Raw genomic sequence first — 57,671 nt, 5'->3', positions numbered from 1 at the left:
GATGATCTTGATGGCGAATATTGATGCTGGCAATTGCATCGAAATTGGCATTCTCTTTAAGAAAGTCTTGTAATAGAGTTTTTAGTTTCGAAGATACTTTTTGTTCATCATTGTAATTTATAAGCAAAAGTTCTCTATAGATATCTTCTTTTTTAATCGAGGCATTGAGTGAAATTTTTGCGCATTGCCTTGAATGGCCTGTATTTTCTATACTCGCTAAAATGCTCTCTTTGAAAGGGATACCGAATTTTTCATTAATAATATGGTGTTCATATGAGCCTTCAAGAAAAATTTTAATTTTGGCAGAGAGAACTCTCAAAAATTTCCAATTGAGCTCACCGCCATTAAAAATTTCTTCACTCAATCTTTTGCTCATAACATAAAGCAGCGGACCAGAATGTTTGCCGTTACCCAAAGGTATTTTACTGAGATGATAGGTATCCTCACCAACTTTTTTATCAAGCTTAAGCTCAGGAAATACATCCAAAAGCTCTAATAAGTTTTGTGAGGGCTGATTATTTTGAGCACGGACAACGTCAGCACTATAAGCTTCAGATAGTAGATGGCTGCGCATCTCTAACTGTTTGATCGCGCCAGCATAACAATATATTTTTGCGAAGTTTTTTAATAAGCGCTGATGCCACCAATCTTGATCATAAGGATTGTAGGCCCACTCTAGCCAAACTTTTAAATGGTCCCACTCAATCAAATGAGCAATATTTGCCATTTGATTTTCATCAATATACTCGATCAAATTGTTAAATTCTTCTGCAGCAAATTGATCGTGCTCGTCTTTAAGGTGATTCACTAAGTGAGGATGGGCTACCAAATATAAAGCAAGAAGTTGATTTTTCTCATCACTCGACTCAAGAGCGCGCACACAATCAAAAGGTGTGTTGTAAGAATTTTTAGCCAGAAGTTTAGCATTTATTTCTTTCGAATTACTGGCAAGAAAAAGCTTTGCTATCTCAACTATTTCTTGTGAAATTCCACCTTTGCTAATAGCTAAGAGAAAGTTTTGACCATCAATTTCTTTAATAGCGAGTTGTTTTTTTTGAGTATCAGATAATTTACTAAATTCTTGTTGAACTTCTTCAACTGTACTGAGCCCTTCGGAAAAATTTAAAGCAAGCTTTAAAACTTTTCGCGCATTACCAAGAGCGGGCTTTACATTGGGCTGGGGTTCTATTTCGGAATTGAAAAACTCAATTGGTCGGGTATTTTTGCAGGCAGTGAAGAGAAATAAACACAAGATATTGCATAATAAAAATAATTTTTTATTCCTCATTAAATTTCCCGCGTCAGCCCAACTACTGCGCTAAATATTTTTTAACGCATTATTTTTACTTAAGTTTTTAAGGTCAAAATATATTGATTTTTGTATTTTGATAGAGCTCTGTCTCGATAAATTTTTGGAGCACTATCAATCCTGGGAAATTAGACCCTTTAATTTCTTCCTAGTCCTCGCTTTGCTGCGGGCGTTCAGAAATTAAAGGGTCTAATTTCCCAGGATTGATATTACAAAGAAAATGACTGGCCGCATGAGCATTGTTTGGCGGCAGGATTGTTCAACAATAAAAATTCACCGCTGCCCAAATATTCACGAAAATGCAGGGTCGCTCCCCCCAGCACAGAAAGAGATTTAGGATCAATGCAAACTTTTGCATTATTTTTTTGAAAAATTACATCAGAATCACGACTTTTTTCACAGAATTGATAGTGAATGCTGAGCCCTGAGCATCCACCACCTTTTATAGCGACTCTCAGGTAATGCTCAGTTTGTTTTTTTTCTTGAAGCAGAAATTCGATTCGTGCCGCTGCTTGATCAGAAATGCCTAAGACATTGGGTTCGAGAGGTAAAATAGCGAGAGCATAAGGATCTTCTACCTTTGCTTTTCTTTCCCCTCTGCGTTTAATTTTTAATAAATCCATTACAAAAACCTCAAATCAATTTTACAAGCTTCTTTTTATTTTGTGCTCTCAGCTTTTTCACTGTTTCAACAACCAATTGAGAAACCTCATGGATTTCTTCTTTGCTATTGCTACGGCCTATGCCAAAACGAATCGCCGCTTGCCTTAGTTCAGGAGCAACTCCGATCTCTTCCAATACGCGCGAAGGACCATGAGAACAACATGCAGAACCAGTAGATATGGCTACTCGTTTACAAAGAGCCAACACAAGTTCCTCACCATCAATATCAGCGAAAGACACATTAAGATTGCCAGCGACCCGATGCTCAAGACTACCATTGAGGTATATATCGGAAAGAGCCCTAAGGTTATCCCATAAAATATCTCGTAGTTCTTTGATTTTTTTGACTTCTTTATCAAGGTCACAGACACTCAGACGCGCAGCCTCACCCATGCCAACAATACCTGGCACATTGAGCGTACCTGGACGCAAACTCCATTCCTGTGCTCCCCCATGTAAAAGTGGCTGGAAACGCTCCTTGATTTCGTGCTTGATATAGAGCACTCCTATACCCTTTGGGCCGTATATTTTATGGCCACTCAGTGAAATCAAATCGATATCAAGTTCTTTTAAATCAATCTTAAGGCGACCTAAGGCTTGAGCTGCATCACAGTGCAAAAGCACTCCATGTTTCTTTGCGATAGATGCTATTTCTCTAATGTTGTTGATAGAGCCAATTTCACTGTTGACCCAAAAAAACGAAGCTAAAATAGTATTTTTTGTAATGGCATTTTCAAATTGAGCAGGATCAATGATGCCATCTGACTTAGGCTGCAAAAAAATTCCATGAGCATAATTTGGTTCTAAGGATTTGATGGAATTAAAAGTAGCAGGATGTTCAATCGAAGACGTAATTATTTGTTGCTTATGATTTTTTTGTGACAAAAAACCTTTAATCGCCATGTTGCTTGCTTCAGTTGCACCAGAAGTAAAAATGATCTCCTGGGCATCTGCATTGAGCGCTTGGGCAACTTGTCTTCGGGCTTCATTAACCGCCTCCAGCGCCCGCCAACCATAAGCATGAGTTCTGCTTGATGGATTACCAAATTCACATAAAAAAAAGGTTTTCATTTTATTGAAAACCCTTTTATCCAACGGAGTAGTTGCGTGATGGTCCAAATAGATAGCCTTATCTGGCATGAGAATACTCCCGATATTTTTTTATTTGCAGCGCAGAACTTCGCTGCTATCAAAAAAGGTAGCAGCGAAACACGCACTTTTGAACTTTTTAGAGCTGTTTTTGTTTGTCTCTTTTAATCGAGCAAACTCATTCGAGCTACACTTTTTTCAAGCTCGGCCTGCAAGCGTTTATTTTTTTCTTCTTCATCAAGCTTAGTATTGTCAAGCTGTTGTTTAAGGTCTTGCTGTGTCCCAAGCTCGCTCACTTTATCGATCTCGTCTTTACTCCGAGCCATTTCACACATCACAGTTACGTGATCTTTATCTACTTCAACAAAGCCCGCTGCAATCATAAAACGCACGCTCTCTCGATCTTTGTTTTCATAAATAACGTGACCAGTTTTAAGCTCCAAAAGACACGGTGTGTGTCCTTCTAATATCTGCACTTCTCCCATAAGTCCGGGCAAGGTTACACTAAGGCAATCTTGCTCGATAAAAGGGCGCTCGGGCGTTACAACATTAAGATGTAGCATAGCCACCTCACACCATTTCTTTGGCACGAGCCAAAACTTCTTCAATGGTTCCGGTCATGTAAAATGCTTGCTCTGGAATTGCATCATGCTGGCCTTCACAAATTTCTTTAAATCCACGAATGGTATCAGCAATTTTTACGTATTTTCCTTGAGCGCCGGTAAATGCTTCAGCTGAAAAGAAAGGCTGAGACAAAAAGCGCTGGATCTTACGAGCTCTCGCAACCAAAGTACGATCCTCTGCAGACAATTCATCCATACCCAAAATGGCAATAATATCTTGCAGCTCTTTATAGCGCTGTAAGATCGACTGCACATTTCTTGCTACCTGATAATGCTCCTCCCCCACAACTTCGGCACTTAAGATACGAGAAGTAGAGTCGAGAGGATCCACAGCAGGGTAAATTCCCAAGTCAGCGATTGAGCGGTTCAACACAGTTGTGGCATCTAAGTGAGCAAATGTTGTTGCAGGTGCTGGGTCAGTAAGATCGTCAGCAGGAACATAGATAGCCTGTACTGATGTAATCGATCCTTTTTTGGTGGTTGTGATACGCTCTTGCAGCTCTCCCATTTCGGTAGCTAAAGTTGGCTGATAGCCCACAGCTGAAGGAATACGTCCCAGCAAGGCTGAAACTTCTGAACCAGCTTGAGTAAAACGAAAAATATTATCAACGAACAACAAAACATCTTGGCCAAAATTATCACGGAAATTTTCAGCTACAGTCAAACCCGAGAGTGCAACACGTGCACGTGCTCCTGGTGGCTCATTCATCTGACCGTAGATCAAAGCCACTTTGCTTTCTTGAGAATTAACTTTTTTGGTTTTTTCGTCCCATTTTATAACACCAGACTCGATCATTTCATTGTAAAGATCCCGTCCCTCCCTGGTGCGCTCTCCCACACCAGCAAAAACTGAAAGACCACCGTGACCTTTAGCAATATTATTGATTAGCTCCATGATCAAAACCGTTTTTCCTACACCGGCACCACCAAAAAGACCAATCTTTCCTCCACGAGCGTAGGGAGCCAACAAATCTACAACTTTGATCCCAGTCTCAAGAACAGAAACCTCAGTGCTCTGTTCACTAAATTCTGGTGGTTTTCTGTGAATGGGTAATTTTTCTTTGGTATTGAGCGGGCCTTGCTCATCGATAGGCTCACCGATCACATTGCATATGCGTCCAAGAGTTTCTTTTCCTACTGGCACTTGAATGGGAGCCCCTGTATTTTTTACAGCAGTGCCGCGAACCAAGCCTTCGGTTGCATCCATCGCAATACAGCGAACGGTATTTTCACCAAGGTGCTGTGCTACTTCTAAAACAAGATTATCGGTCTTGTCTGAGAGATTCTTGTTGTGAAGCGTAAGGGCGGTAAGCAAAGCCGGCAAAGATCCCGCTTCAAATTCCACATCAACCACAGGCCCAATAACCTGGGTTACCTTACCATCCTTAAGCTCAAGTGCCATAACCACTCCCGATTCATGAAATTAATTTCTTGGGCTATTAATTACAGATAACAAGCAATGTTCAAGACATAGTTGCAAAAAAGTATCCGGCTTTTAAAAGTCTAAGCTGGCTTAGGCTTGCTCAAAGCATTCAAAATAGCTAATGCCCCATCATGGAAACAATTGTTAAGGTAGCCCTCAAAATAGCGCACAATGACGGGATTTTTAGCTATTCAATAAATGAAAAATTGTGTGAGAGTGAAATTTTTGGCCGCCGCGTAAAAGTTGAGTTAAAAAATCGTCTTATGACTGGAGCAGTCATTGGTATTGATGACTCTTGTAAAAACAAATTTAAAATCAAAGAAATTATCGAAATTATAGATGACGAACCCATCATCACCAAAGAGCAGTTTGAGTTGATGAAATTTACCTCACGCTATTATTTCAACGATCTTGGCACATGTGTTCATTTAGCTGTACCAAAAAACGAGAAAGCTCATCGCATAAAAAAAGTCTTTCCCAAAACTCACAAAAATTTATCTCAACTTTCTGTGGAACAAAATTCTCTAAGTCAAAGGATCAAAAGTAATCTTAGTGGCGCGTATTTGCTTGAAGGCATCACAGGATCGGGAAAAACCCATATTTACATTGACATTGCCAATACTGTGCTCGAGCAAAAAAAATCTGTACTCTTTATTGTTCCAGAAATATCTCTCACACCTCAGTTAGTAGAGCGCGTTGAAAAAGCCCTGGGTCAAAAAGCTGTGGTCATGCACTCTAATGTTAGCCCGGCTCAAAAACGCGATGGAATTTTTCATTTGCTCAGTAATGACTCACAAATTTTGATCGGAGCCCGTTCAGCTATTTTTGCGCCTTTAAAAAATCTTGGTTTGATTGTGGTTGACGAAGAACACGACTCAAGCCTTAAGCAAGAGGACTCACCGCAGTATAACGCCCGTGATTTAGCCCTATGGCGTGCGAAAAATGAAAGGGCCTGCATAATTTTAGGCTCTGCTACACCTTCACTTGAATCGATCTATAACGTTCAAAACAAAAAATTAACTCACCTCAAACTTGAACATCGATTTCATCAAGACAGCAAACTTGCCGATATTGAAGTGATCGATCTTAAAGAGCGCTTCGATGATGTTGATTTTCGCACCCAAGACTTAAGCAAAAGTTCTGGCTCAAAGATGTGCATTTTATCGCGACCTTTAGTCAACGCGATAAAAGAAAGCATCGAGCAAGATTTACAGGTTCTGCTTTTTTTGAATCAGCGCGGCTATGCACGCTTTGGCGTATGCTACCAATGCGGCACTATGGTTGAGTGTCCTCACTGCAGCGTAGGACTCACTTATTACCAAAAACGACAATCCTTGGTGTGCCATCAATGTCAACACGTGGAATACGCCCAGAGCACCTGTAAAAATTGCCTCAATGATTCAATCCGTTTCGTTGGTCTTGGAACCGAGCGCCTTCATGAAGAGGTAAAATTATTGTTCCCTGATTTAGTGATAGAGCGCCTTGATCGTGATGTTATACAAAGCCAAATTCGTTTAGAAAAAGTACTTAAATCCATGCACGATCGCACGGCACACATTTTGATAGGCACGCAAATGATCGCCAAAGGTCACGATTTTTTACATGTGGGATTGGTTGGCGTTGTTTGTGCCGATGTAGGCCTCTCTATGCCAGATTTTCGAGCGGCAGAAAAAACCTTTCAACTGCTCACCCAAGTTGCTGGCCGGGCTGGACGTGGGCAAAAGAGAGGAAAAGCTATTATTCAAACTTTTAACCCTTCTCACCCAAGCATTTATTTTTGTAAAAATTATGACAGCAAAGGCTTTATTCAACAGGAGCTGGCCTTAAGAAAACGCTTTAATCAACCTCCCTTCTCGCGCGCTGTTCTCTTGCGTGCCGAACATAAAAATGCAGATATCGCCCAATCTGCCGTGACCAAAGCTCATCATTTTCTTAAAGCACACCATCACTTGCAACTTTTAGGACCAACTCCCTCAAGCATAGAACGCATCAATAATCGCTATCGTTTTCAACTCTTGGCTCTTTCACCGAGTACTAAAATGCTTCATCAAAGCATCGCTCAGCTAAAAAATAACTCCACTATGGTGGAGTTTATTAACAAAAACAAAGTTAGGTTTACTATCGATGTTGATCCGCAAACGACAGGGTAAAAGCCAAGAGACTGTTTTTTAAACATCTCTAATTATTTCGAGCAAGATAATCCTGGAAGCTCTTAATCCTTTCACCAATTAATTTTAGTGCACTGTCGCTATCGAAATAAGTTCCATATTCTACCAAAACTTGATTTTGCTTTAACAAAGTAATTTCTTGAAGAATGTTCAAGAAAATGCTGTACATCAGCCCCTGATTGATGAGCTTTATTTTTTCATCACTCATGCCTTCATACAATTTTTCAAAGGTATTCTTCTTACTCATACCGCTAAAAATGTAAGGTTCAAACTCTTTGCGCAGTTGATTGTCTTTAAAAATAAGACTCTCTATTCCTGAATAGACAGCATCTATTTGATTTTTGTCGTCCTTAGACAATTGCCCCAACAACTTCAAATCCTTTTGTGACAATGAATTATTTGATGCTTTTGCTCCACCAAAAAAACCAGGATGAGCTTTCCGATATGACACCTTCAAAGAACTAAGAGGAGTAAAAACGATCTGAGATAGCTGTTCGCCTTGCTCTTTTGTTATGGGCAATGCTGCATCATTTTTACCACCATCAAAAAAGCGTGTTAGGACATCATAATCTGGGTTGTTGGAATCAAAAAAATCAACAAGGATTTTTCCCTTGTTTTTAAAACGCTCGTACAAAAGAGAGCCCAGTTGGGAGTCATCAGGTTCATAAACAGCTTCAACTTCGGGCTCTTCGTCTTGACCACTTTCTTGTTCAGGTGTTTTCTCTTGTTCAGGTGTTTTCTCTTTTTCTACATTCTGTTTCGTTGAAACTGGTTGGGGTTGGTTTTTTTTTTCGCATCCCGTCAAGACTAAAACACAAAAAACTAGCTTTAAAACTACCCTAGGGGAAACTAGATAACTCATTGTTGAACTCTCAAAAAAATTATAACCATTGGATACAATAAATTAACCAACTATTATTAACAATAAAATCATTACTATAGTAACTATTCATTCTTCACAAGACCGTTCTATCAATTATAAAAACAACATATTTTTTTTAAACTAGATAAATTTGTACCTACACCATTCCTAAAGAGCGCCTTATGAACTTCTTTTTTTTTCTCAGTCTTTGCCTCGGCTGCATTGTCGTTATCCAGCCTACTTTAAATCGTATTATTGGTGACTCCCAAGGCATGGCAATGGCGGCATTTATCAATGGAGTTGTATTGCTCCTAAGCGCCGCAATCATGCTCATAGTGTTGATCTCTTTCCCCGACAAGTTTCATCATAATTTTTGGCTCAAAACAGGAAATGGATTTCGTCTGTGGCATGTTTTACCAGGCCTTATGGGTCTAAGCCTGGTACTGATGGTACCCTTAACCATGAAAAACATCGGTGCATTTTCCACCGTGCTTGCCATGCTTGCTGGTCAAATCATCACAAGTTTTGTGATCGATATCACCATCAACCAACAAGCATTTTCGCTGGCGCGTTTTACTGGATTGGTATTAGCCCTTTTAGGAGCTGTGCTATCTTTTAGGCACAACAGCTGAGGAGCTGATGGAAAAAACGCGTGACTACATAGCAATGTCTCTCAACGGCCAAGCACTTAAGATAGCAAAAGAACATGCTTTTATGATGCTCGCTGATTTTTTGCGTTACCAAAAAAAATTAACCGGTACAAAAATTGTGTGTGCTGAAGGCGACTGCGGTGCTTGTACGGTGCTTATTTTTCGTCCTCGCATTGATCATCAATTTGTTCCCATCAATGCATGTATCGTTGGACTCACTCAGCTCGATGGAGCACATGTAATCACCATTGAGGCACTTAAAAAAGAAAATGCGCTCTCTCCCATTCAGCGGGCTCTGCACAATTTCCATGGCAGCCAATGTGGTTTTTGCACTCCCGGCTTTGTTATGGCGCTTACCGGACTTTTTGAAAAATCTCCTGCACGCTTAAGCCCACAAAAAGTAAAAAATGAACTTACCGGTAACCTGTGTCGCTGTACCGGATATATTTCTATCATTGAGGCTGCGCTCTCGATCGATGGCAAAACAATCAAGCCCTTAAAAAATTATTTCTCTACATCTACCTATGAAAATAATGGGGCAATTAAATTTAAACATGAGGGAAAAGAATTCTACGCACCTACTACGCTCGAAGAAGCCGACAAACTCGCTCAACAAGGTTATAAAATTCGTTCCGGCAACACTGACCTAGGGGTCTTAGAAAACAAGGACAAGGCTACTCCATTACGGATACTCAGCCTTAATTTGATCGATGAACTCTATGATATTCGCCAAGAAGACGAGCGCATTATAGTCGGCGCCCGCGTCAATCTCAGTTCTTTGCGCAAATTTTGCCAAAAACGAGCCCCTTTATTTGCTCAATTTATCAATATCTTTGCATCACCTCAGATAAAAAATATGGCGACCCTTGTTGGTAATACTGCTAACGCTTCCCCCATAGCCGATACCACCCCTTTTTTGATGGTGTGTGATGGAATGATTCATCTGCGCAGTATTGAAGGTAGCCGCGCAATTTCTATAGAAAAGCTCTTTGTCTCTTACAAAACTCTGAACCTCAAATACAATGAATATATTACCCACATAAGCTTCTGCTTACCCAAGAGTCATGAGCATTTAAAACTTGACAAAGTTTCCACCCGAAAAGATTTAGATATCGCCACCATCAACAGCGCTTTTCGCATAGAGCTTGCCGGTAAAGTTATCAAAAACATTAAGCTTGCCATGGGCGGTATTGGGCCAATGATAAAACGCCTCAAAAATACTGAACAATTTATGTTCAATAAAGAACTCGACTCGGCACTTATCAGCGATGCTCAAAAAATACTTCAACAAGAAATAACTCCCCAAAGCGATCTAAGAGCAAGCGCTCAGTTTAGAAGAGTGTTGGCTAATAATGTTTTTTCTCGATATCTTGGAAGTCTTCTATGAGCGAGCTTGAACTTCTCAACCATACTCTAAACAGCCCCCACGACTCTTCTCATCTCCACGTGGCAGGCGAATCCATCTACGTTGACGACCGACCTTTGATGGACAATGAGCTCTATGTCGGTCTTTTTTATAGCCCTCATCCAAGCGCTCTCATCAAAAAAATTGATATCGCTCAAGCAAAAAATAGCCCTGGCGTCAAATGCGTGCTCACATCGGCAGACCTACATCACAATGTGTGGGGAGCTATCATTGCGGAACAACCGCTTATGGCTCAGACCCGCGTCAACTATGTTGGCGAAGTTATCGCTGTGGTTGGAGCAGACTCCAAAGAAAATCTTAAACAGGCTTTAGGCTTGATTGAGGTTGAATTCATTACTACCACGCCGATTTTATCCATCGATCAGGCAGTTGAGGCCCAGTCTTTTATTGGAGCTCCTCAAACAATTGAACGAGGAAATATCGATACTCTAACCACAGCTCCCCATCGTCTAAAAGGACAACTCCACATTCATGGAGCTGATCATTTTTATTTAGAAAATCAATCAGCCATCGCCTATCCTCTTGAAGATAACCATCTTGAAGTTCACTCCTCGACCCAACATCCGACAGAAACCCAAAGCCTGGTGGCAGAAGCCCTAGGGATACCTTTTAGTTCGGTCAGCTGTATAGCGCAGCGCTTAGGCGGAGCATTTGGAGGCAAAGAAACCCAAGCTGCTCCTTTCGCCGTCTATGCCGCTTTGGTGGCCCATAAAACCAAATGCCCAGCACGCATAGTTTTAAGCAAAGATGACGACATGCTGATCACGGGCAAACGCAACCCATATCAGATCAACTACCATGTTGGTTTTGATAGTGCGGGAAAAATCATCGCCCTTCATGCCAATTTTTTGGGCGATGGCGGCGCTTATGCTGATCTTTCCACATCTATACTGGAGCGGGCGCTCTTTCATGCAGACAATGCCTACTATATTCCAAACGTCAAATTAGAAGGCAGAGTGTGCCGCACGAATTTTCATCCACACACAGCATTTCGCGGCTTTGGTGGACCAAAGGGTATAGCGATGATCGAACACGTCATGGAGGAGGTTGGCCATCATCTCGCTATCGATGCTTTAGAGGTAAGAAAAATAAATTGTTATCGAGATAATTTTGACATCACTCCATACGGACAAAAAGTAGAAAATAACCTTCTGCCGCAGCTTTTCACCACTCTAGAAAAAAAGTGTGACTATATAAAAAGACGATCTCATATTGAAAAGTGGAATCAAAACCCCAAAAATAATCCGCGGGGCTTATCTCTCACGGCTATCAAATTTGGTATTTCCTTTACCACCAGATTTTTAAATCAAGCCAATGCGCTGGTACACATTTTTCGCGATGGCAGCATTCAGGTTTCCACCGGCGGTGTAGAGATGGGGCAAGGAGTACAAACCAGAATACGCACCCTGGTATCAGAAGTATTTGGCCTAAAAGATCAGTCAGTGCGCATCATGCCCACCAGCACTGATAGAAGCACCAACACTTCTCCCACAGCCGCATCGAGCGGCACCGATCTCAATGGGGCAGCCGCAGTGATGGCAGCCCAAAAAATCAGAAAACGACTCGAAAGTATCTTTAGCCAAATAATCGACCTTGATCCAAAACAACATCCAAAACATAGCGCTGCTTTAGCGTGCAGTCCTGAGCTCGAAGCAAGCTTAGATGTTGATAGGGAAATTATTTTTAGAGATAACAAAGTATTTTTAGCCAACGATCCTAAGAAATATTTAGATTTTGTCGTTCTCGTAAACGCAGCCTATCTCAGCCGGGTAGCGCTAAGCGATTATGGTTTTTATAAAACTCCCCATCTTTCGTTTAACAAGCTTAAAGCTCAAGGGAATGCTTTTTTGTATTTCACGCAAGGCGTTGCAGCCTCTGAGGTTGAAATCGATCAGCATACGGGTGATGTAAAGGTGTTGCGCTCAGATATTCTCATGGACTTAGGCAAGCCTATCAACGACGCACTGGATCGAGGACAAATAGCAGGAGCATTTATACAAGGTCTTGGCTGGGTCACCAATGAAGCTCTCTACTACAACAGTGATGGCAGACTCCTCTCGTGCTCTCCAAGCACCTATAAAATCCCCAGCATTCACGACATACCGCGTATTTTTAACATCGACCTTATAAAAAATCACCACAACAGCGTAAATATCAGAGGCACCAAAGCGGTAGGAGAACCACCGCTCATGCTGTGTTTTTCAGTGTGGAATGCCGTAAAAAATGCACTCATTTCTCACAAAAAATCTGATAGGCTTCCCTGCTTGCCCATACCAGCGAGCAAAGAAGTCATTATCCGCGCTCTGCAACCCAAAGCATTTGAAAATGAAATAGAATGAGTGATAGCAATCCAGAAATTAATCAAAGCTTAATTTCTGAACACCCGCAGCAAAGCGAGGACCAGGAAGGAATTAAAGCAAAGGGGGTAGATTATGCATGAAAAATTTATGAAAGCTGCAATAGAACAAGCACATTACGGGATGGATCATAACTATGGCGGGCCATTCGGTGCTGTGATCGTCAAGAACGAAGAAATAATAAGCACAGGCTCAAATCGCGTCACCTCAACATTTGACCCAACCGCTCATGCAGAAATAGTAGCAATCCGCCAAGCGTGTTCTCGATTGAATGATTTTTCACTGCGCGAATGTCAAATTTACACCAGCTGCGAGCCATGCCCCATGTGTTTGGGTGCAATTTATTGGTCAAGGATCGATAGCATCTACTTTGCTGCAAGCAGGGAAGATGCTGCAAAAATTGGTTTTGATGATCACTTTTTTTATGAAGAAATAAAAAAAGACTTAGAAAAAAGAAAGATTCCCATGAATCAACTTTTACAAAAAGACTCAGTCAAAGTTTTTGATCTGTGGCAGCAAAAAGCCAATAAAACTCACTATTAATGCCTTAATGGTCCCTAAACCAAAACCATGCGGCGCTTTTTCTGGAGAGAGCGTAAAAATAATTCTCCATGTAGTTTTTCTTCCTCGATCTTGCCACTGCAGCTCTTCTCAATGGAATCAATAAAATCCGAGCTTTCGCCGCATTGCGGGAGCGGAATTTCAATGAGCTGAGCTTTTGAGTTACCAAAGAGAGTGCCTGCCGCACCCAGCATTGTGGCAAGCAAAATACCGCATGAACTCAATAATAGAAATTTTTTCATTGGCCGCCCCCAAATATACGAGGCTTATTCCTAACTATCAGCACGAAGCTAGGCCAGCATTTTTACTAGAAGATCTAAAAATAGCGGTGACATTTCAATACCTTATGCCACATAAAAAAACACCGACTAAGTCGGTGCTCAACAAAAATATTTTAAATAGCAATTACTCATTTTATTATTATGAGCCAAACAACAAAAAGCAAAAAAAATTAGGCTCTGCCACATAAAAAAATCCCAAATATTCCTATTCGGGATCCACACCGGCCGTAAAAAATACGGTAAATTTACTCGATAACTTTATTAAAAGCTTTCAATTTTAGTCTTGTTCTTTCTGCAACTCTTTGAGCTATGTCTGGAGATACACCAGCATTTTGGAAAACTTCTTCAAGTGATCTTGGTGCATGACCACTCGCCATTGCTGGTTTCATCATCATGTAATCAGAAGCACTTACATCAAGATTCATATCGTTCTGCAAACCATTCGCTGCTGCTGCTACTGACTCTTCCAATACCGCATTATTAGCAGCATCAAGAATTATACCTTCAGCCATTTTTTTGGCTTGTTCTGGTTCAACACCTTTGCTTAACAGTTTGCCGATAAGACTTCCTACAAGACCAACGCCTGTACTTACCAAAGCACCAACACCAGCAGTAAGCGCTGCGCCACCAATAGTTGCCGCAATACCTGTTAGAATTTGATTGTCTGCAGCACCATCTCGAAGATTGAGCCCACTGTCAGCACGAACCGAAGCTCCCATCAATAGCCCTAAACTTACAGCCATTGTAACTACAATATTTTTCATTATTAATCTCCATTATCAATTGTGTTATTCAATAACAATTAAACTAAAAAATTATATTTTTTTTAGTCTTTTTACTTATAACAAAGAAAAAAATCGTAATCACGCATGATCTTTGCTAGAGATCTACTTACACGAGATAAAAATTAGAACTTTTTAATTATGAACTTACATGATTTTACTACTATAAAATTAAAATCTCATGAACTGACTGACAGTTGTGAATACAATTGACTCAGTGAGCAGGCTTCTTGCCTAAATTATATTAAAATGGAGTTCAAATGAAAATTTTATTATTGATATCAACGATGTTAGTAAGCATCAATCTGTTTTCCAATAACATGGACCTCCTGAATCAGCTGAATGACCAAGAAATTGCACAATTGGAAAATGCCATGGCTGATCAGGGCTTAGAGCTAAATGAAGCAAACCTTGATACCTTTCTTCTTGATACATTCCAAAAAGTTGTAGAAATTGGCAAGGGTATTGCTAAGACTGTTGTAGAGGCTGGAACAGAAGCACTTTCTTCTGCTGCGGGCGCTGCTGCTGAAAGTGCTGTAGGCCACTTCACCTCAAAATTAGGCGGCGGACAATAAGGATCCTTAGGCGAAACCTCTGCCTTTCTAATAAAAAACCTGCATTTTCGCAGGTTTTTTTCACCAAATGATTCAACGAAAAACTCCTTACAATCAATAATCGTGCACTTCAGATCAAAAATAGTTAGATACTTTAGCGGCATCATATTTGCCGCTCATATCTATAGAAATGGAGAAAAAAATGAAATTATTACTGACAATATCAACTGTTTTTCTAGGAATTAACCTTTTTTCAGCCGATAGCTCTTATCTTGATCGGTTCAGCGATCAAGAAATAGCCGTGTTAGAAAACGCTATGAACCAACAAGGCTTGGAGCTCAATGAAGCAAACCTCGATCTTTTTCTCAAAGATACTCTTAGCAGCATCAAAGACACAGTAAGCAGTGGACTCAGTACACTAACCAGCGGAATCAAAGGATTTTTTGGTAAGACCTTAGCTGGCCTTAAAACAGCTGCAGACTTAGCAAAGGCCGGTTTTAAAAGCGCTGCTGCACTCGCTGAAAGATTTGGCGTGACTGACGCTATCGCTGGCATCACAACTGAGATGATCAATGCTGGTGGCGCTGCAGTAAATGAAGCTGTTAATAGCGCTATTAGAAATAAGCTGGGTCTAAAGGCTGACGCTCCTATTCCAGAATAAAGTCGGAAATAAATGAGCGCTACTAATCCCAGAAATTAAGTGAGCCTTTAACACTTTAACTCTCGCAACGAAATTAAAGGCTCTGACTTCTGGAATTGATAAAAGGCCCTAAGAGGGCCTTTTATTTATGCGTAAAGCTTTGCCATAGGGTCAAAGTGGCTTTTGTGCTCTGGTTTTTCATCGCATATTTGATGAATATTCTTTACCTTCTTATAAAGCTCTTCTTTAAGCTCCCTAAGCCCCTTGCCTTGCAGAGCGCTGATACGAAAAGAGCTGATGCCACAGTTTTTAAGATGGCTTTCAAAATTTTCTACTTCTTTTAACTGTTCGTCATCGACACTATCAAGTTTATTGATCGCTACAATCTGAGGAAGCGAAGAAAGCTCTTGGCTGTAATTTTCAAGCTCTTGATTGATAGTCTCATAGCGCTTAATCAGACTTTCTTCTGAACACGCATCTATCAGGTGACATAAAACTCTTACGCGCTCAAGGTGGCGTAAAAATCGCGAACCGAGACCAACCCCTAAAGAAGCTCCTTCTATGAGTCCAGGAATATCAGCAACCACCATTGCCCGCCCCAAATCTATCTCACATACGCCAACCATGGGTTTAAGGGTCGTAAATGGATAATCGGCAACTTTTGGTCGCGCATTGCTCATGTGAGTAAGAAGGGTCGATTTTCCTGCATTGGGAAAACCCAAAAGTCCAACATCAGCCATCAATTTTAATGTGACAAATAACTCTTTCTCTTCGCCTTTTTGTCCAACGGTGGCTTTATCAGGAGCGCTACAAAAACGAGATTTGAAATGAGAGTTACCAAAACCCCCGTCGCCACCTCGACACACAACTACACGTTGCCCATGATGCTTAAGATCGTGTTGCCAGCCGTTTTCTTTATCTTTGATAATAGTGCCCACCGGAACATTGATAAGGCGTTCAGGCGCATGACGTCCAGTTTTATTTTTTGACTCTCCCTTAGAGCCATTTTTGGCGGAAATAATCGAATGACCTTTGATATCAAGCAGCGAGTTCATGCCTTCATCAGCAATAAAAACAACATCACCACCGCGCCCACCATTACCACCAGCAGGCCCACCCATCGGTACAAATTTTTCCCTGCGCCAAGCAATTATACCGGCACCACCGTCACCAGCTTTTATTTTTATCTTGGCTTCATCAACAAAACGCATTTTTATTTACTCAGATTTCTTAGAAACAACCACACGAGCTGCACGCAATAACCGACCGTTCAACAAACAACCCTTTTGTAGTTGCTCAACAACGGTACCTGGCTCAACATTATCATCTTCACGCTCACTCAAGGCTTCGTGGCGCGCAGGATCAAAATTTTCTCCGTGGGTAGAGAAAAATTGCACACCAAATTTTTCCAACACTTCGCTCATTTGCTTGAGAACCATCTCAACACCAATCACCACATCTTTAGCGTTATCGCTTTTCTTAGCGGCAGTAACCGCCTGCTCAAGATTGTCCATTACCGGCAAAAGGTTGAGCACCAAATTTTCATTGGCAAATTTAATGCTGTTCATTTGTTCTCGTTGAGATATTTTTTTATAGTTTTCAAACTCAGCAGCTACCCGCAACAATTTTTCATGAGTCTGCTTAAGTTCGGCTGTCAATTTATCTTCAACACTTGCTTCTTGAGCCTGACTATCAGAGTTGATATCACCCTTTAAATATTCATTTTGTGTTTCATCATTCTTGTTATCAGTCATAATTTTTCCGCCAGTCTGTGGGTCTAGATTTTCATTAATGTTTTCATTCATTACAGCCACCTCATGAGCCCTTCTATCCGCACTCAATTCTAAACTTCTCAGTGTTTTAGACAATAGGGGATGGCGTGGTCACACCTAGAGCTTTCTTTTGCGCGCGCGAAGATCCGCAAAAAATTTAGTCATTATTTCAGCGCACTCTTGCTCTAGCACACCATTAATACAGGAAAATTGGTGGTTTAGACGTTCATCCGCACCAATCTGATAGAGACTCTCTATCCCCCCGAATTTACTATCTTTTGCACCATACACCACCTGTGCTATGCGGCTTTGCCACAGTGCCCCGGCACACATAACACACGGCTCAAGGGTTGAATAAAGTGTGGCATCACTTAAGCGCCAACGGCCTAATTTTTTACATGCTTGCTCAAGAGCGCTGATCTCGGCATGTTCTAAACTTGAGCTTAATAGCTCACGCCGATTATAAGCCTGAGCTACGATGGAACCCTCAATGACTACTACCGCACCAACGGGAACTTCTCCCAAATCACGAGCTATAGTGGCTTGCTTTAAAGCTTGCGACATAAAATATTCATGATTCATAAATTATTCAAAAATCATCGATGGTTTTTTTGCCAAATCAGAGCACATATTTTTTTGATGAGCTTCAAGCGTTCCGCCACCGATCTCCAATAATTTTGCATCTCGCCATAAACGCTCGACAACATACTCTCCCATGTAGCCATAACCACCAAGTACCTGAATCGCAGCATCGGCAATTTCTTTGGCCACCGTAGAAGTTACAAGCTTCACCCCATCGCTATCAATCCGGCCATGTGCCTGAGAAAGATCAGCATGATAAGCGACATTGTAAACATAGGCTCGACATGCTTTATATTTTGCATAGCTTTCGGCGATATATTTTTGAATCTGTCCAAACTTGTTGATAGGCACACCGAAAGCTTCTCTTTCTTTGGCATAATTATTCATTATCTCTAAACAGCGACGAGCTATTCCCAAACTCATTGCAGCTAAAGTTAATCGCTCAACTTCGAGGTTGCGCATAAGATGAACCAGAGAATCACCTTCTTGACCAACCAACTGCTCAGCGGGCACTACACAATCTTCAAAAACTAGCTCTGCGGTATTTGAAGCGCGCATTCCCAGTTTATGTTTCAAATGCTGCCCAACTTTATAACCTTCTTGAGCGCCATCAATAATAAATGAAGATATATTTTTCTTTGCACAAGACTCACTAGTCTTTGCATATAAAAATAAGACATCAGGTTTATTAGAGCTATTATCTATCACACCATTTGTGATCCACATCTTTCTTCCATTGATGATAAAGCTCGACTCACACCTTTCAGCCCTACAGCCAATTCCCAACACATCAGTACCTACTTCAGGCTCTGACATAGCCATGGCGCCAATCCACTCCCCAGAACAAAGTTTAGGTAAATATCGTTTCTTTTGTTCATCGCTAGCATTGATAGCAATATTGTTTACGCATAGCATTGAGTGGGCCAAATACGCCAAACAAAAGCCAGGATCTACAGCCGAAAGTTCTTCATGCACCAAAACAGCAGCGCTGGCATCCATCTGGGATCCCCCAAAAGATTCGGGCGCCGTGATACCCAAAAGCCCAATGTGGCCTAGTTCACGAAAAAGATTCACATCAAAATATTCTTTAACATCACGCTCCAGAGCCCCTACCGAAAGACGTTCTTGAGCAAAACGCCGTACTGTGCGACGCAATAAATCGTGCTCCTGGGTTGGTGAAAAAATACTTACGCGCTCTTTATTCAGCATAGCGTGCTCTCCTATTAGTTCGGTTTAAGTGCCACTCAAAACCATTTTCTATGAAAATCACGAAAAATATTAAAAATAATTTTTTTTCCTTACCCTACTTGATAAGAATAAATTTGCCATCTATGAGAGCGAAATAACTGCCAAGGTCTTGTAACTCAGTTGGTAGAGTGCCACCCTTACAAGGTGGAGGTCGCAAGTTCGAGTCTTGCCGGGACCACCAAAAAAAAGCCTCATTACGAGGCTTTTTTCTTTTCCAAAGAACTATTACTTTTTAGCTGTAAGCATTTCCTTGAATCGTTTTGCAGGACGGAAACCTACAGTACGTGAAGCTTTGATTTTAATTGTTTCCCCTGTACGAGGGTCACGACCAGTACGAGCTTTTCTAGAACGAAGTTGAAAAGTTCCAAAACCAGGGAAAGAAAATTTTTCACTGGTTTTGATGCTGTGCTGCATAGCTTCAAAAACTGCTTCTGTAATTTCAGTTGCGGTTTTCTTTGTTACATTTTTCTGATGTTTACACACGAAATCGATTAGTTCTTGTTTAGTCATTGACCTCTCCTCTTAATATAGTTTTTTGCCGTCAAGGGCATTTAGTAGTGCACCAATACTTGCATCATAACACATGCGCAAGCGACGACAGCTATCAGGATTATGGCATTTGCCTAGAAAAATGTGCAAATTGCAATAACCTTTCTCTTTTTATGGCACAAAAATGTAGTTCATTGAGATTTTTTTTAATAGCTAAAACCAAAATGAGTACTTGGTACCCAATCAAGATGTTCTAATAACCAAATAAATATTCTTCTGCTTTAAAACACACTTTAGATAACTGGCTAACATTATTTTTTGTCTTCATTTTTCTTTTTTGCAGTATTTTTTTCTCCCATAACAATAAGAGGCGGCTCTTTTTTTAATATAGCTCGTTCATTGAACACCACCTCTCGTACACCTTCTTGACTCGGTATATCAAACATGACGTTGAGCATTGCCGACTCAAAAATTCCTCTCAAGCCACGGGCTCCTGTTTTCTTTTCGCACGCTTTTCTGGCCGCAGCTATGAGAGCTTCTTTAGTGAAACGCAACTGTACCCCGTCGAGCTCAAAAAGGCGGCAGTACTGTTTGGTTATTGAATTTTTTGGTTCTTCCAAAACCTTGATCAAAGCTTCCTCATCTAGGGCATCCAAAACTGCCCAGACAGGCAAACGCCCAATAAACTCAGGAATTAAACCAAAACGCAATAAATCTTGAGTTGTGACTTCGTGAGCTAGGTTTACTTTTTTTTCTTGATTCTTGTGAGTCGAACCAAAACCCAAACCCTTTTTACCAATACGCGAGGCAATAACGTTTTCTAAACCAGAAAATGCTCCCCCACAAATAAATAAAATTTGTGATGTATCAACTTTTATAAGTTCTTGATGGGGATGCTTTCTGCCCCCACGAGGAGGAACATTGCAAACACTGCCTTCAATAATTTTAAGTAAGGCTTGCTGAACTCCCTCACCCGACACATCCCGCGTAATACTTGGATTTTCACCCCTGCGCGTAATTTTGTCGATCTCATCGATATAGACAATTCCACGCTCTGCAAGTTTAACGTCGCCATTGGCAGCGTTAAGTAGGTTGGCAATAATGCTTTCAACATCTTCACCGACATAGCCGGCTTCGGTAAGACACGTTGCATCAGCGATGGTGAAAGGTACATGTAGAAGATTGGCCAAACTTTGTGCGAGCAAGGTTTTACCTGATCCAGTTGGACCAATTAGCAATATATTGCTTTTTTGCAGTTCTACATCGCTGGTATCGAGCGGAGAGAATATACGCTTGAAATGATTATGAACTGCAACCGACAGAACTTTTTTCGCTCGCTCCTGACCAATGATATGACTATCCAGTACAGCCTTGATCTCAGAGGGCTTCAAAAGTTCAGGTTTTTTCGATTCAAATGCAGCTCCCTCTTCGTCAGAGGCAATAATCTCATTGCAAAGAGAAATACACTCTTCACAAATATAGACGGATGGACCTGCCACCATTTTTTTTACTTCGCGCTGAGACTTTCCACAGAAAGAGCATAACAGCACCGCATCTTTTTTATTATTCACAAAAAACCTACCTAATATTATTTTTTGGGAACAGCGTGCCGTTCAACCACTTTATCAACAACGCCATATTCAATGGCCTCATTGGCACCCATATAAAAGTCTCTTTCTAAATCAAGCTTTATTTTTTCAATCGGCTGTCCCGTATGATGAGACAAAATACCATTGTTCATTTCTTTTATTTTGAGCATTTCTCGAGTAGTAATCTCTATATCGGTTGCCTGCCCTCGAGCACCACCGTGAGGCTGATGTAACATTACTCGGCTATGAGGCAAAATATAGCGTTTTCCCTTTGCTCCTGCCGCCAACAGAACCGCCGCCATCGACGCGCACATTCCCACGCACACAGTAGACACATCGCACTTTACGTATTGCATAGCATCATAAATAGCGAGCCCTGAATTCACCACTCCGCCTGGAGAGTTTATATACATAACAATATCTTTTTCGGGATCTTCGCTTTCCAAAAACAAGAGCTGAGCAACAATAGAATTGGCAATCTGATCCTCAACCGTAGCGCCAAGAAAGATGATTCGGTCTTTTAATAAACGCGACCAAATATCGTAAGCTCTTTCACCTCGAGGTGTTTGCTCTATGACGGTAGGGGGATAGTAAGAATATATTTTTTCACTCATTTTTGCTGATCCTCTTTTAGAACTTAAATTAGACACTTTAGGGTTTGACTATAACTTTATTAACAACCGCCCCATTATCATCAAGATGATAAATAATCGGCACTCCGGTCGCAATCTCCAACTTGACAATATTTTCATCAGAAATTTTTTCTAAATGCTTGATTAAGGCCCGCAATGAATTGCCATGGGCCGATACCAAAACAGTTTTTCCGGCTCTTACTCGAGGTTCAATTTCCTTTAAATAATAAGGAATTACTCGGGCACATGTATCTTTTAAACTTTCACCGTTGGGGGGACGCACATCAAAGCTGCGACGCCATATTTGAACCTGTTCAGCCCCATATTTCTCTCTTATTTCATCCTTATTCTGCCCTTGCAAGTCACCATAGTGGCGCTCGTTAAGTGCCTGATTACAATAATATTCCTTGGGAACCCTGCCCTCCAAAATAATTCTTGCAGTCTCTTGAGCTCTTATTAATGCAGAGCAAAAAACTGCATCAAAGCTATAGGACTTCAAGGATTCTTTGGCACGCAAAGCTTCCATACGACCTTGTTCACTCAACCTTACATCGACAAATCCTGTAAAAATATTTTTCTGATTCCACTCAGATTGTCCATGACGGATGAGGATTAAAACGCCGCCCATTGTGCCTCCTTAGCTTCTTTATCCACCTAATTTTGTGAAGAATTTCATTGTTAAAGAACCTAAGGGGTTGATCCAAGTTATGCAAACAAGCTTCATAAATTATTTAAACTTGTTTTTTCCAAAAAAAATTAATTGGGCTTTGCAAAAAATATTTCGCAAAGCCCATCGCTACCACCAAAAAATATTTATGTAGTAGAACTTTTAGCAAAAAAAATTAGCCAAAGATATCGAGTCCATATTGAGCTACCAGGGGAGCAATAACCAAAGCAACCACACTCATGAGCTTGATCAAAATATTGAGCGACGGGCCAGAAGTATCTTTAAATGGATCGCCAATAGTATCACCAGTTACAGCTGCAGCATGCCGTTCAGATCCTTTTCCGTGATTTTCTGCAATATTTTTTGGTTCTTCTTCGATCTGTTTCTTGGCGTTATCCCATGCCCCACCTGAATTGGACATGAAAATTGCCAACAAAACTCCTGAGGATGTGGCGCCAGCCAAAACACCGCCCAAGATAAGTCCCGTGCGGTCCAAAAGACCAGCAATCACCGGCACCAAAATTGCCAATATTCCAGGGTTCACCATCTCTCTGATGGCTGCTTGAGTAGAAATATCAACGCAGCGCGCATGATCAGCATGAGCATTTCCTTCCATCAACCCAGGAATTTCTCTAAACTGGCGACGAACTTCTTGAATCATTTTAAATGCAGCATTTCCAACCGCTTTCATCGCCATCGAAGAAAACAAGAATGGCAACATGGCCCCAACAAAAAGTCCCGCCATCACATGAGGACGACTAATATCAATGACGATTTCAGATGGAGTTTTGCCAAATGCCAAACCTATTTGAGTTTGATAGGCACCAAACAATGCCAATGCGGTAAGAGCTGCTGAGCCAATCGCAAAACCTTTTCCTATGGCTGCAGTGGTATTTCCAACCGCATCAAGATTATCAGTGCGCTCGCGTACTTTTGGATCGAGCCCTGCCATCTCAGCGATACCGCCGGCATTATCAGCAATAGGACCATAAGCATCAACAGCCAGCTGAATACCAGTGGTTGAAAGCATACCGAGAGCTGCAATAGCAATTCCATACATACCAGCGATTTGATAAGCAGCAATAATAGCAGCAGCGATCAACAAAATAGGTATACCTGTTGATCTCATTCCAACCGCCATACCTGAAATCACAGTTGTCGCTGATCCTGTTCCGCATGCAGCAACAATTTCATTTACTGGTGCACGATTTTTTGCGCAGTAGTATTCGGTGATAAAACCAACTCCCACGCCTGAAATTAATCCTGCTGCCATGGCGCCAAAGAGCCCCCATTTTTGGTAAATCACTTGACTGCCTGGCACATAGAACCAATCAGGAACCAAAAGATGAATCGCCGCAGCTGCGCCCACCAACATCAAAAAACCTGCAGAATAAGTTCCCATGTTGAGCGCAGTTTGTGGATTTCCATTCTCAGAAGTTCGCACCCAAACAGTTCCAAGAATAGATGCAATAATTCCAATAGACGCTAAGATCAGCGGCAGATAGACGAATACTAAAGTAGGTTCAAACTGTTCGATATTTCCATTGGCAAATCTCACCGTCGCTAAGGTTGCACCGATGATCATTGAAGAGACAATAGCACCGACATAAGATTCAAATAAATCTGCCCCCATACCAGCAACATCGCCAACATTGTCACCAACATTGTCGGCAATCACAGCAGGGTTTCGCGGATCATCTTCAGGAATACCGGCCTCAACTTTTCCTACCAAATCTGCTCCGACATCGGCTGCTTTAGTAAAAATTCCTCCACCCACTCGAGCAAATAAAGCGATGGATGAAGCGCCCATGGAAAATCCAGAGATGATCATCAGCACATCTTCAATATGACTGTCACCAGATAAAGCAGGAATTGATTGGTACAAAATAAATAAGAGGCTTAGTCCCAATACGCCCAAGCCCACAACCGACATTCCCATGACGGTACCGCCAGAAAAAGCGATATTTAAAGCCTTGGATAAGCTCGTACGCGCAGCTGCAGTTGTACGCACATTTGCCGCAGTAGCAACGCGCATTCCAAAAAAACCAGCTAACCCTGAGCAAAAAGCGCCCGCGGCAAAAGCTGTTGCCTGCAACATAAAAACTGGTTTACCCCAGTGAGACAATGCTAAACAAGCCGAGATTGCTACAACGAAGTAAAACAAAAGTTTGTACTCTCGTTTCAAAAAAGCCATTGCTCCTTCTCTAATGGCTTGAGAGATTTCCACCATGCGAGCATTTCCAGCATCTTGAGCATTGATGCGATAACTCTTTATCCCAGCAAAAATAAGAGCCAAAAGCCCTACCACCGGGGCTACAAACAAAATTGTTTCCATCCATTTCACTCCGTAAAATATTAGAAGCTATTCAACTTCAGCTATGTTTAAACATCCAGAAAAACTCTAGCGCAACCTTTTTAAGCGGTTTTTTTATCTTCATCTTTCAAATAAATTCCAAAATTTCTCTTGGACAACCAAATAATTTGGAGCAAAAAAATTTAGGTAAAATACCACGAGGTTGTATTAGCTTAAACAGAGCTAAAACTATTCAAAGTTTATTACCGGTTAACGGATAAGTTCTTATGGGTCAACTGCGAGGACATAGGCAGTTTTTTTTTGGCTCGCTACTAAGTAAAACTTATTAGCAGCCTGTAGATCTTCAGCAGCTATGGCCTACCACATATAACTTTTAGAGCTCCTTTGATACTTTTGCTTTTTAAAACGTCGACAATAAAGTTTTTCACGTCAACACTGTTAACAAACACTGGATTAGCAGTGCCAATATCGTGGGTAATACCATATTTTACCTTCACTTTTTCTTTCGCATAGGTTTTAAAAATCTGATCCCAGATTATTAAAATACCGCCATAATTTCGATCTAAGTAACATTTGTTGCTGCCATGGTGCACGCGGTGATTGGAAGGTGTGTTGAGAAAATATTCTAAGATACCCAGATTTCCAATGCACTGGGTATGAATCAAAAACTGATAGGCAAGAACAATAGTACTCGCGCTTACCACCATCCACGGATGAAAACCCAGAAGAGCTAAAGGTGCATAGGCTATCCATGCGTAAAATGGCGTCAGCCATGGCAAGCGAAGAGCTGTTGATAAATTAAATTCGCTTGAACTATGATGCACACTATGAGCCACCCACAATACTCTAATTTCATGTTCGAGGCGATGTTTCCAATAATAAAGAAAATCTGCCAAAAACACGCAGAACAACAAATTGCTAAAATTCGTTTCAAAATTAAAAATTTTATAGTGATAAACCAATGCAAGACCACCGAGGGTGAATCCTATAGTCAAAAAACGCTTAATAAAAAAATAGCCGAAATAAACACCTATATTGCACATGGTCTCAGTTTTTTTTCTACGCCCAAGCGCAATGATAATAAAAGATTGGATAACAGCAAAAGCTGTTAAAAAGAGTGTCATGTTGCCTATAGATTTGGCGAACACCTCGATATTATTGATGTCAAACACAATTTCGCCCCCGCTTTAGTGTTTACAGGTGATAGCAACGAGGGCGAATTTTTGTTGTACTACGCTAAACCCTTTCCCAATCGAACTGTGCTCTTGTGGCTTCGCCATAACTCGTCAAAGCTCCACGAGCCCCAGTGGCATTTTCTCGTATGAAAACCCAGTTTTGAAAACTAGAAAGTCTACCAAAAATTTTTGTTGCCATAGTTTCTGGGCCTACGGCACGTAAATTTGCTTCCATAGTACTAAGAGCATCAGGCGACAAAGATGCTCGCTCTTCTAAAGCCAAACGCAGCTCATCAGGAAAATCGATATCATCAAGAACAAATGTCAAAAGCCCAAGTTTGTGCGCATCATTAACCGAAAGTTTTTTACCACAACATTGTTGATAAGCCGCTTCAAGCTCAGCTTTGTGACCATAAAATCGGGTTTCAAGCCGACTTAAATCATTCCAACCAAGAAGCAATCCCTTGTTGATGGGGCTCAAAATAATTGGCGAAGAATCAGGTGTATCGAGTGCATAGCTTCTATCGGCGACAAATAATAATTCTGCAAGCACACCCGCAAAAGCAGATGATTCATCCACCGTGCACATGATGGAGCGAGAAGATGTATCCATGCGCTTTAAAACTCTTCCAGTATGAAGTAAAAGTTCTCTTAAAAACCAGTGTGCATCGGGCTTGAGTCCATCGTAGAGCGGGCGTTCAGCTTGCAAGATCAAGTCTTGATCGCCTTTGGTGGAGATATGCCACAAGCCATAATCTTTATAAAAAAAGCGCAAACGCAGTATAGCGTCATCAAGTTCACGAAAAGTTTTTAATATCCACAACTCACTGCCTGCTTCGAGCATGCTCGAACTATTATCTGGTTCAGCTTTTGTTGGGGCCTTAATGGTGATGTGAGCGATGCGATTGGCTTTTAGGGAAACTTCTACGTTTTCATAAGAAAATCCTTCATTTTCTACCCTAGGCTCAATGCTAGGCCAATCGATACCTTTGAGATTTTCAGCAGCTTTTTTGTATTTTTCTTTTTCTAAAACCAAAGCTTCATCCCATTTTGATTTAGCGTAGCTTTCATCTACCAAACCGAGATCCTTAGCTTTTTGCCCTTTAAATCCTTCGGCCAATGTACAAAAAACATCAGCAATATCGCGACGAACAGCTCGTTTATCCACTAAACGGGTAAGCCCTCCGGTGCCTGGCAATACTCCCAAAAGCGGTACTTCAGGCAGAGATACGTTGGCATTTTTGTCGTCGATCAAAATAATACGGTCGCATGCTAAAGCCAGCTCATAACCGCCACCTGCTGCCGTGCCATTGAGTGCGCAGATAAATTTTTTGTTGGAATATTTAGAGGCTTCTTCAATGTAAAGGCGCGTTTCATTGGTGTATTTGCAAAAATTAACCTTAAAAGCATGACTGCTTTTTTTAAGCATGTAGATGTTTGCTCCCGCACAAAAAATCTGCGGATGAACACTGGTAATTGTGACCACCTGCACGTTTGGATGCTCAAATCTTAGGCGATTGATGGCATCATGCAGTTCAATGTCTACACTTAAATCGTAGCTGTTGAGTTTGAGAGGTGTGTCACCGCGCAAACTTTTTTCGGCATTGATACTAAAAAAAATAGTAGCTTCGTCATTATCGATTTTGAGTTTGAGGTGCTGATAATTGTGCGGCGAAGTTGAAAAAGAAAAGTGCGTGGGTTCAAAAGACTGCTTAGCAGACATGGCGTGCTCCTTTCAAAAAAACTATAATTTCTGAAAGCTTATCACGCCATGTTTGATTCTAAAAAGACTAGATGTCTCTCTTAGTTAGTAGCATTTTTTGATAATGTCTCCGTAACCTTTACAATCGCCACCACATTCACCTGCATCGATAGATGCCTGAAGTGCAGCTTTTTGATCAGATTTCTTCTCGTATCCTGCAGCTTTAAGTTGGTCTTTAATCTCTCCACAATCGATTGATCCGCCACCGAGAATACTTGAAATGCCTGATATCACCTTGCTTCCCAAGTTTTTTATTCCGCTTACAACGCTTTTGACAGTATCGATCAAAAACTGATCTTGATTTTGGCCCAATTCCAAAGATTGAGTATCATCATTTCCCATTGATTGGACATCTTGATTAGAGAATGCTGCAAAGCTTACAAACAAAGAAAAAACACAAACATTTAATAGTTTCAACATAATTTTCACCCTTTATTGTGACTTATTATTCAATGCTCATTACCTAACAATTAAACAGATAAATATCATACATAAAAAACAGTTTATTAAATTTTATTTAACTAACTAAAAAGACTTAGAAATCATCCAAGCCCAGACAGGTGTTGTGCTTTTACATGCAGTATGCAAAAGTCTGCGACTGTAATGCTAACCTGGCCTAAAAACAGATAGAGCCGAGCTGTGACAAATTTCCAAGTAGTTGGATTTTCGCACGAAGTCTCTTGTCGGGCAGATTTTTTTAAGAAGATATTCACATCATGGCAACTCAATCTACATTGACAAAAAATAGCGAATCAAATCTCGACACATTGGCATTTGCTCGCAAGTGTGCCCTTGCAGCCGACGATAAAAAAGCAAGCGATATTCGTATCATCGATGTTTCAAAACTCACTAGTTTTGCAGATTATTTTGTCATTTGCTCTGCTCCCAGCGAGCGTCAGGTACAAGCCATCATTGGAAACGTAGAAGATACCATGCGCAAAGATGGCTTTAAACCTCTTGGTGTTGAAGGCCTTGAAACTTCTTCTTGGGTTTTGATTGATTTTGGCGATGTTATCTTTCACTGTTTCACCGATGCAGCGCGTGAATACTATGATTTAGAAGGTTTTTGGATCGATGCCCCAAAAATTGATATCTAGATGAAATTTGTGCTTTTCATGCCCACTCGGGCCTTAAAAGATCCACTTATCTTAGAAGGAAATGATTACCTCAAAAGAGTGCGCTCGCCCTGGGGCGCGCAAGCACATTTTATCAATCCCAAAAAAGCTATCCACGAAGATCGAGCAGCACAAAGAATCGAGGCAGAAAGCCAAGATCTATGGCAAAAAAGCTCTGGCTTTTACCGCATTGCACTGAGCGATAGAGGAAAAAAATTTTCATCCGAACAGTTTTCTTGCTGGCTCAATAATTTTAGCTTTGGCCAGCCTAAAATAGCTTTTATCATTGGCGGAGCCTTTGGGCTGAGCGAAAAAATTATCCACCAATGCGATGCACATCTTTCCCTTTCAGATATGACACTGCCTCACCGCATGGCTTTTTTAATGCTTTCAGAACAAATCTATCGGGCTTATGAAATACAGCGCGGAAGCTTGTATCATAAATAAAAATCAGTTTTAAAATTCAAAAAATTTTTAAAATAATTTCATCACTGCTGTAACGAATAAATTTTGAGGTAAATATGAAAAAATTTTTGGGCGCAACAGCATTATTGCTATCGGTGAATATTTCCTTTGCCAGTATTACAGTTCATACAGACTCTGCCTTCCTCAAACAACATTGTTTATCCTATACGAGCCGATATCGATGCAAAAAAGATTATAAAAACTGTTACTGGAGCGATATGAGAGATTCATGCAGAGCACGCCGCACATTCGAAAGCTGCGAAGATATTGATAACCGAAGCTACTGCAGAGACAGAATCCAGTGTTACTGGAGCACACAACATTTTGGTTGCCATACTATCAGGGAATAGAATTAGAGACTGTGAATAATGTTTTAAAACAAGAAATTTTTGTGGCAGAAAAATTTTTCCAATCATCGTCCCAAATTTGCTTGCACTGCCAGATGATGGCGATGTTTTTTATGCTCTCTCTAATCGCATAAATTATACTGCTGGCTGTTGTATGCTCAAACTGGTGATGATTTTTGGAAAAAGGGATAGAATATGCACAATAACGATGGCCTCATTGCAGCTTATATTTTTGACTGCCAAGGCGGAGCACGAGCAATTGAATGGGCTGAAATTGAAAATTTTGACCCTGCTCAAGGTTTTTTGTGGGTACACATTGACTATTCAGCTCAAAAACCAAAAAGCTGGCTAAAAAAATGTGGCTTAGATAGCTTAGAGTACCAAGCTCTGACCGCCAAAGAATCAAGACCACGTAGCGTAGCTACCACCAACGGCATGACCATATTTTTGCGCGGACTTAATATCAACCCAGGGCAAGATCCTGAGGATATGGTTTCGGTGCGAATATTTCTCAATAAACATATGCTCATCACGAGCAGGCGACGTAAAATTCTTGCCATAGAAAACGTGGTAGAACACATAGCATCACAGAACAGCCCTAAGAGCACCATGGAATTATTTTTACTGCTCAATAATTTTCTCAATGAGCGAATTGAAAATTTTATTAACAAGCTCGAAGATCGCGTGGAAGACTTAGAAGAGCAGGTACTTTCTAGCGATTCACGTATTTCGAGGGAAACCATTATGGATCTAAGAAGAGAAGTGATTTCTCTAAGAAGATATTTGGCTCCTCAGCGTGTGGCACTGCAATCCCTGCTTAACAGCCAAAACCCAATTATCAGCGAAGACGACAAAATAAATTTAAGCGAAGCTATCGAAAAAATTGTGAGATATCTTGAGGAACTTGACGCCGCCAAAGAAAAATCGGCAGTGAGCTTTGAAGAGCTGAGCAATCAGATTTCTGAAAATATGAATAAGCGCATGTACATAATGTCGCAGGTTACCGTAATTTTTTTGCCTTTAACATTTATTACTGGTCTGTTGGGCATGAATGTCAGAGGAATTCCTGGAGAACGTTACAGTTGGACCTTTATCATTGTCTGCAGCATCTGCGCTTTTATTGGTCTTACTTTGCTTGGCCTATTTAGGAAAAAACGCATGATGTAAAAACTATCAATGTCTGTGCAGCCAAACCTTGCCCCCCAATTTAATTACCAATGCAAAAAACTATGGCAATCGTATGGGCTGTTGTGGATAAATAGGCATGGCAAAGATCTGAAGGTCGGTCAAATAACTAGAGTATAAAAGCATTTTTTTGAAAATACCCAGCTATCGAAACCTAAAATATGGACCTAATACCTCGATCTTTTACGCTACAACCAACAAAATCCAGATTCTAGAAAAAAGCGATGGGGCTCATCGCTTTTCCATCAACGTTTGGGTATGACTAAAAACCTATATTTTTGACCAATAATAGGCTGTGCATGAATAAGCATTCCCGGGAGCTCCTAAAACTTGCTTGCTTGCACCTATCGCCAATGGTCCAGCGATATGTCCAGAATCGCCATCGCTAGCTTGCCAATAAATAGTGGTGTTCCATGGAACAGCTTTATTAGTGTTGTTAGTAATGGATGGAGTTTTAGCAACGTCCTGGTGCGAGCCCGGATTAGTGCAAGTTAAGTTCACTTTAATATAACGATCGCGAGCAGCCATGCTGGTGAAGCTAGCTAAAGCTATGCTAACTATTAGCATATTTTTAATTCTCATATTTCTTCTCTCCTGTTTAATCGACCAGTTATCGGCCAAATCCTGCTTTGGCTTTTGTTAGGGAATGACTTAGTAGAAAAGATTCAAATTAGGGAATTTTTCATACGTTTAGGGGTTACTTTGATTATCAAACAACGAACGAGTTGATAAATAGCCAGTTAAGCCATGGTCACTGCCCCGATTAATATTAATCATGGGCAAATCAAAGCCCATGTTCCAAACTATTTTATTATCGATATGTTCCATGAGACTTCGAGTATAAGAAGCGTCGTAAGATTTTTTTGAAAACGCCCACCAATCAAGCCCAGCATTTTGGGGCAAAACAATTATCTTATTTTCTAAATGTTCATAGAGCTTGCAAAAACCCAAAAACTCTTTCTTTATGAAGGCATTTTTTCTAGCGTAGCAATTTCAATGAAATTACCATCATAAATATTGCCTAAGTTAATTCTCTCAAAAGAGTCCATTTTAATAATCACATTTTGCGTCTTTTTTTCTCCATTAGGCGCCAGCCATGTCCAAATAAAATGCCGATGGAAATTATGGTTTCTAGCACTTAAAGTCGAAAAGCCATGATTGTCTATCTTAATATCGCAATTTAGACGATATTCATGGGGGCCTTCGTGGGGATTTTTGCTGATGGTCAGAAAAAAATATTCGGGGAAGTTTTCTTCATCACTAGAAATATACAACTTCCAGTTGCCCGATAGGTCTGGCAAATCATCTGCTGAGGCAAAGGCTTGCATAAAATTAAAAAATACTGCGATTAATATGAAAAACCTTGCCACCATCCTAGAACTCTCCCACTTAATCAATACTAGAAAGATCAACGAGTATAAGTTTTGGATTTACAATTATATTTCTTTAGTTTTAACCGAAGTTTTTATGCCTTGCTGGCATGATTAAGATATAAATCTCACAAAAAACCTTTGCAATTTATTACTTGTTCTTAACAATTTAAATACACTTTAAAACAATATAAAACACTCGACTTATAGCCATAAAAATATCGGTCATTTCCCCCAATTATTGAAACCTAAATTTTAAGACCAAATTCATATCTATTAATGAAAAATCCGAGCACGATATCGCGCATAGTATCGGACTTAGAAAAATAAATAGTTTTTAGCACCAGCCGTTTTAATCTTGTTCGTAGAGTCAAATGCTTTCGCAAAAAACTCTATCGGTGAACAAATGGGAAGGGATATTTCTTTACAACAATTTTGGGGCACGACCGCAATTTTTTATAGTCTCTAAGCTCTATTTTTTATTTCTCTTGACCGGACGCGAACTTGATTCCTTCGCTTTAAGAGCTGCTTTTTTGCTTGGTCCGCGAGATTTTTTTGATGTTCTTTTGCTGCCTTTTCTTTCGGCTAATTCAAAATCAATGTGACCACGATCAATATTTACATTGATAAGCCTTACTTTAACCTTCTGCCCTACCGCTATTATTCGATTAGATCCGCTCACAACCAAAGACATTTTTTCTGCTACAAAATGCACATGGGTTTTAGCAATGGTAGCAATATGCACCAATCCTTCGACGTGATGTTCGATCACTCGCACAAAAAAACCAAACTCAGTGCAAGAAACAATCACAGCATCAAAAACTTCTCCCACCCGCGAAGACATAAAAGATGCAGCAAAAAGACGATTGATTTTTCGTTCTAAATCGGTGGCCTTGATTTCCTTTTGAGTAATAGCCTCTGCAATTAAAGCCATCTTTGATTCAGGAATTTTTTTGTGACTCTTTTTCTCAAACAACTGATAGCGAAGCTGACGGTGAACCACTAAATCCGCATAACGTCTAATAGGCGAAGTAAAATGCAAATATGCTTTAGAGGCTAACCCAAAATGTCCGAGATTTTTCTCACTATAGCGCGCCTGCATCATAGCTCTAAGCAAAAGCGAGTTGAGGGTCTCTTTGTAATCGCTATTGGCAAAAGTTTTGATAATTTTTTGCAGATCTTTTGGATCATTTACATGAGATGCGTTAGTTTTAACGCCGCCCTTCAACACACCAAATGCATGAGCAGTTTTGAAAAAATTCTCTAATTTTTCTTCATTGGGTGATTCATGAACCCGAAATATACTAGGAATTTTCTTTGCCTGAAAATACTGCGCAACAAGTTCATTGGCAGCTACCATCAAGTCTTCAATAATTTTATGAGACTCCAATCTATCTAATGGATTAACTGATATTGGCTCTCCTAAGTTATCAAGAGCGATTACGCTTTCAGTAATATCAAAATCAATAGCGCCACGGCGCTGACGTGCTTTGCGCAAAATAGTCGCTGCTTTCTTAAGCATCACCAAACTTTTTTGCACATCTTTAGGTATGAGTTTTTGTGATTTAAGCTTTTTATCGTAGAAATCTTGAACCTGACTATAGGTCAGTCGCGCTTTGCTGCAGATCAGTGATTCTTTAAGTTTGACATGCTTGATTCCGCCTTTGGGTCCTATTTCAAAACTTACCGACAAAGCAAGACGATCAACATTTGGCCTTAAGGAGCATAGACCATTGCTCAACTGCTCAGGCAACATGGGCACACAATGGCCGGGAAAATATATGCTGGTTCCTCTTAAATGAGCCTCTTCGTCCAGAGCTGATCCTATTTTCACGTAGTGGCTTACATCAGCTATGGCTACTGTCACCTCAATAGAGCTATTTTTCTGCCTAGCAAAAACCGCATCATCAAAATCTTTGGCGGTCTCACCATCAATTGTGCACAGTGCAAGTTCGCTGAGATTCGTACGCTTTTTTTTATCTTTAGCCGAAACTTTAGAACCAAAAATATCAGCCTCTTCTAAGGCTAGTTTAGAAAATTCAACGGGCACTTCTGCCTCTGCCAAGAATCGCTCAGTTTTAGCAGAGATGCTCAGCTCTGGTGCCATGACTTTAAGCACCATTACTGTTTGCCCCAGCTCATCGTCATGCTGTAGCAAAGCTTTGACTTTGGCCTTTTGAGCAATAGGTAATTCGATCTTAGAACTAATTCTTTTGACTCTATAGTGCCTATTAGCAGAGATAACAAAATCTTCGGCACCACGTTTATGGTAGTGGCCAATGATTATTTTTTTGTCTCTATAAACTTTGGTGGTTTTAATGAAATTCTTGGGATGTTCGGAAGAGTTATTATTTTTTTTCATGAGGTACTTTCAATAAGCTTTACGTGAGATTGAAACTTTAATTTTTTGCTAAATGCAGGCTTTGAGCCACTATAACACCAACACTAAAGCCGCACAATCTTTATGTTAAATGAGATAATAAAGGGGATAAAAATCTTCAATTTATACGCACCACGTATTTGAGCCATACAATAAATCTTGAATTTGTGTGCTCTTTGCCCGTGCTTTAACATCTTTATCCTGAGCATCTTTCAAACTTTCATAGGTCCGTCTTTCCACATTACGAAATACACCAATCATCAAAGGAAATTCAGGCCATTGCATAGAAGCTAAAATAGAAGCTTTCAATGAATTTTTTGGTTCATGAAGCATTAATCGCGCATCATGACCATTAACTAAGATAGGTGTTAGCTTATCGGTATCAAACCCGATGCCTTTTAGTCCTTGAGCAAATAAAAGTGGCTCGTTGTCCTTCAACACAAGAACATTGTGGTCTTTTTGATTTTTGTCTCGCGCATGTTCAAATGCATCATCATTAAACACTACACACGTCTGCATAATCTCTACAAAAGAGGTTCCTTTGTGCTCAATAGCAGCCTTAAGAACATTCCCCAAATGTACAGCATCGTTATCAATTGCCCGTGCAACAAAACCAGCTCCTGCTGAAAGCGCAAAGGAAACAGGATTGATGGGTTCTTCTAGAGAGCCAAATGGAGTTGACTTTGCCTTTTGCCCTCTCAAAGAAGTAGGTGAATATTGCCCCTTTGTTAAGCCATAGATCTGATTATTGAATAACAAAACGGTAATATCGATATTTCTACGAATCAAATGAAGCAAATGGCTTGCACCGATGGACAAGCCATCTCCATCACCCGTTACCAAAAATACGTCTAGTTCAGGCCGAGCTAACTTTAGACCAGAAGCAATTGCCGGACCACGACCATGAATGGTGTGAAGACCATAGGTATTCATGTAATAAGGAAAACGCGCAGCACAACCAATACCAGACACAAATACAGCATTTTCTTTTTTGATTGATAAATCTGCTAGTGTTTTTTGCACAGTAGCCAAAATGGCGTAATCACCACACCCAGGGCACCAGCGCACTTCATTTTCATTTTGATAATCTTTTCTGGTCAAGCCCTTCATCGTCTTGCCTCATGTGCAATAGCACCACTATTTTTTACGTGACTAATAATTTCTTCTACCAAAAATGGTTTTCCCGTCATCTTGGTGAAACCGCTCGCATCTATCAAAAACTGCGCTCTCAATATTTTTCTCAACTGCCCTTGATTTTGTTCCACCACAACAACTTTTTTAAAGCCCCGCATCATATCCCCAACTTCATCGTGAATAGGATTCATAAGTCGAATGTGGAGATGTGCCACACGATGCCCTTCATTTTGCAAATCTATAGTTGCCTGGCGAATCGCGCCAAAAGTTCCCCCAAAACCTACCAACAAAACATCTCCTTCTTTATCTCCAAATAATTCTGGAGCAGGAAGATGCTTCTTTACCTTGTCAACTTTTTGGGAGCGGATCACACTCATGCGTTGATGATTGTCTGGATCATAGCTCACTTTTCCAGAAAGCATATCCTTTTCTAAGCCACCTAGCTGATGGATGGTGTCTTCTTTTCCAGGAAGCACCCACGCACGAGATAAAAATTGTTTGTTTCTCTCATAGGCCCTAAACGGCTTTGAGTAAGGCTCATGATTGAGGGCAATGGGTTCAATCTCTTCAAGTTTGGCAACTTTCCAAGGCGCTGAACTGTTAGCAATAAAGGCATCGCTTAAAATCACTACAGGGGTCATAAAGTTGATGGCTATTCTTGCAGCATCAATGGCCGCATTAAAACAATCTTCTTGGCTAAATGCCGCGATCACCGGCAAAGGTGCTTCGCCATGACGGCCATAAATTGCTTGCAACAAATCCCCTTGTTCAGTCTTGGTTGGCATTCCCGTAGATGGGCCTGCTCGTTGCACATCGATAACAATCAAAGGCAACTCCACCATCACGGCATAGCCAAGCGCTTCTGCTTTTAGGGCAAAGCCTGGCCCAGAAGTTGCCGTAACGCCAAGGCTTCCACCGTAGGATGCTCCAATGGCTGCGCAAATAGCTGCCATCTCGTCCTCTGCTTGAAAGGTGGTGGCTCCAAAAGCTCGTGCATGAGCAAGCTCATGCAAAACATCTGAAGCAGGTGTGATGGGATAGCTTGCATAAAAAAGCTCTAAGTTTGCTTTCGCGCTGGCAGTAATAAGACCAAGAGCCAAAGCCTTGTTACCTGTGAGTGCTCGATAGATACCTGGCTTTAAGGGCGCCTCATTGACGATTTTTGGCGCAGGAAAAGTCTCGGTATTTTCCCCATATAAAAATCCCGCCTGAAAAGCCAAGAGATTTGCTTTTTTTAACTCCAAGCGATTGCTAAATTTTTCTTCGATAAAACGAAGTTCTTTTTCTTGATCGCGAGAGAAAAGCCAATAAAGCAGGCCCAGACAAAAGAAATTCTTGCACTTTTGTATCTCGCGTGTACTCAGCTCGGTTTCCTTCAATGCCAAACGCAGAAGGCTGTTCATATCGATGGCAATAAGCTGAAAGCTGCTTAACGAACCATCCTCCAAAGGATTATTGTTATAGCCAGCTTTCTTAAGCGCGAGTTCACTAAACGCGGCGCTGTTGACGATCAAAAGACCACCCGCACTCAGATCTTTGATGTTGGCTTTGAGTGCAGCCGGATTGAGGGCAACTAAAACCTCAGGCTGATCCCCCGCGGTAAAAATTTTATGATTAGCAAACTGAATTTGGAAACCTGAGACTCCAGCCAAAGTACCGGCTGGGGCTCGAATTTCAGCAGGAAAATCAGGCATGGTAGAAAGATCATTGCGGTCGTGAGCACAGGCTTTTACCCACTCACTTCCGAGTAATTGCATACCGTCGCCTGAGTCTCCAGCCAAACGCACAATGGCACTACGCAGGAAAGATGGCTCTTTCTCCATAATCAAGTCCTTAATTTCGCAAACAGCATTTTTAATCTCGCACGCACAAACAGCATGCAGATTTTCGGCACATAAAAAAATAAGGTTGCCAAAAATATTGGGCATTAACAATACAGTAAATAGCTGCTTCTATATGAGAAAACTTATTGGGTTGATATTCCAATTATATTTTGCAGTCAATCTCGTGACTAAGAAGCACCCCTGTTTCGCTTAGCTTAGCGACTAAGGCTTTGATAATAAGTCCTTTTTGCGCAGCATCGGCCAGTTTTTCTCCGTAAATCTTATCGATATGAGAAGCAGGCGAAAAATAGCTACAATCTCCCCGTTGCACCAAAAAAATTAAAGCCGCCTCAAATCCATGTGATCGCATAAACATGAGTTCATCAATGTGCTTTTGCGCCCGAGTTGAAACAGCATCTGGAAATTGAGCTATACCATTCTTCATCAGGGTGACATTTTTAACTTCAAGGTAGCAATCTGCTTGATCCTTTAAACTCTCGCTTAGTAAAAAATCGATTCTTGAGCGCTGTTCTATGCCATATTTTACTTCCGTTTTAACAGTTTGGTAATGATGAAAATCTTCCATACAGGCGTGAGAAAAACTATTTTTTATCAAACGGTTAGGAAGCATAGTGTTAACTCCCACCCACTCACAGCCGATCTTGATGGCCTGTACCGAATATTTGAGTGTCCGCTTAGGATCGTCGTTTTTGGTCAAAAGAACTTCATTGCCCGCATCGATCAAACCAAGCATCGATCCGGTATTGGCAATATGAGCCACCACCTCTTCTCCGTTAGGCAATACTATGTCCATAAAAAAACGCTTTCGGCGGCACAATAATTTTCCCACCATGGCCGGCTTACTAAAGTTCATCACATTAACTCGCACATTACATAATTATTTTTTCATAGAGACGAACTTTGCCAAAAAACAAAGAGCCCGCAATAGGCCCTTCGAAGGAACGAGCGAGCATATAAAGTGCATTCAAAAACACATCACATGCCCTTAGCATTATACAATTTGTATCATTTTAACTTTGAGCACGCCTATTTTTAACGATCATGATCTTCGAATAATTCCCACAAGCCCAATATTGCAAGCAATTTCTAGAGCGTTTTTCTCATCATCAAGATCGCAATAGGCCCATACCTTCACTGTGCATGACTGTAGCACCCAAAGCGCAGATGAAAGACTCGGCTCATGAGAGTTAAAATCTTTTTCTTGAGAAATTTTTTTCTTGGTTATTTTGCGCTGATAAAGAGGCAAAAAATCTTTGGTACCACTGGTAACGATCAGCGTCTTAAGCCCTAATTTTTCTAGAGCACGCGCTATTTTGATTCCATCATATGCATCCATACCTCCAGGAATCATCTCCTCAACCGACAGCAAAACCCACACATCTTCGAATATGGCCGAAAGTTTTAAAAAAATTTCAAGCACAATCTCCATGCGCTTTTCAATAGACCAATCGCTAAAGCGAGGGGAAAGAATTCGCATTAATAGCCCATCATCATGGACAGCAATGACCGCACGCTTCATTCCTCTTTCTTTGAGTACATGAGCTGCTTTTACAAATTTTTCCACAACCTGAGCAAAAAAATCCTCATGCCACATGGATTGGGAATTTTCTTTGCCAGCAAAAAACAGTATGGGCGTAGATTTTTTATCAATTTGACTTAAAAGCTCATGGTCATCATCAATTGCCACTGTTAAAAATGTGCCAAGCTCAAAATCAAGCGGCACGGTGCTAATAAAATTATGCGATTTCATAGTCTTTGCCAAAAAAGAGGAAACAATGTCTAGTCAGAAATACCAAGTTGATAGCGGGCTCGATGTCTTAGTTAAAGAGGGATTTTCCCGCTTTTTAGGCAAACGTGTAGCAATTTTGGCTAATCAAGCAAGTGTAGATAAAAACCTTGATCACATTGTGCCCCTTGCCCTAAAAGATGGCGTCAAACTTGTGAAATTATTTGCTCCCGAACACGGATTTAACGGAATTATGCAGGATATGGAGCATGTGGGTGAGGCTTTTGATGATCGCCTAAAACTTCCCATCATCAGCCTTTATGGCGATCACAAAGAAAGTTTAAAATTACAAAGCAAGCACTTGGAAGATGTGGATATTTTATTGTGCGATCTGCAGGATATCGGTTCCCGCTACTACACTTTCCACTGCACTATTGCATGGGCCATGGCTGCATGCCAAAAAACCAACACCAAACTTGCAGTGATAGACAGACCAAACCCCATCAATGCCATCGATATTGAAGGAAACTTGGTTGAAAAAACTCATTTTTCTTTTGTGGGAGCCTACCCTCTGCCCAACCGGCACGGATTTAGCATGGGCGAGTTGGTAAATTATGTGCAGGATGCACTCGGCATAAATTTTGACACAGAAATTATTTGGATGAAAAACTATCGACGAGAATTTTATTTTGACGAAATCAATCTTCCTTTTATTTCTCCTTCTCCTAATATGCCGAGCTTAGAGAGCGCACTGGTCTACCCTGGCATGTGTCTGATCGAAGGCACCAATCTTTCCGAAGGCAGAGGAACTTGTACCCCTTTTTCTTTGGTAGGGGCACCATATCTTGATGCTTTAGAATTTAAAAAACGCATCGATCATTTTGATAATCCTGGAGTAAAAGTTCGCCCTTGTTCATTTAAGCCCAAGTTTCATAAATTTGCCGATCAAGACTGTAACGGAATTTTTATACACGTTCTTGATAGAAAAAGTTTTAGGCCGCTGCGCTTTGCACTGAGCGTTATAAAAGCTGCTATGTCTTTTGAAGGGTTTGACTGGCGACATGAAGCTTATGAATTTGAAACCGATAGGCTCGCAATCGATCTTCTTTTGGGCAGCGAATCGATTCTGAAAAAATTAGAAAACCAAAATAGCCTTGAGGATATTTTTAAAATGTATCAAGAAAGTGAGATGAGATTTAAACAAAAAAGGCTCCGCTATCTTCACTATCAATAAACTTTCTGGCAAATTCTCGAGTGAGTTTGCCTTTTGCTCTTGTTACCAAGCACCATCAAATATTTAACGTTCATAAGCTCTTGTAGCCGTTTACTTTTCAAGGCGGCGACATTGAGAAGAACTTCTCTTTTTTCCTTGTGTGCCTGAGCAATGATGTAAGAGGCATGCATCTCCACACTATGGGTATGCAAATGAGCCAAATATGCTTTTTCGCCCATAGAAAATCTTATAAAGCTCGCCTCGTCTTTCTTTTTATTAAAAAAATTAATTTTATCGAAAGGAACTTTAAGCCATTCATGACATACTTCTTCCTTGCTCACTATCAAGAACTCATCGATCTGCTCAAAGCTCTCGCTCTGTATTAATCTTGCTCTGTCCAAAAAAATGTATCGATTATTCTCGAGCGCCCATTTTATTCTTTCTTGAATATAGTGCTTAAAGTTAGGTGCATTGTTATTTTGAATTATTATTTGTTCATAAGGACTTAATTTCTCTAATTGTTCAGGCGCTTCATCTACCAGAAAATTGAGCAAACAATTATCCTTTTTATGGTCTTCATCAAAAATAATTATTTTTTGAACGGCAATAATATAATTTTTGCGATTAATTTTTTCTAACAACAATAAATCAATCCACAGATGGCATTTTTTTTCCTTGGCATAATTAATTTTTTCAACAAGCTCAGACATGACTTCTTGCGATATGATTTTAATTTCTTTCCATTGCTGAGCTACTCGATAAGAAACAGTTGGAAAACCAAAAAATTTTTTGCTCTGATATTTAATATCTTCGTGCCATAATTGCTGGTAATTCCCAGCAAGACACTGAGTATCAACATGAACTTTAGCAAGTAACTGAACTTCATTTTCAATTTTGTTTTCTCTTCCAGAAAAAAAGATAATAAAATTATAGTTTCCCGTGCGGGCATTTTCGAGCTGTTCCTTGACTATCTGCTTTAGCTCATAACTCACTTCAAACAATTTAATTTTTTCAAACGATAGAGATGCTTGTCCATTTTCAGAAAGTTCACTGTACTCAAGTAAAAAGGGATTATACGAGATTCCACCAGCCCATAATGAGCATGCAAGAAAAAATAATATGGATGGCAGAAATGTCATTGAACTAAATACCTACAGAGGCAAATTTGTCGGGTAGCATATTATTTCTCCCTGCAATTATGCCAACATTAGAGAAACATTAGATGAACCTCATTATTCCTCTTCAGCGCTTTAAAATTCAAAGGATAAACCTTACAAGTACGTAAATACTTAGAAAAATATTTTTTGTCTTATTAAATTTTTTTGCCAAAAACCATTTTATAAAGCCTTGATGATTTGGAACAAGATTTGTAAGTTTTTACTTGGGCTTGGCGAAATAATTTTTCAACCGTCTCACGATATTTTCTCACTTCTTTTTCAGATGAAAATTCTATCTCTACCTCAAATATCTCTTGATTTTGAGGATAACTTACATGATCAAACTCAAAAGTTATAAAATCTTCATCAATCACAACAGGCAAAATTATTCTTAAGTTGGAAAATGAACCAATAATTTGCAGACCGCTCTTAGCTGCTTTAAGCATACTTCCATAAAGCAAAAGTTTTGTTTCTTGATCCTTAGGATTAGGCGATAACAAATGATAAAAGGCATCGATAGGAGACAATAATTGTTGTTCCAATAATTGAGCTATGCTTGGGTTGATTTCTTCTTCATATTCCAAACGAACCGATAAATTATTTTTGCTTTTTTTATCAGCCAATGATTGCTTTGCACACATAAGATATGAATTGTTTTGTTTTCTCAATCGAAGACTTATACCATTTCGTTTGAGGGATAGGCTTGGTGTATCAAAATAAATATTTCTTTGCCTAAGAACCAAAATGCGCCCGCTCTTCATAGGTTCTAGAAAATGAAAAAAGTGATCAAAATCTGCTTTGGAGGCCAGGCGATATTTGAGCTCAATTTCTTTTTTCATTGGATATAACCTTAAACTTTTGTTTTTTTAACCACATCAACGCTCTATGCGTTCAAAAAAAGAGGCTGAATATGGAGTATCGTGTTGATCAAGATAGCATGGGAAAAGTTAATGTGCCCAAAAACGCTTACTATGGTGCACAGACTGCAAGAAGTTTAGAGAATTTTCCTATCGGCAATGAGCTTATGCCAAAAACTTTTATCAGGGCTTTGGCAATAACCAAGCAGGCCGCAGCACTCGCGAACAACAAGCTTGGACGTCTGAGTGAAGAAATAACACTTTTGATCGTGCGCGCAAGCAGCGAAATTATCGATGGCAAACTTTCTGAACAATTTCCTTTAAAAATTTGGCAAACCGGATCGGGCACCCAAACTAATATGAACATGAATGAGGTTATCGCCCACCGAGCAAACGAATTTGCAGGAAAAGAATTGGGCGCAAAATCTCCAGTTCACCCTAATGACCATGTCAATCTCAGCCAGAGCACTAATGATATTTTTCCGACAGCTATGCATGTAAGCGCTGCCATGGAAGTAAAATTTAATCTTTTGAAAAGCATCAATCAGCTAGCCACAACCTTTGAACATAAATCGAAAGATTTTAAAGACATCGTAAAAATGGGGCGCACTCATCTACAGGATGCAACACCCATAAGTTTAGGCCAAGAAATGAGTGGCTATGCAGCCCAGTTGCGCATGTGCGAAAAAGCTCTTCAAGAGACACTGCCATTCATCTATCAGCTGGCGGCGGGTGGCACTGCCGTTGGAACAGGACTCAACGCTCATCATGATTTTGCCAAAACTATAGCCTCGATCATCGCTCATAAAACTGGACTCGCTTTTGAAAGTGCTCCCAACAAATTTTGTGCCATGGCTGCTCATGATTCCTGCGCTTTGTTGTCAGGAGTTTTAAATACCCTAGCCTGTGCTTTTATGAAAATTGCAAATGATATTCGTTGGATGGCTAGTGGACCTCGAGGAGGTATCGGGGAAATTTTTATTGCAGAAAATGAACCAGGATCATCCATCATGCCTGGAAAGGTAAACCCTACCCAGAGCGAAGCTGCTACAATGGTTGCTTGTCAGGTGATGGGAAATCACACAGCCATCAGCATAGCCTGCTCACAAGGTAATTTTGAGCTCAATGTTTTTAAACCGGTCATCATGAAAAATTTATTAAACTCCATCGAACTGTTAAGTGATTCTCTAAAATGTTTCGATGAAAAATGTGCTCAATCGATTCAGCCAAATATGGCTCGAATCAACGAGCTTAAAAACCGCTCTCTCATGCTGGTGACAGCCCTTACTCCTTATATAGGCTATGATCAGGCCGCCTTGGTTGCTAAGACTGCTCATAAAGAAAATAAAACTCTAAAAGAAGTATGCTTGGATATGAATTTAATGAGCGAAAAAGAATTTGACGAGCGTGTTCGTCCTGAAAATATGATACAGCCAAGCTTTTGAATAATTGCCTAAGCTCGCGTAAGCGAGCTTAGGCTCCTAATAAATGACGCTAAAAGCTAGCGCATTTTTTGCACAGAATTTGAACTAATGTAGAATTTTTTTCCCTGCATATCCAAAACCTGCTGATAACTCCCCACCTCTTTAATTAATTTTACTTTTGTCCCTGCTGCTATGCTTCCATCAGGTGAACGTCCTTGCCAGGGGCCATCGAGGTAATAGGCTGAATCTGCAATTACCACATAGCCAAATTCGCGTTCGCCTGGGCTAAAACTTTTTTTGTTCATAGATGCATACACACTGTCTATGCTTTGTGGGTTTTGCTCTTTATTGCAAGAGATTAAAAACAATGTCGATAATAAAAATAGTTTTTTCTTCATAAGTTTAAGGGAGTTAGGTACACGAAGTTGTTCAAAAATATTCACGCCTAAACTGTTAGCATTTTTCACTATGTTAAACCTTATTGACTTCTCAATAACTAAATATAATTAATTAACAATATTTATTCTCAAAATTTTAAAATAAAAATCCTAGTCTACAGGTTTAAAAAATGAACAAAAAAATATGGAAAAAATCCCCACAAGATTTACAGGAAATTTTTTACTCATCGATGGAGGAATTTCCTTCCGTAGAGCTTAGAAAAATGTTTGGTTATCCCTGCGCTTTTTTAAATGGAAATATGATGACAGGGCTTCATGAAGAAAATTTTGCAATTCGTCTTCCAAGTTTGGAGAGACAAAAAGCGCTGGATAGCAAACAAGGAAATATTTTTGCACCTATGAAAGGCCGTATTATGAAAGAATATCTTGCGCTATCAAAAAATATCATTGACGATAAGAAAAAATTGCATGCATGGCTTTTAAAATCTTTTGACTATACAAACTCTTTGCCCAAAAAAGAAAAAAAATCTTGATGTAGATTCTCGTTGTAAAAGTTGCTCTAAAGTACAAAATTATTCAGCATCGTAACGATATTTATTTTTTTTATCCCAATAATTATGCACAACAACAAAAAAACTATCATTCGAGTCAAAGTTAAATTTAACTCGAGCTCCCAGCCCCATCCGAGGAATGATTAGCTCTTTAACCCCATTTTTGGCAAACTCAAGTCGACAATCTAAAGGAGCAGCATTAAAACCCAAACCATCGCTCCAACCTCTAGGAAATTGCTCCGAAAATAATTGACCAGCATCAATAGCGGCAGAAAAAATTTCTCGATTATGTTCTCGAGGTTCTCTACAGGAAATATTGATTTTTTTTCTGCTGTTATTTACGACGCTCCAGCAACTATTATTTTCCAAATTTCTGCACGGCGATAAAGATGCAGCCTTAGAAAAAAATAGCCCAAAAAATAATAATAAGTATTTTTTTATCATGAATTTCCCTTTTCATATCGAGAGCAAAAAACTCTCACTCATATTATGAGGGAGCAGAAGATCTTTTTTTGTTAAAAAAATCTTTGGAAAAAGAACGCTATCGATTTTTGCAGAATTTTTACAAGTATTGCCAAAAAAATAACGCTCAATACATCACAACATGACTCGAATATTATAAAGAAAATTCTGCTTTGTTAGAAAAACTTGAGCAACCATCAGCGTCTCTTATCTGATGGGATGCTATTAAAATTTTTTCGCAGCTAAAGACACTATTTTTTGTCTCCACTGCGAATTAAATTCTAATTGAGCTGAGTCTAGTTACTGCTGTGCTCTTGTTCGCCTTCGACAATCACTTTACCCACTTTCATGTTTGCCAAAGGAACTTGCATTACTTCTAGCTCTCCTACCGCAACAGCAGTCAGCTGCTCCTTATTAAATGCTTTTTTGGCCACGGTCATGATGTCTTCTTTAGTAACGGCTTTAATTTTTTCATAATATTTTTCGTCATAGTCTGTAGGTAAATCATAAAGAAACTGCTCAGATACTATGTCCGAAATTTTTTGCACCGTCGAATAGCGACTAGCAAATGAGTCAAGCTGGCTTACTTTTGCCGCTTTGAGTTCTTCATCGCTCACTGGTGTAGTATTTAACATCTCAAATTCTTTAAGAATCTCTCCCAAAGCATCAGCCCCAAAGGGAACTCGAATACTAGTAGTGACAAAAAATGGCCCTAAGCCTTGAAATGGATTCACTGAACTTGCAACCCCATAAGTCCATCCTTTCTTTTCTCGTAAATTGCTATCAAGTCTGCTGGATGGAATACTAGCCAAGATTTGCTGCAACAAAGAATAGGATGGTAAATCTTGATCTTTCATTGTTGCCACGGGTTTCCCCACCAACAAATAAGTTTGAGGCGTATGAGGGCGTGCAATAAGATTGGTAGTCATTTCTTTGTGTGCGGCAGGCGCAGCAATTTCCAATGTGCGATAATTTATTTTTTTCCATTTAGAGAAATTCTTTTTGGCCATTTTTTTTATGCTCGCTAAATCTGCATCGCCAACAACAATGAGTGCCGCATTATCCGGTCCAAAATTTTGAGTATAAGCTTGCTTTACCTGATCGAGCGTGATCTGATTAAGCGAGTCAATAGTACCTTTGCTTGGATGAGCGTAAGGATGATTTTTCCCATAAGCAGTGTTTAAAAAACTCACTTGAGCGACGTAGTTAGGCATTGCTTGACTTGCGGTAATGAAATTGAGCTGCTGAAATTTTACGCGATCAAAATCACTTTGCTCCATGCGAGGATTTTGCGCCATGGATGCAAGAAGTTTGACTGTTTCTTTCATCTTATCACTTAATATTCCCACAGAGATCTGAGAAAAATCTTTGCCAACTCCTACACTCACTTGAGTACCTAACTGAGCAAAAGCTTCGGCTAACCCTAGAGAACTCAATTTTTTGGTGCCTTCTTTAAGCATGAGACTCACTAAGTTTTGCAAACCAAATTGCCCTATTGGATCTCGAGCAGAACCATTTTTGAACACTAGATTTACTTCGGCTATAGGCAGACGATGATCTTCCACCACATAGATAGATAAGCCATTTTTTAGCTTCGCTTTTTTTACTGTAGGAAATACCGGAGCAACAACTGCTTTTTCTTCTAGAGGCAATTGATGACGCCATTGTTCTTCTTTGAGCAACTGCTCTCGCTCTTTAGCCAATCGAGGATTGACTGGGATAGATTTACATCCTGTCAAAGAAAAAATAATTAAAGCTACAAAAATTTTGATCATATTTTTCTTCATAACTAATTCCTTTGAGCTACATGAATATTTTCTGGGGCGGCAATAAGTATTTTTCGTTGATTGGGTTTGAGACAGCGCTTAACAGTTGCACTCAAAGTTTGAGCAGTCACTGCTTTATATCGAGCTAAATCTTTTTGCATGTAACTTGGATCATTGGTGTAGTGATTATAAGTTTGTAAAAGTTCTGTTTTACCAGAGCCTCCTCCCAACTCCTGCAGATCAAAATAATAGTTAGTCATAATAGAATTTCTGCTGCGTTCAATATCATTTTTTTCAATATTACCAGCTGTGACTTGTGCAATCACCCGATCTATTTCCTCGATAACTTGATTTTCATCCACTCCTGGGTTGAGCAATACATCAATGGTAAAAACTGATGTTTGCCCCATTGAGTGTTGATAGACCGAAACCTGATTAGCCAAAGATTTATCTCTGGTGAGAGCTTTTTTAAGCAGGGCATTTTCACCTTTGCCGATAATAATAGATGCAATATCAAGATCAGCATCGCCGTTTTTAAAAATAGATGGTGTTATCCATTGCATACGCAAAAGCGGCAATTGACCAAGCTTTTCATCCACCCGTATGATCTCTTGACGTTCAATCTTTACTTGCGGAATTATGGGAGTAGATGCTCGTTTTGTTTTGGGCAAGGTTGCAAAATATTTAGCAACCAAAGCTTTGACTTCTACTTCATCAAAATCACCAACTATCGCCAAAGTGGCATTGCTTGGGCCATAATACCGGTCATAGAAACTTTTCACATCATCCAAAGTTGCCGCCTCTAAATCTTTGTGAGAGCCGATCACATAGCCATGATAAGGATTGCTTTGGGGAAATATTTTTTGCCACAGCGTTAGGTTTGCCAAACCATAAGGTGAAGTCTCATAACGTTGTTCTCGTTCTCTTCTTACAACTTCACGCTGTTCATCAAGCCTTTCTTGATCAATAGTCAAAAAAGTCATTCGACTTGCTTCTAGGGAAAGGGCTAATTCTAAGCGATTTTTCGGCACTGTCTCGTAGTAGTTGGTTCTATCAAAACTGGTAGAAGCATTGATAGCAAATGCCCCACCAACTCCATCAAGCAATTTAAAAAAATCGTCTTAGCCAAAATGTGCCGTTCCCTCAAACATAAGGTGCTCAAAAAGGTGAGCAAATCCTGTGCGATGAGGTTGTTCATTGACTGAGCCAACGTTGTACCAAACACTAACAGCCACAAAAGGTGCTGAGTGATCTTCCGATAAAATTACGGTCAGCCCATTTTCCAACTGATATTTTTTATTAGCGATAAAAGGATTCGTATGCCTGTTTTTATTTTTTTTGGAATGGCTTTTCTTTAAATCCGCTTCAACTTTTTTATCACTAGTTGAAGGTTTTATGTTTTCAACCTTTGCATTTGCTATAAAACTTATGAAAAAAAAGCAAAAAATAATTTTCCATACATATTAAAACCAACCCTGTTGTGAGCCTGCATGGGCTCATTAACTTACTTAAAAAAATCAATCAATGACTTAAGAACTGATCGTTCTTCAGCTATAAAGCGCTCTACATTGTCTGGCTCCAGTACAATCACCCCACAACTACTGCATTGATCGACATCCACATAGCTGATGCGCTTAGTTTCTAAATCGTGACCACACTTTGGGCATTTCATATAGTGCAAGGCTTTGAGCTCTTCATCATGAGCTTTTTTATTTTTTTTGATTTTTTCATGTTGAAGCTTGTGCCTTGAGCTCGCGCTTTCATTGACAAAATATTCTTCTTCTAAGTTTTTTGATTTTTTCATGGATGATCTCCTCGCTAATTAAGGAATTATTCTATCCCTTACTAGAGAATTTTTTAAAAGACATCATATTAAAGCTTAACATTTGATGTTTTCGATTTTTCGAAAAGGAAAAACAAGTTTTGTTCATATCTTTCGCGATGGTGTCTATCGCAGTCAAGATGATCAAAAAAAATTTTTCTTTACCAGAGGTCAATAATGCGCGGTTTTATGAATGAACTTTTAGATGCTTCAAGCGAAGTTATCAGCCACTATTTTCATACACGAAATTATCAAGTTGAGATAAAAGCAAATAACACTCCGGTTACTCTGGCCGATAAAGAATCAGAAAAAATTATGCGAAAGCTCATTGAAGATCGCTACCCTGATCATGGGATTATCGGTGAAGAATACGGCAGCAAAAATCCCAATGCCGAATATGTTTGGGTACTCGATCCGGTAGATGGAACCATTGCCTTCATTCATGGAGTTCCGCTTTTTGTCACCCTAATCGCACTTCTCAAAAATGGGCAGCCAATTTTAGGTGCAATTAACCAACCTGTGGCAAAACTTCGGTGCGAGGGAGATAATACGCATGCATGGCTCAATAATGAACCCACCCAAATGAGAATCCCAAAAGATATTTCTCAAACAACAATGCTAAGCACAGACATGCTCAAGGTGGGACGCCTGCACAATAAAGCTGGCTTCGAAGATCTTTTAGAAAAAGTTAAACTCTTTAGAACGTGGGGCGATGGATTTGGTTACCTTGTGCTGGCCAGCGGTAAAGCAGACATCATGGTTGATGCGCAAATGGCACCGTGGGATATTTTACCAGTTATTCCCGTTGTAAGAGGTGCCGGAGCAAAAATCACAACTTTCACGGGCGGCGATCCCGTGATTGGAACCTCCGCCGTCTGCGCTCATCCAAGTATTTTTGACCAGGTGCACACTATTTTGAATCGCAGTTCTTAAAGTGAGGAGAAAATCAATGCTTTGGCCGAGTTCAATAAATGCTCAACTCTGAAAAATTTTAAAATTTCGGCCAAAGTTGAGCTTAAAAACTATATCCGACTTGTAATAAAAGCTCGGGATTAGGGTGAACAATTAAGCCTTTTTGTTTTATAGGCTCAAAAAAGCTTCTTGAGGAAAAGCCAATCCCACCTCCTAAGACTAAACCAAAATCAAAAGCATGATTATAACCAATCGAATTAAACCAAGCGATAGTAAGCCCTTGATTGCGTGACTGAATCACACCTCTAAGCAAACCTGGTTGTTCAAAAGCCAAACCTGTACCCAAAAGGCTTTCAATATAAAAGCCGCTCATTAAATTTTGCCGAAAAAAGAGCTGAGAAAAATAAAATCGCGCTCCTAAACCGCCTGACATAGTTCTAAACTGACTACTTTCAGAAAAACCTCCATAATAAATTTCTCTATAATCAGCATGAACTAGACCGCTTAATGCAGGCAAAAAAGCCCATTCAAAGCGAACACCTCCTCCATAAGCACCTCCTCCAATCAAAGGGAAAGATCCGCCTCCCAAAAGCGAGATTGACATGTTTTTGTAAGGCTCTTTTATTTCACCCCCAAAAATCTGTCCAAAAAATATAAAAAATAATATAAAAAATATTTTGATTGCTTTTTGCATTCTCTTTCTCCTTGAAAAACCTTTTATACAGCACTCAGCAAAAAAAGTGGAATAAGTGGATATTATCAGCAAATTTCTCATTGATTTTGCGAAAAAATTTCCTCAAAAATCATTTGTTAAATACTTTCAAAACAGTCTCTAAAGTAATTCCGTTCGATAAGAGAAATATGGGATAACTCCTCGAGTATCTCACCATTAATGCGTTGGAATTTTTATTTGGCCGGTCATGTTTTGAGCTACAGCAATCCGCTGCTCTAGATTGTGCGCCTTAGCATAGTGAGGATCGAGTTCGCAGGTTTTTTTCCAACTGGCGATAGCTTCTTCAATATTACCCTTCATCATAAATGCCATTCCCCGATAATGGAACGCAGGGGCATAGTCAGCTTTTTTTTGCACTATCTGTTCGAAAAGACCCACAGCCTCATCAAGCCTATCGGTTATAAAATAGGTACGAGCTTTTACGATAGACACATCGACATCATAATTTTTTGCCAAAAATTGATTAGCTAACTCTTCACAAAGCAGCAATTTTTGTTCTTGAAAAGCTTTTAGAATTTCATTTTTTTGAGGGCTATTTTGTTTATGAGGCGAAAAAGGATCGCGAATTTCAACAACATTTTTTTGACCTTCCAGGCGCAACTTCAAATCAGCAATACTCGCCTCTAGTTCATTTTTTAGTTCTGGCTGTGATTTTTTTTGAGCTAAATAATTTTGCCATGCCTCAATACCAATACTAATACGCTTTTTATCAAGGTCATTTGCTTCGTATATTATGGCCCCAATCAAATAAAGCGCATCCATTTTGGCTTCAGAATCCTTAGGGCTTTCATCAACAATTTTTTTAAGCTCGCTTACTGCTAAATCCGGGTTTCCCAAAAAAAATATAGCCCGAGCGCGCCAATTACGAGCCTCTATAAAATCAGGCTCATTCTTTAGGACTTCACTCATGTACATAGCTGCTTCAACAAAGCGCCTTCTAAGAAAAAGCAACTTCGCCTTTAGCCACAGTTTCCGATTATCACTCAGTGTATCTAAAGATCGTATCAACTCTGGAAGACTTAAAAAAAGCTTAACAAGATCAGCATCTTTTGAGTCTTTGGAAAAAAGTTTTTGATCACCATCCATTAGACCTTTGACCACTCTTCTTAGCTGTCTTTGATCGAGACGGTGGTTTACCACATTATCAAATAAAGCCACCTCTTTCTTAAGCTCATCATTGTAAACACTGGCTCCCATGGGCGGTGGCGCAACATTAGACATAGTATCAGCAGCCGGCCCCAAAGCTGCCTTACGCTGGCAAGCATTGCACAGGAAAAGCGAAAAAAGCGCCAAAAATCTTATTTTCATCTAATAATCCCTCGAAACTGCTTAAAAAATTAATGAAAAAATTGCTAGCATGAAGTACGAAGAATAAAAGCACTTAGCCATTCGGGTATTGCCTAATTGAGAATGATTTGCAAAATCGTTTAAGAAAGGAGGAAAACGTGGAAGAAAAACCGCTTAAAAGTATTCCGCTTGGCAGCTGTGTACAAATCACTCGCTGTCTGTCTCCCTTGCGTTCCGACGTTTACCGTCTCCTAGAGATGGGCCTGTGCCGAGGTGCGCGGGTTACCGTACTACAAAATGATCGTCTTATTGGAGCAATTGAGTTGGCACTCAACAACAGTCGTTTGTGTATTGCAAATGATCTGGCCAATCAATTTTTAACGATAACCGCACAACAAAGTTAAACTCATGACCGGCCCTGTACTTTTGATTGGCAACCCCAACTCTGGCAAATCAACCTTATTCAATGCGCTGACCGGACTTCACACTAAAGTCGCAAATTACCCAGGTATAACTGTAGAAGCAAAGCTTGGAAAGATCACACGACTTAACGGAGAACAGGTAGATATTATTGATTTACCAGGAACTTACAGTTTGATACCAGCATCAGAAGAAGAAGAGCTGAGCGTCAAAGCTTTGATGGGGGATATTCAAAGTCTCAAAGATCGAAGCCTTATCGTGATGGTCATTGATGCTACTGAGCTTAGACGCGGACTCTATCTGTATTCGCAGCTTATTGAGCTTGGTTTTAAAACAATCATAGCGCTGACTATGATTGATCAAAAACCAGAACTTAAAAAAACTCAATCTCTCAATGTTTTAAAAAAATCCGTTTGCTCCTATGTCGTGCCGGTTTCATCATTTGATCAAAAGAGTATCACACACCTGAAAACAACCATTGATGGAGTTCTTTCAGGTTCCCTCACACCTCAAATTAAAAAACAACCTCTGCTATTTAAAAGCCTTTCGCAGGAATTGATCGATAAACTTGCGCAATCTCCAAAAAACCTTGAGCGATTCCCCCAGCACATCAAAAATAATCCAGACTTGATTCGCAATCACAATATTGTTCTTTATCGACTTGCAAAATGCGCTCGACTTGGCCGCAACGAAAAAGATCTTTCCCATCTACATCTGACAGCACATAACAGGAGCGAGCTCGATGCCTTACTTGCAAGCATCCCTGAACAACGTTTTCAAAGAATCGATACCTGGATCAAAGACATTAAAACCGGTGTCAACGATATCCGGCGAACATCTGATAGAATCGACAAATTTTTACTGCATCCTGTACTAGGATCCGCTTTTTTGCTTGTGCTGTTCGTTAGCTTACTGCAAGCGTTATTCACTATTGCGCAACCTTTGGGTGATGGACTCGAAAGCGGTCTTGGCTATATGAGCAACCTTATAAACAACCTTCTTCCTGCAGGCTCAATGATCCAGTCTTTAGTGATTGATGGTGTCTTTGCCGGAGTGAGCAGTATTTTATCTTTTCTCCCCTTAATAGCCCTCCTTTTCTTCTTTTTAGCCCTGTTGGAAGACAGCGGTTATTTGGCAAGAGCAACCTACTTGCTTGATGCCTCTTTAAAAAAAGTGGGATTATGCGGACGCTCTCTTGTTCCTATGTTGAGCAGTTTTGCCTGCGCGGTTCCCGCCATCATGGCTACTCGTACTATCGGTAATCGCAAAGAACGTCTCATAACTATCATGGTTACCCCATTCCTTACCTGTTCGGCCCGCCTGCCTGTTTTTGGCTTAATTGTAGGTGCATTATTCAGCACCTACCCGCCTTTCTTTGGTTTTTTGAATAGAGGCGCTCTTATTTTCTTAGCCATGTATGCCTTAGGCATTATTGCCTCATTGTTTTCAGCATATGTATTGTCAAAAATTATTAAGAGTTCTCACAAGCAGGGACTTTCTATCGAATTACCTCCTTACCGTATGCCTCAACTTTCTTCATTGATAAAACGAGTGGTAGAGCGTATCCACTTATTTGTACGAGATGTAGGAAGCGTTATTTTAGCCTCTACCATTCTCATTTGGGCTTTATTTCACTTTGAGCCTCACCATCCGCCTCTGCCAGAAAATTCTGTGGCAGAACTAAGTACCACAAAGGTAAAATTCGAAAATAGTTACGCAGGATTAATTGGCAAAACTATGGAACCACTCGTTACTCCCATGGGGCTCGACTGGCAGGTGAGCATTGGTATTTTGGCAAGTTTTTTGGCAAGAGAGGTCTTTGTTTCCACTATGGCCGTGGTGTATGGCTTGCAAAATGAAGAAGACAACAACCTCAAAAATGCATTTAAAAAAAATATCACCCCATTATCTGGTTTTTGCCTATTGGTTTTCTTTACCTTATCTATGCAATGTATCAGCACTTTAGCCACGACCCACAGAGAAACCGGTTCATTGGTTTGGACCTTGCTACAATTCCTACTGATGACAGGTTCTGCCTATCTATTAGCGCTACTAAGTTATGCGATTGGCAATCTTTTTTAGCCGAGCAAGGGAGCTTTTATGTGGGAGATATTAGATCAGTGGTTAGTTTTGATGGCATTGGGATGGGCAATATGGAGCATCTATCACACTTTAAGTAAAAAGAGCTTCCAGCGCTGCTCTTCCCCGTGTGATAAAAAAATTTTTAGCCATAAGGGCCCTCTTATTTCTCTGAAGCGAAAAATTCATTGATAAATTCCATAGTTACTCTTCACTGACTAAAAATAAAATGCGAATGAAACATGGGAAAATAGAGCGTGTTTGAATGATTCATGGATATTAAAATATAGAGCATAAGCACATTCTAAAACTAAGGCCATTTCAGAATAAAAAAGCCATTCAATTCCTAGGTGAGGCTTCAAACCTACAAAAATTGGCCAATCCAAATTAAGAGGTAAATTTTTAGCTTTGTTCCCTAAAAACTGAAGATAATGCAGCAGCACTCCAGAGTATGGTCTTAAATTTTCATATAAAAAATTATAGCGCACCCCCGCTCCGCCTAAAAAACTAGATACAAATTCCTCATCATCAAAACTAAGAGTCCCGCTCGCGAATGTCGTTTCGACTACCCACCACCATTGGTAGTCTAAAGCTTGCTTATAGCTTGTTCCAACACTCCATTGGGTGCCTATCCCCCAAGGTTTTTGTATCTCAGAAAAAAGAGAATCAAAAAAAATGGCACCTACATGAGGAATGTTTAACGAATTATTTCCGAAAGCTTCGCACCGCACTGAAGAACTCAGAGACATAAAAGTAAAGATAAGAAAAACATATTTAGCCATAGTGACTAAACAAGACTCAGCCTCGCTTTATTTTGAAAAAGACTTTTTCGTTTATTTTCGCAACAGCGCAATAGAAAAAACTAAAGTGTCATTCTGCTTGGCAGACAATAAAAAGCCGGGGTACACAAAACCCCGGCTTAAACCAGGCGATTAAAAAACCGCCTCATCGGGCCACTTAGGCTCTAGCAAGCAACCAGTCGCTAATTAATCATAACGAGAAACTTTCTATCTGCAAGCAAGAAAAATAAAACACTAGACACTTTATTAATAATCACCATAAAAACAACAGATTAGCTCTCAAAATAAAAAATATTTAATCACTGCTTTTAACTTCACAAAGCAAAAGATCCGCAATCCCTCTTGATCAAAAGGAACTATTGCGGCAGAAACGAGGCTTTAGGATGACTGATTAGAGTGGAGAATTATGTCGGAAAATACTGCATTATCACGCGGCAAAAGACGCTTAGCGGATTTTTTTATTCAGAATAAAACTGAAGTCGACTACAAAAATGTCGACGTTCTACGTCGCTTTATTTCGCCAGAAGGCAAGATTTTGCCGTCTCGTCGTTCTGGACTCGTAGCGATCAATCAGCGCAAGCTAACAAAGGCTGTTAAACGAGCTCGAGCTGCAGGTCTGTTGCCTTTCAGAAATGCTGAAGTTTAAAAAATAAACTGCATTCTTAGCAGATTACGAGACCCCATATGCTACTATAGCCCTATGGGGCTTTTTTTATAAAATAAGAGTGTATCAAGCGACAAGGTTAAAGGTCGCTTTTTTTGTGGGGGCAGCTCAATGAAAAAAACCTTTATCCTGGATACTAACGTGTTATTGCATGATCCGCAGGCACTATTTAATTTCGGTAATAATGATATCGTTATCCCGATCTATGCTGTGGAAGAAATTGATAATTTTAAAAAAGAGCTTTCAGAATTAGGGCAAAATGCTCGCCAAGTAAGCCGTATTCTCGATGAGCTTAGAAACATTGGCTCTCTGGCCAAAGGTGTCAAGTTAGAATCTGGCGGTACATTAAAGGTTGCCACTTCTAGCCGTTCTCTTCCCGAGGAATTAGCCTCAGAACGCAGCGCTGATAACCGTATTCTAGCTGTTGCATTCGATGCCCAAGAACTTCTCAAAGGCAAACAAGAAGTCGTATTTATTACTCAAGATACCAACCTACGTATCCGTTCTGATGCGCTTGGTATTCGTTCAGAAAATTTTGAACCTGAACCAACAAAAATTGACGAGCTCTATACCGGCTACAGAGAAATTGAAATCGAAAAGGAAAAAATCGATCAATTCTACAGCGCAAATACGCTCTCGCTCGACAATTCGCAGCTACTGAAAAACCAGTTTGCTATCCTAAAAAATAACAGCAATCCTTCGCATTCAGCATTATCTCGCCTTTCTCCAAGCGATAACATCCTACGCCCAATTATTAAGCATAACCAAGAAGTTTGGGGCATTAGTCCGCGAAACAAAGAACAGGTGTTTGCACTCGATCTTTTGCTCGATGATTCAATTCAGCTCGTCACTTTGGTAGGAAAGGCGGGTACAGGAAAAACACTTCTCGCTATCGCTGCAGGGCTTCACTTGGTGGCGGATGAAAGAAGATTTCAGCGTTTATTGGTTAGCCGTCCCATTTTTCCGCTGGGTCGTGACTTAGGCTATTTGCCGGGAACAGTCGAGGAAAAACTCAACCCTTGGATGCAACCTATTTTTGATAATGTAGAATTCATTATGGGACGTTCACACTTTTCACGCCAACAACATAAACGAAGTTATCAAGAACTTATCGAGTTGGATCTTTTACAAATAGAGCCCCTCACTTATATCAGAGGCCGTTCTATCGCATCTCAATTTATGATTATTGATGAGGCTCAAAACCTCACTCCTCACGAAGTTAAAACTATTGTCTCCCGCGCTGGTGAAGGCACAAAAATAATCCTCACCGGTGACCCTTACCAAATTGATCACCCTTATGTCGACTCCACCAATAATGGCCTAGTACATGTTGTTAACCGCTTTAAAAATCAAGGAATTTTTGGACATGTACGCTTGAAAAAAGGAGAGCGCTCCAAGCTTGCCGAAGCAGCAGCAAATTTACTTTAAAAAATATTTTAGCAAAAAGACTAAATTGAGGTAATGATTTCCAATACTACTGATCACTCTGTGTGATATCTCGTGTATTTTTTTACCTTTATTAAGGCACTGTTTATATTTATATATTTTTTTAATTTAAATTAATCACCATATTTTTCACTTATTTTTTAATACTCAATTTGATAGTTCGTCTGAATAATTAGCAGACACCTTGAGGTGACCAATGCAAAAAAATAAAAACTTCATTGCAAGTTTTTTTGGCTTAGCACTCCTAAGCTCATGCTCCAATCAATCAATAGAAAATGCTTCTAAAAATAATAGCCATGAGATTAAGTCTGAATATGGCGCTGATGAAAAAATAGAGACCGCGCCTGCCAGTGAGGCTGACAGCACTGAGGAAGCTGACAATAATAATCAGGGTCCAGACTTAAAACCAAAACCTGGCAAAGATAAACAAGAAAGCTTTATGAAAAAAGGCGGCATTGGTTCACAAAAGTACGGAATGGGTCAAGACAATAAAGAT

At 40.1% G+C, this 57,671-nt stretch carries 59 protein-coding genes, 1 tRNA gene and 1 pseudogene (2 of these 61 only partly in view); 21 read left to right on the top strand and 40 right to left on the bottom strand.

The window, feature by feature from the left end; all coding sequences use genetic code 11:
• The 5 genes from H6731_07070 to atpD all read right to left on the bottom strand — a co-directional run.
• Positions 1–1,288, bottom strand: the 5' portion of a protein-coding gene (locus tag H6731_07070) for a hypothetical protein (GenBank protein USN50029.1). The gene continues 1,004 nt to the left of window position 1, outside the view; the window shows 1,288 of its 2,292 coding nt (coding positions 1–1,288); it begins with the start codon at positions 1,286–1,288; its stop codon lies off the left edge, out of view.
• A gap of 230 nt (positions 1,289–1,518) precedes the next feature.
• The gene (locus tag H6731_07065; protein ID USN50028.1) at positions 1,519–1,932 is read right to left on the bottom strand and encodes an iron-sulfur cluster assembly accessory protein; all 414 of its coding nucleotides are present in this window, start codon (positions 1,930–1,932) and stop codon (positions 1,519–1,521) included.
• A 10-nt stretch (positions 1,933–1,942) separates the two neighbouring features.
• A complete protein-coding gene (locus tag H6731_07060; GenBank protein USN50027.1) occupies positions 1,943–3,112 on the bottom strand; it encodes a cysteine desulfurase in 1,170 nt (389 codons plus the stop codon).
• A 113-nt stretch (positions 3,113–3,225) separates the two neighbouring features.
• A complete protein-coding gene (gene atpC / locus H6731_07055; protein USN50026.1) occupies positions 3,226–3,624 on the bottom strand; it encodes an ATP synthase F1 subunit epsilon in 399 nt (132 codons plus the stop codon).
• Between the two features lie 7 nt (positions 3,625–3,631).
• The gene (atpD, locus tag H6731_07050) at positions 3,632–5,086 is read right to left on the bottom strand and encodes a F0F1 ATP synthase subunit beta (GenBank protein ID USN50025.1); all 1,455 of its coding nucleotides are present in this window, start codon (positions 5,084–5,086) and stop codon (positions 3,632–3,634) included.
• 152 nt (positions 5,087–5,238) lie between these two features.
• Between atpD and priA the strand changes: the two genes are divergently transcribed.
• Positions 5,239–7,257: a primosomal protein N' gene (priA, locus tag H6731_07045; GenBank protein ID USN50024.1), complete on the top strand. Its 2,019-nt coding sequence runs from the start codon at positions 5,239–5,241 to the stop codon at positions 7,255–7,257.
• 28 nt (positions 7,258–7,285) lie between these two features.
• Here priA and H6731_07040 read toward each other — a convergent pair whose 3' ends face one another.
• Positions 7,286–8,137, bottom strand: coding sequence for a hypothetical protein (locus H6731_07040; GenBank protein USN50023.1), 852 nt, complete (start codon positions 8,135–8,137; stop codon positions 7,286–7,288).
• Between the two features lie 182 nt (positions 8,138–8,319).
• On the opposite strand from H6731_07040, the gene H6731_07035 reads away from it, so the two are divergent.
• From H6731_07035 to H6731_07020, 4 genes are all read left to right on the top strand, one after another.
• Positions 8,320–8,769: a DMT family transporter gene (locus H6731_07035; GenBank protein USN50022.1), complete on the top strand. Its 450-nt coding sequence runs from the start codon at positions 8,320–8,322 to the stop codon at positions 8,767–8,769.
• A gap of 7 nt (positions 8,770–8,776) precedes the next feature.
• Entirely contained in the window at positions 8,777–10,174 is a 1,398-nt protein-coding gene (locus H6731_07030; GenBank protein ID USN50021.1) for an FAD binding domain-containing protein, read from the top strand.
• Positions 10,171–12,552 (top strand): molybdopterin-dependent oxidoreductase, encoded by a 2,382-nt coding sequence (locus H6731_07025; protein ID USN50020.1) that lies wholly within the window; start codon positions 10,171–10,173, stop codon positions 12,550–12,552. Before H6731_07030 ends, H6731_07025 begins: the two co-directional genes overlap by 4 nt.
• Positions 12,553–12,645: 93 nt before the next feature.
• Positions 12,646–13,113, top strand: coding sequence for a nucleoside deaminase (locus tag H6731_07020; GenBank protein ID USN50019.1), 468 nt, complete (start codon positions 12,646–12,648; stop codon positions 13,111–13,113).
• A 14-nt stretch (positions 13,114–13,127) separates the two neighbouring features.
• Here H6731_07020 and H6731_07015 read toward each other — a convergent pair whose 3' ends face one another.
• Positions 13,128–13,373, bottom strand: a complete 246-nt coding sequence (locus tag H6731_07015; protein ID USN50018.1) for a hypothetical protein — start codon at positions 13,371–13,373, stop codon at positions 13,128–13,130.
• A gap of 284 nt (positions 13,374–13,657) precedes the next feature.
• Positions 13,658–14,176: a hypothetical protein gene (locus tag H6731_07010; protein USN50017.1), complete on the bottom strand. Its 519-nt coding sequence runs from the start codon at positions 14,174–14,176 to the stop codon at positions 13,658–13,660.
• A gap of 278 nt (positions 14,177–14,454) precedes the next feature.
• On the opposite strand from H6731_07010, the gene H6731_07005 reads away from it, so the two are divergent.
• Both H6731_07005 and H6731_07000 read left to right on the top strand, forming a co-directional pair.
• On the top strand, positions 14,455–14,769 hold the full coding sequence (locus tag H6731_07005; protein ID USN50016.1) for a hypothetical protein: 315 nt from the start codon (positions 14,455–14,457) through the stop codon (positions 14,767–14,769).
• A gap of 181 nt (positions 14,770–14,950) precedes the next feature.
• Positions 14,951–15,409: a hypothetical protein gene (locus H6731_07000; GenBank protein ID USN50015.1), complete on the top strand. Its 459-nt coding sequence runs from the start codon at positions 14,951–14,953 to the stop codon at positions 15,407–15,409.
• 125 nt (positions 15,410–15,534) lie between these two features.
• On the opposite strand, the gene obgE is transcribed toward H6731_07000, so the two are convergent.
• The 4 genes from obgE to H6731_06980 form a co-directional block, all read right to left on the bottom strand.
• Complete coding sequence (gene obgE, locus H6731_06995; GenBank protein USN50014.1) at positions 15,535–16,599, bottom strand: GTPase ObgE; 1,065 nt, start codon at positions 16,597–16,599, stop codon at positions 15,535–15,537.
• Between the two features lie 6 nt (positions 16,600–16,605).
• Positions 16,606–17,193, bottom strand: coding sequence for a nucleotide exchange factor GrpE (gene grpE / locus H6731_06990; protein USN50013.1), 588 nt, complete (start codon positions 17,191–17,193; stop codon positions 16,606–16,608).
• 84 nt (positions 17,194–17,277) lie between these two features.
• A complete protein-coding gene (locus tag H6731_06985) occupies positions 17,278–17,742 on the bottom strand; it encodes a nucleoside deaminase (protein USN50012.1) in 465 nt (154 codons plus the stop codon).
• A gap of 3 nt (positions 17,743–17,745) precedes the next feature.
• Entirely contained in the window at positions 17,746–18,951 is a 1,206-nt protein-coding gene (locus H6731_06980) for an acyl-CoA dehydrogenase family protein (GenBank protein ID USN50011.1), read from the bottom strand.
• 144 nt (positions 18,952–19,095) lie between these two features.
• Here H6731_06980 and H6731_06975 point away from each other — a divergent pair.
• Positions 19,096–19,171, top strand: a tRNA-Val gene (locus H6731_06975).
• A 44-nt stretch (positions 19,172–19,215) separates the two neighbouring features.
• Here the strand turns inward: H6731_06975 and H6731_06970 are convergent.
• The 8 genes from H6731_06970 to H6731_06935 all read right to left on the bottom strand — a co-directional run bounded on the left by H6731_06970 (position 19,216) and on the right by H6731_06935 (position 28,038).
• Positions 19,216–19,500 (bottom strand): HU family DNA-binding protein, encoded by a 285-nt coding sequence (locus H6731_06970; protein ID USN50010.1) that lies wholly within the window; start codon positions 19,498–19,500, stop codon positions 19,216–19,218.
• Positions 19,501–19,790: 290 nt separating this feature from the next.
• Positions 19,791–21,050, bottom strand: a complete 1,260-nt coding sequence (gene clpX, locus H6731_06965; GenBank protein USN50009.1) for an ATP-dependent Clp protease ATP-binding subunit ClpX — start codon at positions 21,048–21,050, stop codon at positions 19,791–19,793.
• Positions 21,051–21,067: 17 nt separating this feature from the next.
• Complete coding sequence (clpP, locus tag H6731_06960) at positions 21,068–21,682, bottom strand: ATP-dependent Clp endopeptidase proteolytic subunit ClpP (protein USN50008.1); 615 nt, start codon at positions 21,680–21,682, stop codon at positions 21,068–21,070.
• A 37-nt stretch (positions 21,683–21,719) separates the two neighbouring features.
• Complete coding sequence (locus H6731_06955) at positions 21,720–22,328, bottom strand: 2,3-bisphosphoglycerate-dependent phosphoglycerate mutase (GenBank protein USN50007.1); 609 nt, start codon at positions 22,326–22,328, stop codon at positions 21,720–21,722.
• Between the two features lie 214 nt (positions 22,329–22,542).
• Positions 22,543–24,702 (bottom strand): sodium-translocating pyrophosphatase, encoded by a 2,160-nt coding sequence (locus tag H6731_06950; GenBank protein USN50006.1) that lies wholly within the window; start codon positions 24,700–24,702, stop codon positions 22,543–22,545.
• A 329-nt stretch (positions 24,703–25,031) separates the two neighbouring features.
• The gene (locus H6731_06945; GenBank protein ID USN50005.1) at positions 25,032–25,853 is read right to left on the bottom strand and encodes a sterol desaturase family protein; all 822 of its coding nucleotides are present in this window, start codon (positions 25,851–25,853) and stop codon (positions 25,032–25,034) included.
• Between the two features lie 64 nt (positions 25,854–25,917).
• Positions 25,918–27,579, bottom strand: a complete 1,662-nt coding sequence (locus H6731_06940; GenBank protein USN50004.1) for a benzoyl-CoA-dihydrodiol lyase — start codon at positions 27,577–27,579, stop codon at positions 25,918–25,920.
• Positions 27,580–27,663: 84 nt separating this feature from the next.
• On the bottom strand, positions 27,664–28,038 hold the full coding sequence (locus H6731_06935; GenBank protein ID USN50003.1) for a hypothetical protein: 375 nt from the start codon (positions 28,036–28,038) through the stop codon (positions 27,664–27,666).
• Between the two features lie 296 nt (positions 28,039–28,334).
• Between H6731_06935 and rsfS the strand changes: the two genes are divergently transcribed.
• The 4 genes from rsfS (at position 28,335) to H6731_06915 (ending at position 30,712) form a co-directional block, all read left to right on the top strand.
• A complete protein-coding gene (gene rsfS / locus H6731_06930; protein USN50002.1) occupies positions 28,335–28,715 on the top strand; it encodes a ribosome silencing factor in 381 nt (126 codons plus the stop codon).
• Positions 28,716–29,180, top strand: coding sequence for a 23S rRNA (pseudouridine(1915)-N(3))-methyltransferase RlmH (locus tag H6731_06925; GenBank protein USN50001.1), 465 nt, complete (start codon positions 28,716–28,718; stop codon positions 29,178–29,180).
• A 74-nt stretch (positions 29,181–29,254) separates the two neighbouring features.
• On the top strand, positions 29,255–29,548 hold the full coding sequence (locus H6731_06920; protein USN50000.1) for a hypothetical protein: 294 nt from the start codon (positions 29,255–29,257) through the stop codon (positions 29,546–29,548).
• Between the two features lie 192 nt (positions 29,549–29,740).
• Positions 29,741–30,712, top strand: coding sequence for a zinc transporter ZntB (locus H6731_06915; protein USN49999.1), 972 nt, complete (start codon positions 29,741–29,743; stop codon positions 30,710–30,712).
• 288 nt (positions 30,713–31,000) lie between these two features.
• Here H6731_06915 and H6731_06910 read toward each other — a convergent pair whose 3' ends face one another.
• The 9 genes and pseudogenes from H6731_06910 to H6731_06870 form a co-directional block, all read right to left on the bottom strand.
• On the bottom strand, positions 31,001–31,312 hold the full coding sequence (locus H6731_06910; GenBank protein USN49998.1) for a hypothetical protein: 312 nt from the start codon (positions 31,310–31,312) through the stop codon (positions 31,001–31,003).
• Between the two features lie 108 nt (positions 31,313–31,420).
• Positions 31,421–31,681 (bottom strand): hypothetical protein, encoded by a 261-nt coding sequence (locus tag H6731_06905; protein ID USN49997.1) that lies wholly within the window; start codon positions 31,679–31,681, stop codon positions 31,421–31,423.
• Positions 31,682–31,692: 11 nt separating this feature from the next.
• Positions 31,693–32,103, bottom strand: coding sequence for a hypothetical protein (locus H6731_06900; protein ID USN49996.1), 411 nt, complete (start codon positions 32,101–32,103; stop codon positions 31,693–31,695).
• A gap of 245 nt (positions 32,104–32,348) precedes the next feature.
• Positions 32,349–32,483: pseudogene (locus H6731_06895) on the bottom strand (transposase).
• Between the two features lie 89 nt (positions 32,484–32,572).
• Positions 32,573–34,462, bottom strand: a complete 1,890-nt coding sequence (locus H6731_06890) for a VacB/RNase II family 3'-5' exoribonuclease (GenBank protein ID USN49995.1) — start codon at positions 34,460–34,462, stop codon at positions 32,573–32,575.
• A 141-nt stretch (positions 34,463–34,603) separates the two neighbouring features.
• Positions 34,604–35,590: a 2-oxoacid:ferredoxin oxidoreductase subunit beta gene (locus H6731_06885; GenBank protein USN49994.1), complete on the bottom strand. Its 987-nt coding sequence runs from the start codon at positions 35,588–35,590 to the stop codon at positions 34,604–34,606.
• A complete protein-coding gene (locus H6731_06880; GenBank protein ID USN49993.1) occupies positions 35,587–37,437 on the bottom strand; it encodes a 2-oxoacid:acceptor oxidoreductase subunit alpha in 1,851 nt (616 codons plus the stop codon). Before H6731_06880 ends, H6731_06885 begins: the two co-directional genes overlap by 4 nt.
• A gap of 163 nt (positions 37,438–37,600) precedes the next feature.
• On the bottom strand, positions 37,601–38,311 hold the full coding sequence (sfsA, locus tag H6731_06875; GenBank protein ID USN49992.1) for a DNA/RNA nuclease SfsA: 711 nt from the start codon (positions 38,309–38,311) through the stop codon (positions 37,601–37,603).
• 186 nt (positions 38,312–38,497) lie between these two features.
• The gene (locus H6731_06870) at positions 38,498–39,208 is read right to left on the bottom strand and encodes a hypothetical protein (protein USN49991.1); all 711 of its coding nucleotides are present in this window, start codon (positions 39,206–39,208) and stop codon (positions 38,498–38,500) included.
• A 25-nt stretch (positions 39,209–39,233) separates the two neighbouring features.
• On the opposite strand from H6731_06870, the gene H6731_06865 reads away from it, so the two are divergent.
• Positions 39,234–40,418, top strand: a complete 1,185-nt coding sequence (locus H6731_06865; GenBank protein ID USN49990.1) for a DUF1343 domain-containing protein — start codon at positions 39,234–39,236, stop codon at positions 40,416–40,418.
• Here the strand turns inward: H6731_06865 and H6731_06860 are convergent.
• Together H6731_06860 and H6731_06855 are read right to left on the bottom strand one after the other, a co-directional pair.
• Entirely contained in the window at positions 40,412–41,536 is a 1,125-nt protein-coding gene (locus H6731_06860) for a hypothetical protein (GenBank protein USN49989.1), read from the bottom strand. The two genes, H6731_06865 and H6731_06860, sit on opposite strands and share 7 nt — an antisense overlap.
• 173 nt (positions 41,537–41,709) lie before the next feature.
• Entirely contained in the window at positions 41,710–42,393 is a 684-nt protein-coding gene (locus tag H6731_06855; protein ID USN49988.1) for a CYTH domain-containing protein, read from the bottom strand.
• A gap of 71 nt (positions 42,394–42,464) precedes the next feature.
• Between H6731_06855 and fumC the strand changes: the two genes are divergently transcribed.
• Positions 42,465–43,856 (top strand): class II fumarate hydratase, encoded by a 1,392-nt coding sequence (gene fumC / locus H6731_06850; protein USN49987.1) that lies wholly within the window; start codon positions 42,465–42,467, stop codon positions 43,854–43,856.
• Between the two features lie 56 nt (positions 43,857–43,912).
• Here fumC and H6731_06845 read toward each other — a convergent pair whose 3' ends face one another.
• A complete protein-coding gene (locus tag H6731_06845; GenBank protein ID USN49986.1) occupies positions 43,913–44,302 on the bottom strand; it encodes a hypothetical protein in 390 nt (129 codons plus the stop codon).
• Between the two features lie 101 nt (positions 44,303–44,403).
• Here H6731_06845 and H6731_06840 point away from each other — a divergent pair, with 101 nt between their 5' ends.
• On the top strand, positions 44,404–44,766 hold the full coding sequence (locus tag H6731_06840; GenBank protein USN49985.1) for a TfoX/Sxy family protein: 363 nt from the start codon (positions 44,404–44,406) through the stop codon (positions 44,764–44,766).
• 39 nt (positions 44,767–44,805) lie between these two features.
• Here H6731_06840 and H6731_06835 read toward each other — a convergent pair whose 3' ends face one another.
• The 5 genes from H6731_06835 to H6731_06815 form a co-directional block, all read right to left on the bottom strand.
• Positions 44,806–45,228, bottom strand: a complete 423-nt coding sequence (locus tag H6731_06835) for a hypothetical protein (protein ID USN49984.1) — start codon at positions 45,226–45,228, stop codon at positions 44,806–44,808.
• A 314-nt stretch (positions 45,229–45,542) separates the two neighbouring features.
• Complete coding sequence (locus H6731_06830) at positions 45,543–47,033, bottom strand: insulinase family protein (GenBank protein USN49983.1); 1,491 nt, start codon at positions 47,031–47,033, stop codon at positions 45,543–45,545.
• A gap of 2 nt (positions 47,034–47,035) precedes the next feature.
• Complete coding sequence (locus H6731_06825) at positions 47,036–48,118, bottom strand: insulinase family protein (GenBank protein USN49982.1); 1,083 nt, start codon at positions 48,116–48,118, stop codon at positions 47,036–47,038.
• Between the two features lie 15 nt (positions 48,119–48,133).
• On the bottom strand, positions 48,134–48,247 hold the full coding sequence (locus H6731_06820; protein USN49981.1) for an insulinase family protein: 114 nt from the start codon (positions 48,245–48,247) through the stop codon (positions 48,134–48,136).
• A gap of 269 nt (positions 48,248–48,516) precedes the next feature.
• Complete coding sequence (locus tag H6731_06815; GenBank protein ID USN49980.1) at positions 48,517–48,816, bottom strand: zf-TFIIB domain-containing protein; 300 nt, start codon at positions 48,814–48,816, stop codon at positions 48,517–48,519.
• A gap of 195 nt (positions 48,817–49,011) precedes the next feature.
• Between H6731_06815 and H6731_06810 the strand changes: the two genes are divergently transcribed.
• Positions 49,012–49,767 carry a histidinol-phosphatase gene (locus H6731_06810; GenBank protein USN49979.1) on the top strand — a complete coding sequence of 252 codons (756 nt, stop codon included), beginning with the start codon at positions 49,012–49,014 and terminating at the stop codon, positions 49,765–49,767.
• An 82-nt stretch (positions 49,768–49,849) separates the two neighbouring features.
• Here the strand turns inward: H6731_06810 and H6731_06805 are convergent, their stop codons facing one another.
• Together H6731_06805 and H6731_06800 are read right to left on the bottom strand one after the other, a co-directional pair.
• On the bottom strand, positions 49,850–50,440 hold the full coding sequence (locus H6731_06805; protein ID USN49978.1) for a hypothetical protein: 591 nt from the start codon (positions 50,438–50,440) through the stop codon (positions 49,850–49,852).
• A 195-nt stretch (positions 50,441–50,635) separates the two neighbouring features.
• The gene (locus tag H6731_06800; protein USN49977.1) at positions 50,636–51,787 is read right to left on the bottom strand and encodes a tetratricopeptide repeat protein; all 1,152 of its coding nucleotides are present in this window, start codon (positions 51,785–51,787) and stop codon (positions 50,636–50,638) included.
• A 137-nt stretch (positions 51,788–51,924) separates the two neighbouring features.
• Between H6731_06800 and H6731_06795 the strand changes: the two genes are divergently transcribed.
• Positions 51,925–52,170 (top strand): ferrous iron transport protein A, encoded by a 246-nt coding sequence (locus H6731_06795; protein USN49976.1) that lies wholly within the window; start codon positions 51,925–51,927, stop codon positions 52,168–52,170.
• 4 nt (positions 52,171–52,174) lie between these two features.
• Complete coding sequence (gene feoB / locus H6731_06790) at positions 52,175–54,268, top strand: ferrous iron transport protein B (GenBank protein ID USN49975.1); 2,094 nt, start codon at positions 52,175–52,177, stop codon at positions 54,266–54,268.
• A 215-nt stretch (positions 54,269–54,483) separates the two neighbouring features.
• On the opposite strand, the gene H6731_06785 is transcribed toward feoB, so the two are convergent.
• Positions 54,484–55,047 carry a hypothetical protein gene (locus H6731_06785; GenBank protein USN49974.1) on the bottom strand — a complete coding sequence of 188 codons (564 nt, stop codon included), beginning with the start codon at positions 55,045–55,047 and terminating at the stop codon, positions 54,484–54,486.
• 424 nt (positions 55,048–55,471) lie between these two features.
• On the opposite strand from H6731_06785, the gene H6731_06780 reads away from it, so the two are divergent.
• The 3 genes from H6731_06780 to H6731_06770 form a co-directional block, all read left to right on the top strand.
• Positions 55,472–55,711, top strand: a complete 240-nt coding sequence (locus tag H6731_06780) for a 30S ribosomal protein S18 (protein ID USN49973.1) — start codon at positions 55,472–55,474, stop codon at positions 55,709–55,711.
• Between the two features lie 129 nt (positions 55,712–55,840).
• A complete protein-coding gene (locus H6731_06775) occupies positions 55,841–57,157 on the top strand; it encodes a PhoH family protein (protein USN49972.1) in 1,317 nt (438 codons plus the stop codon).
• 214 nt (positions 57,158–57,371) lie between these two features.
• On the top strand, positions 57,372–57,671 hold the 5' portion of the coding sequence (locus H6731_06770) for a hypothetical protein (GenBank protein ID USN49971.1). The gene runs 690 nt beyond the window's last position; 300 of the gene's 990 nt are visible here — the first part of the coding sequence; it begins with the start codon at positions 57,372–57,374; the stop codon falls past the right edge of the window.

The organism is Myxococcales bacterium, assembly GCA_023898405.1.
GTDB lineage: Bacteria > Myxococcota > UBA727 > UBA727 > JABDBI01.
Note: the sequence above shows the minus strand (reverse complement) of the source record. Positions and strands in the feature narration are given on the sequence as shown.

What these genes read in the sequence shown, in the direction of transcription:
- H6731_07015 (USN50018.1), bottom strand. Translation starts at nt 13,373, where the DNA reads ATGAAAAAATTTCTATTATTGAGTTCATGCGGTATTTTGCTTGCCACA.
- H6731_06855 (USN49988.1), bottom strand. Translation starts at nt 42,393, where the DNA reads ATGAAAAAAGAAATTGAGCTCAAATATCGCCTGGCCTCCAAAGCAGAT.
- H6731_06835 (USN49984.1), bottom strand. Translation starts at nt 45,228, where the DNA reads ATGATAAAAAAATACTTATTATTATTTTTTGGGCTATTTTTTTCTAAG.
- obgE (USN50014.1), bottom strand. Translation starts at nt 16,599, where the DNA reads ATGCGTTTTGTTGATGAAGCCAAGATAAAAATAAAAGCTGGTGACGGT.
- H6731_06940 (USN50004.1), bottom strand. Translation starts at nt 27,579, where the DNA reads ATGTCTGCTAAGCAGTCTTTTGAACCCACGCACTTTTCTTTTTCAACT.
- H6731_06860 (USN49989.1), bottom strand. Translation starts at nt 41,536, where the DNA reads ATGACATTTCTGCCATCCATATTATTTTTTCTTGCATGCTCATTATGG.
- H6731_06780 (USN49973.1), top strand. Translation starts at nt 55,472, where the DNA reads ATGTCGGAAAATACTGCATTATCACGCGGCAAAAGACGCTTAGCGGAT.
- H6731_07000 (USN50015.1), top strand. Translation starts at nt 14,951, where the DNA reads ATGAAATTATTACTGACAATATCAACTGTTTTTCTAGGAATTAACCTT.
- H6731_07035 (USN50022.1), top strand. Translation starts at nt 8,320, where the DNA reads ATGAACTTCTTTTTTTTTCTCAGTCTTTGCCTCGGCTGCATTGTCGTT.
- feoB (USN49975.1), top strand. Translation starts at nt 52,175, where the DNA reads ATGACCGGCCCTGTACTTTTGATTGGCAACCCCAACTCTGGCAAATCA.
- H6731_06775 (USN49972.1), top strand. Translation starts at nt 55,841, where the DNA reads ATGAAAAAAACCTTTATCCTGGATACTAACGTGTTATTGCATGATCCG.
- grpE (USN50013.1), bottom strand. Translation starts at nt 17,193, where the DNA reads ATGAATGAAAACATTAATGAAAATCTAGACCCACAGACTGGCGGAAAA.
- H6731_06885 (USN49994.1), bottom strand. Translation starts at nt 35,590, where the DNA reads ATGAAGGGCTTGACCAGAAAAGATTATCAAAATGAAAATGAAGTGCGC.
- H6731_07010 (USN50017.1), bottom strand. Translation starts at nt 14,176, where the DNA reads ATGAAAAATATTGTAGTTACAATGGCTGTAAGTTTAGGGCTATTGATG.
- fumC (USN49987.1), top strand. Translation starts at nt 42,465, where the DNA reads ATGGAGTATCGTGTTGATCAAGATAGCATGGGAAAAGTTAATGTGCCC.
- H6731_06830 (USN49983.1), bottom strand. Translation starts at nt 47,033, where the DNA reads ATGAAGAAAAATATGATCAAAATTTTTGTAGCTTTAATTATTTTTTCT.
- H6731_06810 (USN49979.1), top strand. Translation starts at nt 49,012, where the DNA reads ATGCGCGGTTTTATGAATGAACTTTTAGATGCTTCAAGCGAAGTTATC.
- H6731_06870 (USN49991.1), bottom strand. Translation starts at nt 39,208, where the DNA reads ATGAAATCGCATAATTTTATTAGCACCGTGCCGCTTGATTTTGAGCTT.
- H6731_06920 (USN50000.1), top strand. Translation starts at nt 29,255, where the DNA reads ATGAAAAAATTTTTGGGCGCAACAGCATTATTGCTATCGGTGAATATT.
- H6731_06935 (USN50003.1), bottom strand. Translation starts at nt 28,038, where the DNA reads ATGTTGAAACTATTAAATGTTTGTGTTTTTTCTTTGTTTGTAAGCTTT.
- H6731_06815 (USN49980.1), bottom strand. Translation starts at nt 48,816, where the DNA reads ATGAAAAAATCAAAAAACTTAGAAGAAGAATATTTTGTCAATGAAAGC.
- H6731_06890 (USN49995.1), bottom strand. Translation starts at nt 34,462, where the DNA reads ATGAAAAAAAATAATAACTCTTCCGAACATCCCAAGAATTTCATTAAA.
- H6731_06910 (USN49998.1), bottom strand. Translation starts at nt 31,312, where the DNA reads ATGAGAATTAAAAATATGCTAATAGTTAGCATAGCTTTAGCTAGCTTC.
- H6731_06865 (USN49990.1), top strand. Translation starts at nt 39,234, where the DNA reads ATGTCTAGTCAGAAATACCAAGTTGATAGCGGGCTCGATGTCTTAGTT.
- H6731_07040 (USN50023.1), bottom strand. Translation starts at nt 8,137, where the DNA reads ATGAGTTATCTAGTTTCCCCTAGGGTAGTTTTAAAGCTAGTTTTTTGT.
- H6731_07030 (USN50021.1), top strand. Translation starts at nt 8,777, where the DNA reads ATGGAAAAAACGCGTGACTACATAGCAATGTCTCTCAACGGCCAAGCA.
- H6731_06900 (USN49996.1), bottom strand. Translation starts at nt 32,103, where the DNA reads ATGGTGGCAAGGTTTTTCATATTAATCGCAGTATTTTTTAATTTTATG.
- H6731_06955 (USN50007.1), bottom strand. Translation starts at nt 22,328, where the DNA reads ATGGGCGGCGTTTTAATCCTCATCCGTCATGGACAATCTGAGTGGAAT.
- atpD (USN50025.1), bottom strand. Translation starts at nt 5,086, where the DNA reads ATGGCACTTGAGCTTAAGGATGGTAAGGTAACCCAGGTTATTGGGCCT.
- H6731_06785 (USN49974.1), bottom strand. Translation starts at nt 55,047, where the DNA reads ATGGCTAAATATGTTTTTCTTATCTTTACTTTTATGTCTCTGAGTTCT.
- sfsA (USN49992.1), bottom strand. Translation starts at nt 38,311, where the DNA reads ATGAACTTTAGTAAGCCGGCCATGGTGGGAAAATTATTGTGCCGCCGA.
- H6731_06805 (USN49978.1), bottom strand. Translation starts at nt 50,440, where the DNA reads ATGCAAAAAGCAATCAAAATATTTTTTATATTATTTTTTATATTTTTT.
- H6731_06915 (USN49999.1), top strand. Translation starts at nt 29,741, where the DNA reads ATGCACAATAACGATGGCCTCATTGCAGCTTATATTTTTGACTGCCAA.
- atpC (USN50026.1), bottom strand. Translation starts at nt 3,624, where the DNA reads ATGCTACATCTTAATGTTGTAACGCCCGAGCGCCCTTTTATCGAGCAA.
- clpP (USN50008.1), bottom strand. Translation starts at nt 21,682, where the DNA reads ATGAGTGAAAAAATATATTCTTACTATCCCCCTACCGTCATAGAGCAA.
- H6731_07060 (USN50027.1), bottom strand. Translation starts at nt 3,112, where the DNA reads ATGCCAGATAAGGCTATCTATTTGGACCATCACGCAACTACTCCGTTG.
- H6731_06880 (USN49993.1), bottom strand. Translation starts at nt 37,437, where the DNA reads ATGGAGAAAGAGCCATCTTTCCTGCGTAGTGCCATTGTGCGTTTGGCT.
- H6731_06840 (USN49985.1), top strand. Translation starts at nt 44,404, where the DNA reads ATGAACAAAAAAATATGGAAAAAATCCCCACAAGATTTACAGGAAATT.
- H6731_07005 (USN50016.1), top strand. Translation starts at nt 14,455, where the DNA reads ATGAAAATTTTATTATTGATATCAACGATGTTAGTAAGCATCAATCTG.
- H6731_06985 (USN50012.1), bottom strand. Translation starts at nt 17,742, where the DNA reads ATGAATCATGAATATTTTATGTCGCAAGCTTTAAAGCAAGCCACTATA.
- H6731_06950 (USN50006.1), bottom strand. Translation starts at nt 24,702, where the DNA reads ATGGAAACAATTTTGTTTGTAGCCCCGGTGGTAGGGCTTTTGGCTCTT.
- H6731_06800 (USN49977.1), bottom strand. Translation starts at nt 51,787, where the DNA reads ATGAAAATAAGATTTTTGGCGCTTTTTTCGCTTTTCCTGTGCAATGCT.
- H6731_06925 (USN50001.1), top strand. Translation starts at nt 28,716, where the DNA reads ATGAAATTTGTGCTTTTCATGCCCACTCGGGCCTTAAAAGATCCACTT.
- H6731_06980 (USN50011.1), bottom strand. Translation starts at nt 18,951, where the DNA reads ATGCTGAATAAAGAGCGCGTAAGTATTTTTTCACCAACCCAGGAGCAC.
- priA (USN50024.1), top strand. Translation starts at nt 5,239, where the DNA reads ATGGAAACAATTGTTAAGGTAGCCCTCAAAATAGCGCACAATGACGGG.
- H6731_07065 (USN50028.1), bottom strand. Translation starts at nt 1,932, where the DNA reads ATGGATTTATTAAAAATTAAACGCAGAGGGGAAAGAAAAGCAAAGGTA.
- H6731_07020 (USN50019.1), top strand. Translation starts at nt 12,646, where the DNA reads ATGCATGAAAAATTTATGAAAGCTGCAATAGAACAAGCACATTACGGG.
- H6731_07025 (USN50020.1), top strand. Translation starts at nt 10,171, where the DNA reads ATGAGCGAGCTTGAACTTCTCAACCATACTCTAAACAGCCCCCACGAC.
- H6731_06970 (USN50010.1), bottom strand. Translation starts at nt 19,500, where the DNA reads ATGACTAAACAAGAACTAATCGATTTCGTGTGTAAACATCAGAAAAAT.
- rsfS (USN50002.1), top strand. Translation starts at nt 28,335, where the DNA reads ATGGCAACTCAATCTACATTGACAAAAAATAGCGAATCAAATCTCGAC.